Annotated in this window: 53 protein-coding genes; 1 reads left to right on the plus strand and 52 read right to left on the minus strand. The window is 39.5% G+C overall.

Annotation, left to right across the window (positions count from 1 at the left end; all coding sequences use genetic code 11):
- Positions 1-307: 307 nt before the first annotated feature.
- The 42 genes from lysS to metG all read right to left on the minus strand — a co-directional run bounded on the left by lysS (position 308) and on the right by metG (position 42,773).
- On the minus strand, positions 308-1,792 hold the full coding sequence (lysS, locus tag J7E77_RS23690) for a lysine--tRNA ligase (protein ID WP_214717291.1): 1,485 nt from the start codon (positions 1,790-1,792) through the stop codon (positions 308-310).
- A gap of 190 nt (positions 1,793-1,982) precedes the next feature.
- Complete coding sequence (gene dusB / locus J7E77_RS23695) at positions 1,983-2,984, minus strand: tRNA dihydrouridine synthase DusB (protein WP_214717328.1); 1,002 nt, start codon at positions 2,982-2,984, stop codon at positions 1,983-1,985.
- Between the two features lie 27 nt (positions 2,985-3,011).
- Complete coding sequence (locus J7E77_RS23700; protein WP_214717292.1) at positions 3,012-3,218, minus strand: helix-turn-helix domain-containing protein; 207 nt, start codon at positions 3,216-3,218, stop codon at positions 3,012-3,014.
- Positions 3,170-3,697 (minus strand): 2-amino-4-hydroxy-6-hydroxymethyldihydropteridine diphosphokinase, encoded by a 528-nt coding sequence (gene folK, locus J7E77_RS23705; protein WP_214717293.1) that lies wholly within the window; start codon positions 3,695-3,697, stop codon positions 3,170-3,172. The genes J7E77_RS23700 and folK overlap by 49 nt, the downstream gene beginning before the upstream one ends.
- A 2-nt stretch (positions 3,698-3,699) precedes the next feature.
- On the minus strand, positions 3,700-4,059 hold the full coding sequence (gene folB / locus J7E77_RS23710) for a dihydroneopterin aldolase (RefSeq protein ID WP_214717294.1): 360 nt from the start codon (positions 4,057-4,059) through the stop codon (positions 3,700-3,702).
- Positions 4,052-4,894: a dihydropteroate synthase gene (gene folP / locus J7E77_RS23715; protein ID WP_214717295.1), complete on the minus strand. Its 843-nt coding sequence runs from the start codon at positions 4,892-4,894 to the stop codon at positions 4,052-4,054. Before folP ends, folB begins: the two co-directional genes overlap by 8 nt.
- Positions 4,895-5,043: 149 nt before the next feature.
- The gene (gene cysK, locus J7E77_RS23720) at positions 5,044-5,973 is read right to left on the minus strand and encodes a cysteine synthase A (RefSeq protein WP_214717296.1); all 930 of its coding nucleotides are present in this window, start codon (positions 5,971-5,973) and stop codon (positions 5,044-5,046) included.
- Positions 5,974-6,120: 147 nt separating this feature from the next.
- Positions 6,121-7,014, minus strand: coding sequence for a peptidyl-prolyl cis-trans isomerase (locus J7E77_RS23725; protein ID WP_214717297.1), 894 nt, complete (start codon positions 7,012-7,014; stop codon positions 6,121-6,123).
- Between the two features lie 33 nt (positions 7,015-7,047).
- Complete coding sequence (hslO, locus tag J7E77_RS23730) at positions 7,048-7,926, minus strand: Hsp33 family molecular chaperone HslO (RefSeq protein WP_214717298.1); 879 nt, start codon at positions 7,924-7,926, stop codon at positions 7,048-7,050.
- Positions 7,927-7,940: 14 nt separating this feature from the next.
- Positions 7,941-8,726 (minus strand): type III pantothenate kinase, encoded by a 786-nt coding sequence (locus J7E77_RS23735; protein WP_214717299.1) that lies wholly within the window; start codon positions 8,724-8,726, stop codon positions 7,941-7,943.
- Between the two features lie 109 nt (positions 8,727-8,835).
- Positions 8,836-10,776, minus strand: a complete 1,941-nt coding sequence (ftsH, locus tag J7E77_RS23740; protein WP_214717300.1) for an ATP-dependent zinc metalloprotease FtsH — start codon at positions 10,774-10,776, stop codon at positions 8,836-8,838.
- Positions 10,777-10,901: 125 nt separating this feature from the next.
- On the minus strand, positions 10,902-11,447 hold the full coding sequence (hpt, locus tag J7E77_RS23745) for a hypoxanthine phosphoribosyltransferase (protein WP_214717301.1): 546 nt from the start codon (positions 11,445-11,447) through the stop codon (positions 10,902-10,904).
- Positions 11,448-11,472: 25 nt separating this feature from the next.
- The gene (gene tilS, locus J7E77_RS23750; RefSeq protein ID WP_214717302.1) at positions 11,473-12,858 is read right to left on the minus strand and encodes a tRNA lysidine(34) synthetase TilS; all 1,386 of its coding nucleotides are present in this window, start codon (positions 12,856-12,858) and stop codon (positions 11,473-11,475) included.
- A 199-nt stretch (positions 12,859-13,057) separates the two neighbouring features.
- Complete coding sequence (locus tag J7E77_RS23755) at positions 13,058-14,071, minus strand: serine/threonine protein kinase (protein ID WP_214717329.1); 1,014 nt, start codon at positions 14,069-14,071, stop codon at positions 13,058-13,060.
- Positions 14,040-14,777: a vWA domain-containing protein gene (locus tag J7E77_RS23760; protein ID WP_168241471.1), complete on the minus strand. Its 738-nt coding sequence runs from the start codon at positions 14,775-14,777 to the stop codon at positions 14,040-14,042. The genes J7E77_RS23755 and J7E77_RS23760 overlap by 32 nt, the downstream gene beginning before the upstream one ends.
- Positions 14,778-14,871: 94 nt before the next feature.
- Positions 14,872-17,346 carry a stage II sporulation protein E gene (gene spoIIE, locus J7E77_RS23765; protein WP_214717303.1) on the minus strand — a complete coding sequence of 825 codons (2,475 nt, stop codon included), beginning with the start codon at positions 17,344-17,346 and terminating at the stop codon, positions 14,872-14,874.
- A gap of 299 nt (positions 17,347-17,645) precedes the next feature.
- Entirely contained in the window at positions 17,646-18,083 is a 438-nt protein-coding gene (locus tag J7E77_RS23770; protein ID WP_088084937.1) for a S1 domain-containing RNA-binding protein, read from the minus strand.
- A gap of 95 nt (positions 18,084-18,178) precedes the next feature.
- The gene (locus tag J7E77_RS23775; RefSeq protein WP_214717304.1) at positions 18,179-18,562 is read right to left on the minus strand and encodes an FtsB family cell division protein; all 384 of its coding nucleotides are present in this window, start codon (positions 18,560-18,562) and stop codon (positions 18,179-18,181) included.
- A 13-nt stretch (positions 18,563-18,575) separates the two neighbouring features.
- Positions 18,576-19,208, minus strand: a complete 633-nt coding sequence (gene yabQ, locus J7E77_RS23780; RefSeq protein ID WP_214717305.1) for a spore cortex biosynthesis protein YabQ — start codon at positions 19,206-19,208, stop codon at positions 18,576-18,578.
- A complete protein-coding gene (yabP, locus tag J7E77_RS23785) occupies positions 19,205-19,507 on the minus strand; it encodes a sporulation protein YabP (RefSeq protein ID WP_168241468.1) in 303 nt (100 codons plus the stop codon). The genes yabQ and yabP overlap by 4 nt, the downstream gene beginning before the upstream one ends.
- Positions 19,508-19,583: 76 nt before the next feature.
- The gene (locus J7E77_RS23790; RefSeq protein ID WP_088084933.1) at positions 19,584-19,859 is read right to left on the minus strand and encodes an RNA-binding S4 domain-containing protein; all 276 of its coding nucleotides are present in this window, start codon (positions 19,857-19,859) and stop codon (positions 19,584-19,586) included.
- An 18-nt stretch (positions 19,860-19,877) separates the two neighbouring features.
- Positions 19,878-21,344 carry a bifunctional methyltransferase/pyrophosphohydrolase YabN gene (yabN, locus tag J7E77_RS23795; RefSeq protein ID WP_214717306.1) on the minus strand — a complete coding sequence of 489 codons (1,467 nt, stop codon included), beginning with the start codon at positions 21,342-21,344 and terminating at the stop codon, positions 19,878-19,880.
- Positions 21,345-21,346: 2 nt separating this feature from the next.
- Positions 21,347-22,957: a putative polysaccharide biosynthesis protein gene (locus J7E77_RS23800; RefSeq protein WP_214717307.1), complete on the minus strand. Its 1,611-nt coding sequence runs from the start codon at positions 22,955-22,957 to the stop codon at positions 21,347-21,349.
- Between the two features lie 123 nt (positions 22,958-23,080).
- Positions 23,081-23,617 carry a stage V sporulation protein T gene (gene spoVT, locus J7E77_RS23805; RefSeq protein WP_214717308.1) on the minus strand — a complete coding sequence of 179 codons (537 nt, stop codon included), beginning with the start codon at positions 23,615-23,617 and terminating at the stop codon, positions 23,081-23,083.
- 241 nt (positions 23,618-23,858) lie between these two features.
- Positions 23,859-27,404, minus strand: a complete 3,546-nt coding sequence (gene mfd, locus J7E77_RS23810; RefSeq protein WP_214717309.1) for a transcription-repair coupling factor — start codon at positions 27,402-27,404, stop codon at positions 23,859-23,861.
- Positions 27,405-27,501: 97 nt separating this feature from the next.
- Positions 27,502-27,732 (minus strand): anti-sigma-F factor Fin, encoded by a 231-nt coding sequence (fin, locus tag J7E77_RS23815; protein WP_168241463.1) that lies wholly within the window; start codon positions 27,730-27,732, stop codon positions 27,502-27,504.
- Positions 27,733-27,877: 145 nt separating this feature from the next.
- The gene (gene pth / locus J7E77_RS23820; protein ID WP_214717330.1) at positions 27,878-28,438 is read right to left on the minus strand and encodes an aminoacyl-tRNA hydrolase; all 561 of its coding nucleotides are present in this window, start codon (positions 28,436-28,438) and stop codon (positions 27,878-27,880) included.
- Positions 28,439-28,612: 174 nt separating this feature from the next.
- Entirely contained in the window at positions 28,613-29,245 is a 633-nt protein-coding gene (locus J7E77_RS23825; protein ID WP_168241462.1) for a 50S ribosomal protein L25/general stress protein Ctc, read from the minus strand.
- A gap of 159 nt (positions 29,246-29,404) precedes the next feature.
- Entirely contained in the window at positions 29,405-30,361 is a 957-nt protein-coding gene (locus tag J7E77_RS23830) for a ribose-phosphate diphosphokinase (RefSeq protein ID WP_214717310.1), read from the minus strand.
- Positions 30,362-30,384: 23 nt separating this feature from the next.
- A complete protein-coding gene (gene glmU, locus J7E77_RS23835; protein ID WP_214717311.1) occupies positions 30,385-31,758 on the minus strand; it encodes a bifunctional UDP-N-acetylglucosamine diphosphorylase/glucosamine-1-phosphate N-acetyltransferase GlmU in 1,374 nt (457 codons plus the stop codon).
- A gap of 191 nt (positions 31,759-31,949) precedes the next feature.
- Positions 31,950-32,240: a septation regulator SpoVG gene (spoVG, locus tag J7E77_RS23840; RefSeq protein WP_003347151.1), complete on the minus strand. Its 291-nt coding sequence runs from the start codon at positions 32,238-32,240 to the stop codon at positions 31,950-31,952.
- Positions 32,241-32,393: 153 nt separating this feature from the next.
- The gene (locus tag J7E77_RS23845; RefSeq protein WP_168241459.1) at positions 32,394-32,768 is read right to left on the minus strand and encodes a RidA family protein; all 375 of its coding nucleotides are present in this window, start codon (positions 32,766-32,768) and stop codon (positions 32,394-32,396) included.
- Between the two features lie 15 nt (positions 32,769-32,783).
- Entirely contained in the window at positions 32,784-33,602 is an 819-nt protein-coding gene (gene purR / locus J7E77_RS23850; protein ID WP_214717312.1) for a pur operon repressor, read from the minus strand.
- Between the two features lie 56 nt (positions 33,603-33,658).
- Positions 33,659-34,528: a 4-(cytidine 5'-diphospho)-2-C-methyl-D-erythritol kinase gene (gene ispE / locus J7E77_RS23855; RefSeq protein ID WP_214717313.1), complete on the minus strand. Its 870-nt coding sequence runs from the start codon at positions 34,526-34,528 to the stop codon at positions 33,659-33,661.
- Between the two features lie 380 nt (positions 34,529-34,908).
- Positions 34,909-35,094: a small, acid-soluble spore protein, alpha/beta type gene (locus J7E77_RS23860; RefSeq protein ID WP_168241456.1), complete on the minus strand. Its 186-nt coding sequence runs from the start codon at positions 35,092-35,094 to the stop codon at positions 34,909-34,911.
- 122 nt (positions 35,095-35,216) lie between these two features.
- On the minus strand, positions 35,217-35,480 hold the full coding sequence (gene veg, locus J7E77_RS23865) for a biofilm formation stimulator Veg (protein WP_066249244.1): 264 nt from the start codon (positions 35,478-35,480) through the stop codon (positions 35,217-35,219).
- A 208-nt stretch (positions 35,481-35,688) separates the two neighbouring features.
- Complete coding sequence (gene yabG, locus J7E77_RS23870; protein WP_214717331.1) at positions 35,689-36,573, minus strand: sporulation peptidase YabG; 885 nt, start codon at positions 36,571-36,573, stop codon at positions 35,689-35,691.
- Between the two features lie 109 nt (positions 36,574-36,682).
- Positions 36,683-37,561 (minus strand): 16S rRNA (adenine(1518)-N(6)/adenine(1519)-N(6))-dimethyltransferase RsmA, encoded by an 879-nt coding sequence (gene rsmA / locus J7E77_RS23875; protein WP_214717314.1) that lies wholly within the window; start codon positions 37,559-37,561, stop codon positions 36,683-36,685.
- A complete protein-coding gene (gene rnmV / locus J7E77_RS23880; protein ID WP_214717315.1) occupies positions 37,554-38,114 on the minus strand; it encodes a ribonuclease M5 in 561 nt (186 codons plus the stop codon). The genes rsmA and rnmV overlap by 8 nt, the downstream gene beginning before the upstream one ends.
- A 211-nt stretch (positions 38,115-38,325) precedes the next feature.
- Positions 38,326-39,507 carry a G5 and 3D domain-containing protein gene (locus J7E77_RS23885; protein ID WP_214717316.1) on the minus strand — a complete coding sequence of 394 codons (1,182 nt, stop codon included), beginning with the start codon at positions 39,505-39,507 and terminating at the stop codon, positions 38,326-38,328.
- Positions 39,508-39,742: 235 nt separating this feature from the next.
- On the minus strand, positions 39,743-40,510 hold the full coding sequence (locus J7E77_RS23890) for a TatD family hydrolase (RefSeq protein WP_214717317.1): 768 nt from the start codon (positions 40,508-40,510) through the stop codon (positions 39,743-39,745).
- 295 nt (positions 40,511-40,805) lie between these two features.
- Positions 40,806-42,773 carry a methionine--tRNA ligase gene (gene metG, locus J7E77_RS23895; protein WP_214717318.1) on the minus strand — a complete coding sequence of 656 codons (1,968 nt, stop codon included), beginning with the start codon at positions 42,771-42,773 and terminating at the stop codon, positions 40,806-40,808.
- 480 nt (positions 42,774-43,253) lie between these two features.
- Between metG and J7E77_RS23900 the strand changes: the two genes are divergently transcribed.
- Positions 43,254-43,544, plus strand: coding sequence for a transition state genes transcriptional regulator AbrB (locus J7E77_RS23900; RefSeq protein ID WP_176525588.1), 291 nt, complete (start codon positions 43,254-43,256; stop codon positions 43,542-43,544).
- Positions 43,545-43,636: 92 nt separating this feature from the next.
- Here J7E77_RS23900 and rsmI read toward each other — a convergent pair whose 3' ends face one another.
- From rsmI to J7E77_RS23950, 10 genes are all read right to left on the minus strand, one after another.
- Positions 43,637-44,509: a 16S rRNA (cytidine(1402)-2'-O)-methyltransferase gene (rsmI, locus tag J7E77_RS23905; protein ID WP_214717319.1), complete on the minus strand. Its 873-nt coding sequence runs from the start codon at positions 44,507-44,509 to the stop codon at positions 43,637-43,639.
- Positions 44,487-44,774, minus strand: a complete 288-nt coding sequence (locus J7E77_RS23910) for a GIY-YIG nuclease family protein (protein WP_214717320.1) — start codon at positions 44,772-44,774, stop codon at positions 44,487-44,489. The genes rsmI and J7E77_RS23910 overlap by 23 nt, the downstream gene beginning before the upstream one ends.
- Positions 44,764-45,504 (minus strand): tRNA1(Val) (adenine(37)-N6)-methyltransferase, encoded by a 741-nt coding sequence (locus J7E77_RS23915; RefSeq protein WP_214717321.1) that lies wholly within the window; start codon positions 45,502-45,504, stop codon positions 44,764-44,766. The genes J7E77_RS23910 and J7E77_RS23915 overlap by 11 nt, the downstream gene beginning before the upstream one ends.
- A 57-nt stretch (positions 45,505-45,561) precedes the next feature.
- Positions 45,562-45,897 carry a DNA replication initiation control protein YabA gene (gene yabA / locus J7E77_RS23920; RefSeq protein ID WP_251026543.1) on the minus strand — a complete coding sequence of 112 codons (336 nt, stop codon included), beginning with the start codon at positions 45,895-45,897 and terminating at the stop codon, positions 45,562-45,564.
- Positions 45,898-45,946: 49 nt separating this feature from the next.
- Positions 45,947-46,774: a PSP1 domain-containing protein gene (locus J7E77_RS23925; protein WP_088084910.1), complete on the minus strand. Its 828-nt coding sequence runs from the start codon at positions 46,772-46,774 to the stop codon at positions 45,947-45,949.
- Complete coding sequence (gene holB / locus J7E77_RS23930) at positions 46,767-47,774, minus strand: DNA polymerase III subunit delta' (protein ID WP_214717323.1); 1,008 nt, start codon at positions 47,772-47,774, stop codon at positions 46,767-46,769. The genes J7E77_RS23925 and holB overlap by 8 nt, the downstream gene beginning before the upstream one ends.
- Before the next feature lie 45 nt (positions 47,775-47,819).
- Positions 47,820-48,149 (minus strand): cyclic-di-AMP receptor, encoded by a 330-nt coding sequence (locus J7E77_RS23935; RefSeq protein ID WP_214717324.1) that lies wholly within the window; start codon positions 48,147-48,149, stop codon positions 47,820-47,822.
- 127 nt (positions 48,150-48,276) lie between these two features.
- Entirely contained in the window at positions 48,277-48,912 is a 636-nt protein-coding gene (tmk, locus tag J7E77_RS23940; protein WP_214717325.1) for a dTMP kinase, read from the minus strand.
- A 32-nt stretch (positions 48,913-48,944) separates the two neighbouring features.
- Entirely contained in the window at positions 48,945-50,384 is a 1,440-nt protein-coding gene (locus J7E77_RS23945; RefSeq protein ID WP_214717326.1) for an aminotransferase class I/II-fold pyridoxal phosphate-dependent enzyme, read from the minus strand.
- Positions 50,385-50,528: 144 nt separating this feature from the next.
- A complete protein-coding gene (locus J7E77_RS23950; protein WP_214717327.1) occupies positions 50,529-50,747 on the minus strand; it encodes a sigma factor G inhibitor Gin in 219 nt (72 codons plus the stop codon).
- Between the last annotated feature and the right edge of the window lie 229 nt (positions 50,748-50,976).

Genomic DNA, 50,976 nt, shown 5'->3' on the forward strand with positions numbered 1-50,976 from the left:
AAACTAAAATTTTTGTTTGTTTGCACGATTTTGTTTGTTTAGTTTTCAAAGATCAATTTTCTCTATCGCCTAAAAGCGACTTTATAATCTTACCAAGTTATCAATGTGAAGTCAATAACTTTTTTTATTTCTTTTATCTTGCCATCACTGCCTCGCAGCAACAGATATTAATATACCACCATTAAAGACCTAGTGCAATAGTATTTATTATTTTTTTTATATAAAATTACAAAGTAAAAATATTCTAACTCTTCACGGCTAGAGGCAATAAAAAAAGTGCCAGTGGCACCGGCACTTTTTAAAGATATTACTTATGACGCATTAACGGGAATAACAGTACGTCGCGGATAGATGGTGAATTAGTCAGCAGCATAACTATGCGGTCTATTCCAATTCCTAATCCTCCAGTAGGCGGCATACCATACTCCAGCGCTTCAACGAAGTCATCATCCATCATATGGGCTTCGTCATTCCCTTGTTCGCGTTCCTTTAATTGCGCTTCGAAACGTTCTCTTTGATCAATCGGATCATTAAGCTCTGTAAACGCGTTTGCATGTTCACGCGCTACAATAAATAATTCAAAACGATCTGTAAATCGCGGATCCTCATCATTTTTCTTCGCAAGCGGCGAAATTTCTACTGGATGGCCGTAAATAAACGTAGGCTGGATTAACTTTTCCTCTACTTTTTGCTCAAAGAATTCATTAACAATGTGACCATAAAGCATGTTGTTATTAATTTCGACACCATGTTCTTTAGCAAGTTCACGAGCCTCTTCCACACTCATCTCTTTCCAGAAATCTGCACCCGTGTATTCTTTGATGGCATCAACCATGTGAAGTCTTTTCCATTCCGGTTTAAGGTCTACTTCATATTCCCCATATTGAATTGTAGTGGAACCAACTACTTCTTGAGCAATGTGGGCGATTAAATTCTCAGTAAGACTCATGATATCGCGATAATCTGCGTAGGCTTCGTAAAGTTCAATCATTGTGAATTCTGGGTTATGACGGGTAGAGACCCCTTCATTCCGGAATACACGACCAATTTCATAAACCTTTTCCAGACCCCCGACAATTAACCGCTTTAAGTGAAGCTCAATGGCAATCCTCATAAACAACGGCATATCGAGAGCATTATGATGCGTAATGAACGGACGTGCGGACGCACCCCCAGCGATAGAATGCATCATAGGTGTTTCAACTTCTAAATAACCATGGTCATCTAAATAACGACGCATCGATTGAATAATACGGCTTCTCGCAATAAATGTTGCCTTACTTTCTTGGCTCATAATTAAATCCAAATAACGCTGACGGTAGCGCTGTTCTACATCTTTAAGTCCATGGAACTTATCAGGCAGCGGACGCAATGCCTTTGTTAAGAACACAAAGTTTTCTACCTTTACGGATAGCTCGCCCACCTTTGTTTTAAATAATGTTCCAGTTACCCCAATAATATCCCCTAGGTCAGCGGTATCAAATAGTTTGTAACTCTCTTCACCAATAGCATCCTGACGAACATATACTTGAATTTGACCCGTTAAATCTTGAACATGCGCAAAACCTGCTTTACCTTTTCCACGCTTCGTCATAATTCGGCCTGCTAAAGAAACGGAAAGGTTTTTTGCTTCGATGTCTTCTTTTTCTAATTCTCCATATTGCTCAATCAATTCATTTGTATTGTGTGAACGGTCAAAACGCTTACCAAATGGATCAAGACCATTTTCGCGCATGGTGTTCATTTTTTCACGTCTGACCCTTAATTGGTCATTTAAATCTTCCTGACTCATAAAATCCACTCCAATAATCATTTATTATGTAAAATGCTTTTATTAATCCATCCATTTTTCTACATACTTTATTATTTTACACAAACTTATAGTTTCAGACATCAAAAAAGATCTTAATAAAATAAAAACTGCCAGTTATTTCACTGGCAGCATCCAATTAGTATAGAAAAAGACACTTTAAGTGACAAATTTACCCTACAATCAACTGACTTTGTTCTTTTTCCTCAACTTCTAACACTAAGTCGTTTAATAATGTCACTAAGTGATCTCTTGTTTCACACTCATTAATGGCATTACGAACTTTAGCGTTGCCGCGGACCCCTTTTAAATACCAAGCAGCATGCTTGCGCATTTCGCGAACCGCAATATTTTCATTTTTCAGAGCAATTAAACGGTCAAGATGAAGAATACATACATCAATCTTTTCTCTAACAGTTGGTTGAGGCATTAATATCCCAGATTCTAAATATTGTACGGTACGATAAATCATCCATGGATCTCCTAATGCAGCTCTTCCAATCATGACTCCGTCCACACCAGTTTCCTCGATCATTCGTTTGGCATCCTGTGGTGTCTGGACGTCCCCATTCCCAATCAACGGAATGTTAAGGTTTTGCTTTACTTCACGGATGATATCCCAGTTAGCTTTTCCTTCATACATTTGAACACGCGTTCGGCCATGAAGCGACACAGCTTTACCTCCTGCGCGTTCGACTGCTTGGGCATTTTTAACAGCAAAAATATGCTGTTCATCCCAACCCATCCGCATTTTCACGGTAACAGGCTTTTCCACTTCCGCAACTACCGCAGAAACCATCTCGTAGATTTTATTTGGATCAAGAAGCCATTTTGCCCCCGCATCACATTTAGTGATTTTTGGAACAGGGCAGCCCATATTAATATCGATAATATCAGCATTCGTATTCTTATCAACAAATTTGGCTGCTTCGACAAGTGTTTCCCTTTTGCCGCCAAAAATTTGCAAACTAAGCGGTTTTTCACGCTCATCGATGTAGAGCATATTCATTGTTTTTTCGTTTTTATAAACGATACCTTTATCGCTTACCATCTCTGCACAAACTAAACCAGCACCGAACTCTTTCACCGTTAGACGGAATGCAGAGTTACATACCCCAGCCATTGGAGCTAAAACCACTGGATTCTTCATTTCAATATCGCCAATTTTCAACAGGAAACTACCTCCTATTCTTTGATGAACTTATTCCTTAGGCGTTAAATCATCTATACTTATTTTTAATGAATCCGCAATTCTCTCAAGCAGGTCAACTGCAGGCAGGCGATTTCCTCTTTCAATCTCTCCTAAAATCGATACAGATACACCTAGTTCCTTCGAAAAGCCTTCTTGTGTAAAGCCCTTTAGCTTCCGATAGGCACGAATCCGTCTTCCCCATTTTTCCGCTTCCATATTCGGACTCCTTCTTTATCAGGTAATTCTTCTAACGATGATTCAAGCAATTTATTTATCTTTAAAAATGGACTGTCGTGAATTATCTCTAAAAGTGGAATAATTACAAAAGCCCGTTCTAACATCCTCGGATGTGGAACTATGAGCTTCTCGCTTTCAATATTTTCTTGGTTAAATGTAAGAATGTCAAGGTCTATTGTTCGCGGACCCCACTTTATTTCCCTTTTTCTCCCAAGTTCCAATTCGATTTTTAAGCATAAATCCAGCAATTCCATTGGACTTAATGCCGTCTGAATCTCAATTATCATATTCAAAAATAAGTCTTGGTCTTCATAGCCAACCGGATCTGTTTCGTAAATAGAGGAGTAATTTACCAAATGAAGATCAGAATAGCTTGTTAATTTTTTGATTGCACTCGTTAAATTATCATATCGGTTTCCTAGATTCGAGCCAAGGGCAATAAATGCTGTGTTTTCCACTTTTATCTTCTCCTTGTAATTTCTACTGCAACAGACCTGTAATGGCCTGAAATCGGCGGATTTGGCTTAATCACGGTTACTGTAACCTCGGATACAAGTGGAAACCCCATCAGGACGTTTGAAGCAATGCTTTCTGCAACAGCTTCGACTAACTTATACGGCTGCCCCTCGATTATTTCCTTACATACTTGGTATAACTCAGCATAATTTACTGAGTGCTCCAGTTCATCTGTTTCGCCTGCTTTTTTTAAATCAAGGGAAACGGATAAATCAACCTCAAATCGCTGTCCCAGCCGAGTCTCTTCCGGGAAAACACCATGGTAGCCGTAAAACTCCATTCGATTGACATAAATTTTATCCAATCAGTTCACCCTTTCCCATTAGGGCATCCATCATTTTTGCCATCCTGCTCATTTCCTTGACATCGTGAACACGTATTATGTGGCAGCCCTTTTGGATTCCATAACAAATCGTTGCTCCTGTACCTTCCATTCTTTCGTGAACAGGAAGATCTAATGCCTGTCCAATCACTGTTTTTCTGGATGTCCCTAATAATACTGGATAGCCTAGTTTAACAAATGTATCTAAATTCTGCATAGTTAGCAGATTTTCTTGGTAATCTCTCGCAAAACCGATACCAGGGTCGAGGATAATATTTTCATCCGTTACACCTGCATTTTTAACAATCGTTATACTTTCATAAAGATCATTAATGACATCTCTCATGAAGACCTTATAGTTTCGGTCATGACGATTATGCATAAGCACGATTGGAACACCGTAGTCTGCAGCAATTTGACCCATTTTTTCATCGGCTTTTGCCCCCCATACATCATTGATTATATGGGCTCCTGCTTCAATCGCCTGCTTTGCCACTTCTGCCTTATACGTATCAATCGAGATTGGTACATCGACATGCTTAGCGATTGCCTCAATTACCGGCATTACCCGTTTGAGTTCTTCCTCGAGGGGAACCGCTGCAAAGCCAGGCCGTGTCGATTCACCGCCGATATCAATGATATCAGCCCCATTTGCGACCATTTCTTTTGCTCGTTCCACAGCCATTTCAACATGATTAAATTTGCCGCCATCTGAAAAGGAATCTGGAGTTGCATTTAAAATGCCCATAATAATGGTTTTTTTACTACTATCCAAGGTATATGGTCCACATTTGATTTGTTCTTGAGTTGCTCTCATACCTAATCCTCCTATACAGGCTTTTTTCACTCTTTTTATCATACATGAAATCTTAATTAGTTTACAAAAAAAAGAAGCATCGGCAAGCCGACGCCTCTCTTTAATTGTCTAATTCAAACGCCGCTAAACGTACGTTTCCGCGTTTCTAATTATTCAGCATCATATTGGTAAAGCGCAGTACTTAAATAACGTTCACCGTTATCTGGAATAATTGCTAGAACCTTTTTACCTTTTCCAAGTTTCTTCGCAACTTCTAATGCAGCGTGGATTGCTGCTCCTGAAGAAATACCACCAAGAATTCCTTCTTCTCTAGCTGCACGTCTTGATGCAGCAAATGCTTCTTCCGTTCCAACTTGAATCACTTCATCATAAATATCAGTATTTAGGGTTTCTGGAATAAATCCTGCACCAAGCCCTTGGAGCTTATGCGGGCCAGGTGATCCGCCAGAAAGAACAGGTGAATCTGTTGGTTCAATAGCAACGATTTTTATTTCAGGGAATTTTTCACGAAGAACACTTCCTGCTCCAGAGATCGTTCCTCCAGTTCCGATTCCTGAAACAAATGCATCTAATTGATCCATTTGTTCAACGATTTCTTTACCTGTTGTTCTTCTATGAACTTCAGGATTTGCTTGGTTCTTAAATTGCTGCGGTAAGAAATAACCATGTTCCTGCACTAATTCTTCTGCCTTAGCAATAGCACCCTTCATACCAGCTGGACCAGGTGTTAACACAAGTTCCGCACCGTAAGCACGAAGGAGGTTCCGTCTTTCCAAACTCATCGTTTCAGGCATAACAAAAACGGCCTTGTAACCTTTTGCTGCAGCAATCATAGCTAGTCCAATTCCAGTATTTCCACTTGTAGGCTCAATAATGGTATCGACACCAGGTTTAATTAAACCTTGTTCTTCTGCTGCTTCAATCATAGCTAAAGCGATACGATCCTTTACACTGCTTCCAGGATTAAAATATTCAAGTTTCAAATAAACCTCTGCACTATTTTCATCTACTAATCTGTTTAATTTAACAATAGGCGTTTGACCGACTAAATCGGCAACTGAATTTGCAACACGAACCATTTAGAGCACCCCTATTCCGAGTAATTTGATTGGATTTATATAATTAAACTTACCAGTTTTATACTTAGTTTGTCAATCGTTTTGTTCGCCATTTTTACAATATTTCAAATTTGGGAATGAAAAAACACAGAAGTAACATCTGTGTTTTTAGTTTCCCTCTTTACCGTAAAACCAATCCACCTTAGCATCATCCCAAAAAGTAGAAGCAGTAGCTGGGGATTTCATTTGTTCTAGAGCAATTTGGCGACGAATTTGCTCTTTTACATCTTCAAAGGAATATTTCTTTCCATTTATTTTTCCTTCTAGCTTAATGATTGCATAACCCTGGTCTACCTTAATCGGCATACTGTGGGCGCCTTTCTTTAATTCCTTAGCTATTTGAATATATTGGACCGGATACCTTTCATCTTCCTCACTAAGGTATCCTATATCTCCGCCTTCATTAGCAGAAAATTCCTCGATCGACCGTTCCATCGCTAATGTCGAAAAATCCGAACCTTGTGCTAATTCCTGTAAAGCCTGGTCTGCTTCTTCCTCTGTACTCACAACAATATGTGATAAATGAAAGGCAGGCGGCACATGAAAAAGCTCTTCATTTTTTTTATAATAGTTACTTAATTCATCGTTTGAAACCTCGACATCTTTTGTTAAAAGTTCCTCTAAAAGGAGGTTACTTCGGATTTGTTCCTTCCACTTCTCTTCATTCTTTACGCTCTGTTTACTCAAAGAATTATAGGTGGCTTGCAGCATTCTATATTCACGTTCAACATCTTGATTGCTTATTTTAATTTTATATTTCGCTGCCATTTCCTCTATGACCTTTTGATCGACCATTTCTTTTAAAACATCTTTTCCATATCTAGCTTCTAGTTCATTCAGCCATTCTTGTCTTAGGATTGTTTTTTTTCCGACTGTTGCAACTGCCTCTTCATTCATTACTGCTCCGCCTGCCAGATTTGCCTTTGATAAAAAAAAGGCGATTGTTAGGCAATTAACCATGATCAGGGCCGCAATAACCATCCAAAGTTGCTTCCTCCCCAACGTCTCTCCCCCAATCAGAAAAGCGTAAGCACCTTACTTTGCATCCTTTTTCAGTTCTTCTAATTCATCGCTCGAAAAGAGGTACTTTTCATTGCAAAAGTGACAATGAGCCTCAGCCTGTCCATCTTCTTCAATCATGGCATGGATCTCGGCTGCCCCTAAGCCAACAATCGCATTAGCAAAGCGTTCTTTAGAGCAATTACATTCAAAGCCCACTGGCATCGTTTCTAAGACCTTTACTTGCTCTTTTCCAAAAAGCTCTTCGAGGATTTGTTCTGGTGTTAAACCTCGTTCAATTAATTTGGAAATGGGCTCAATGGTTTTTAATCTTTCTTCCAGATTTGAAATGATGGGTTCCGGTGTCCTAGGCATTAATTGAAAAATAAACCCGCCTGCTGCCAAAATGCTATCATCGGGATTTACTAAAACACCGACACCAACCGAAGAAGGAGTTTGCTCCGATGTCGCAAAATAATACGTAAAGTCTTCTCCTAGTTCACCTGATACCAATGGAACCTGTCCAGAGAAAAAGTCACGAAGCCCTACATCCTTGACAACCGCAAGCGTCCCCTCGGTCCCCACCGCGCGGCGGACATCAAGCTTGCCATTTTCAGTTGATTCAAAATCAACTTCCGGGTTGGTTACATACCCCCGCACTTCCCCTTTGGCATTGCTATCCACAACAATTGGGCCTAGCGGGCCGCCGCCGTTGATTTTAATTGTTAATTTATCCTCACCCTTAAGCATAGCCCCCATCATTACCCCTGCGGTCATCGTACGGCCGAGTGCAGCTGACGCTGTCCGCCAGGTTTGATGACGCCTTTGTGCCTCACTTACTGTTTCTGTTGTACGAACGGCATAGGCTCGAATATTGCCATCATAGGCAAGTGCTTTTACAAGATAATCCTTCATTTGTTAACCCCTTTCTAGCTGTTATTCCTTAGGATATCCACGTTTCTCTTATAGATAAGCTGTAAACCTTTTAAAGTTAAAAATGGATCAACAATATCAATAATGGTTGATTCTTGGGCAATTAAATTAGCTAGTCCGCCTGTCGCAATGACCGTTGGCTTCTTTTCGCTTTGCTCCATCATCCTCTTTACGATGCCCTCTACCTGTCCCACATACCCGTAGACAATACCAGCCTGCATCGCCGCCACGGTATTTTTGCCGATTACCGCTTCAGGGCGGGCTATTTCGATTCTCGGCAATTTTGAAGCTCTCGAATAAAGGGCCTCTGTTGAAATACCCACTCCCGGGGCAATCGCACCACCCATATATTGGCGTTCCTCATTCACATAACAATAAGTTGTTGCGGTTCCAAAATCGACAATAATCAAAGGACTGCCATATTCGTGGATAGCGGCAACAGCATTTACGATTCGGTCCGCCCCAACTTCTCTTGGATTTTCATATTTAATATTTAAACCCGTTTTAATCCCTGGCCCAACAACAAACGGTTTCACATGAAAATACTTTTGACACATTCTTTCCAGCGCAAACATAATTGGTGGAACGACAGAGGAAATAATAATGCCATCAATATCTGAAAAAGAGAGGCCAGCATGATCAAACAATGCTTTAATGTTCATTCCAAACTCATCTTCCGTACGATTTCTATTTGTTTCTACACGCCAATGATATTTAAGTTCCTCACGATCATAAACACCCAGTACAATATTGGTATTCCCTACATCAAATACGAAAATCACATCTATCACTCACTTTTCAGATTATTCTCTTCTATACTGAAAACATAATAACATAAATATGTTTTTTGATAAAAAAAAAGAGCGCTTCAATGAAGCACTCTTTCGACTTTTATTTATTATCTGTTTCATTAGGAGGGTTAAGCGGCTCAACCTCATCCTTTTTCGTATTGATATTAACCTTCACGTCTTCTACTTTTTTCGGACCGATTTTAACGGCTTCTAAAGCGACATTAGGCGCTGGCATATGACCATGGTCAACTAAATATTTAATTTGTTCAGCAACAAGGGTTTCAACTTCAAGTAATGTCTTCGCAATTAGGTCAAGCTTGTCGCGATTTTCTGTCAGAATTACTCTTGCTCGTTCATAACATTCTTTAATGATTCTTTGAACTTCTAAATCGATTTCATATGCAATTGCATCGGAATAATTTTGCTCATTATGAATGTCACGGCCTAAGAAAACCTGGCCGCCTGAACCTTGACCAAACTGAAGCGGTCCAAGCTTTTCACTCATACCGTATTCGGTTACCATCTTACGAGCAATTCCTGTAGCGCGTTGGAAATCGTTGTGGGCTCCAGTACTTACTTCACCAAAGACAATCTCTTCCGCTACACGACCACCGAGTAAACCAACAATTTTATCAAGCAACTCAGGCTTCGTCATAAAGTAACGATCTTCTCTAGGCAGCATGACAGCATATCCGCCTGCCTGCCCACGAGGAACGATGGTAACTTTGTGGACCATGTCGGCTTCATCTAGCACCAAACCAATCACCGTATGGCCGCCCTCATGGAATGCAACGATATTACGTTCCTTTTGGGAAATAACCCTGCTCTTTTTAGCTGGCCCAGCAATTACCCGGTCGGTCGCTTCATCAATATCTTCCATATCGATTTTCTTCTTACTGCTTCGGGCTGCAACTAATGCCGCCTCATTCAATAAGTTCTCTAAGTCAGCACCTGAAAAGCCTGGTGTACGCATGGCAATATTCTTTAAGTTTACAGATTCATCTAACGGTTTATTACGTGCATGTACTTTAAGTACTGCTTCACGTCCGATCACATCCGGACGGTCCACGGTAATTTGTCGGTCGAAACGACCAGGACGTAAAAGGGCTGGATCCAAAATATCGGCACGGTTTGTAGCAGCAATGATGATAATTCCTTCATTTGCCCCAAAACCATCCATTTCAACAAGCAATTGGTTCAAGGTTTGCTCACGTTCATCATGTCCGCCGCCTAGTCCAGCGCCACGTTGACGTCCAACTGCATCAATTTCATCAATAAAAATAATACAAGGTGCATTTTTCTTGGCATTTTCAAATAGATCACGAACACGGGAAGCTCCGACCCCGACAAACATTTCAACGAAATCTGAACCGCTTATCGAGAAAAACGGAACGCCTGCTTCTCCTGCAGTTGCTCTAGCAAGCAATGTTTTACCAGTACCTGGAGGGCCTACTAGAAGCACTCCTTTTGGAATACGGGCACCCAGTTCGGCATATTTCCGCGGATCCTTTAAGAATTCCACCACTTCAACTAATTCTGCTTTTTCTTCATCCGCACCAGCTACATCTCTAAAACGAACCTTTTTCTTATCATCATTATAAAGCTTCGCCTTAGATTTACCAAAGTTCATCACACGGCTGCCGCCGCCTTGGGCTTGGTTTAGTAAGAAGAAAAATAAAATAAAGATAATCACAAACGGAATAATCGATGTAAAGAAAGTCACCCATCCGCTTGTTTCCTTGGCAGGCATTACTTCCACTTTAGAATCAGCTTTATCAATTCGGTCAAGAATCTTTTCGCTGTTTGGAATATAGGTTATGAATTTTTTACTTTTCGCTTCTAACTCACCACGAACCTCATAAACGCCTCGTTCAGGCTGCATTGAAAATGATTTCACTTCGCCATTTTCTAATTGCTTTACAAACTTATCATATGAAATATGATCTGTTTGTTCATTGCTTCCATTAAAGAAACTCACCACGCCAATAATGACTAAAAATATCAATAAATAAAAGATGGTATTACGGAAAATCCGATTCATCTCTTACCTCCTCCCACGATAGGCAAACTATACTAAATGGTATCATAGAAAATCTTACTAATTCAAGGAATTACTCTCATGCTTAAAGCTTTATATGTTGCTTTAATAATGAGCTAATAAGTATCTTAAAGATTATTGCTGTATACTTCAGGTTTTAAGACACCGATATATGGAAGGTTTCGATATTTTTCAATATAATCCAAGCCATATCCAACAACAAATTCATCTGGCACAATAAAACAAACATAATCAGCTTTAATTGCACTTTTTCTACCTGTTGGTTTATCGAGCAATGTTACAATCTTGATCGATTTTGCTTTCCGATATTTAAATAGGTCAACCAAATAACTAAGTGTTAGACCGCTATCGATAATATCCTCGATGATTAGAATGTCTCTGCCTTCTACAGATGTATCTAGGTCCTTGAGGATTTTTACTTCTCCGGAAGAAACAAGCCCAGTTCCGTAGCTGGAAACATCCATAAAGTCCATTTCAAGGTAGCAATCCATCCGTTTTAATAAATCAGCCATAAACGGCATTGCACCTTTTAGAACACCTATGGCAAGCGGGAATCGATCCTGATACTCTTCCGTTAACTGTCCAGCTAACTCCCGGATTTTAATTTGAATCTCTTCTTCTGTTACTAAGACCTTTTCAATATCCTGTTTCATTCTAAATGTGCCCCCTAGAAGATCGTTACTTTTGATATTTGAATAGTATATATTGTTTAGCTGAGTAATCTATGCCTTCAAGAAAAGATTTTTTTAAACCTGGAAGCCAGATAATAGAACCTTCTTTGTCGGTGAGTACAGGCCACATATTTCGATCATAAACTGGTACTTTCTGATCAATAAATATGGCTTTTAACTTTTTCGATCCTTGCATTCCCTTAATTGTCATCCGATCACCCATTTTCCTTGAACGAATGATAATCGGCCACTTAATACTGCTTGCATGAAACACGGCAGTGTATGGATTTGCCGTTGGAATGTCCCCCTCCATATATTTGCTGCTAATTTCCCCGCCATTTGGCAAAAAAAGCGTTCCAGGCTCTGTCATTTCAAAATAATATGACTCAACCTCGATCGGTTGAAATTGGAAGGAAAGGGAATGATAGGAACGGGAAACTTTTAAACCATTAGGCAAATCAAGTTGACCTGATGGGTGAGGATGATTAATTATGAAAAATACTTGATCGATATGTACGGCAGATAATGAAGCTGGTATTTCTTTGTAAAGATAGTTTAATATTAGTTGAATCCCTCGCCTTTGTAAAGGTTTAGGCACTTCAAGAAAGCGTTTAATGTCAATGCTAATTTCCCTTTCTTCCTTTTTTGTCATAACTGTATTCATTCGTTGGACAGTTAACTCCAGAAGAAAGGTTTCATCACTTTTTAATTCCTCGCTAAACCGTTGAAAATGTTCATGCACATGTGGATTTTCCTTTTTTAAAAAAGGGACAACTTCTTTTCGAAAGCGATTTCTACTATAGATCCCTTTCTCGTTACTCGGATCTATTCGCGGGCTTAGGTTATGATTTAGGCAATATTCCTGAATATCAGCCCTTTCCAATCCTAAAAATGGACGAAAAATGATTCCCTGTTCAAATGGCCTCGAAAAAGGAATACCCGCTCGAGCCAGTCCCGCACTGCCTCTCGTTAATCTCATTAGCATGGTTTCGATTTGATCATCACCATGATGTGCAAGGGCTAAAAATCGATACTGATACTTTTCCATAATCTTCGAAAAAAACTCATACCTTACATCTCTTGCGGCGATTTGCGAACTTTTTCCTGTGCTTTCGATAATTTCTGGCACATTGACGCGAGTCATCTCAAACGGAAGATTATTCTGTTCACAAAATACTTTGACGAACAGCGCATCCTCATAGGACTCCTGACCACGAAACATATGGTCTACATGGGCTACAACTAGGGAAAGGTTTTGTTTCTCTTTTTCCGCGAGCAAAAAGTGAAGCAGTGCTAGCGAATCCGGGCCTCCCGAAACACCAATGACAATCTTTTTGGATTCTAATCTGAATCCCTGGTGACTAAGAAAGGCCTTGACCTTAGATTCCAACATATGATTGCACTCTTTCTTAAAACAAAGTTTAAAGCATTAAAACGTTTAGAATAACAATAGTCTACCACTTTTACGAATAAACTATCAAAGCATTGGCATTACAAAATGCTTAGAAATTTTTCCTATTTATCCGCTTACAGAACTACGTATTAAATAACCTTTCTTCTTATACGAATGACCTTGGGAATAGTTTCAACAATTACAGCAATTTATTAAATGTGTACCAGCCATATAAAAGACCTAACACGATCGCTATTAACCAAAATTCCATCCAGCCACTCTTTTTTTTCTTTTTCCGATAGTGCTGCCTTGTTACAGGCTGGTTCCCTTTTGAATCTGGCCGGGGCGGCTGTTTTTGGGAAGGTTTGGTCGGACCAATGGGCTTTAATAGCGGATCGGGCATTTTTTTATCGACCATAAGATCTAATAAGTCTGCTCTCATTTGTTTAGCGCTGCTATAATGGCCTTGAAGTGCTTTTAGGATGACCTTTTCCCACGCTAGCAGTTCCGGCTTCTGTCGGATCGCATCTCTTAATTGCGATATTCCTCCACTGGTTTTCGTTAATCTTTTTGGATAGGCGGTATTAATCATAATCATTGCCACTGCAAACAGGTCATAGGAAGGCTCAGCTTTCCTAGACCCCAGTCCCCAATAACCGCGGTCATAGAACTCCGTGAATTCCTTAATCGCTCTTCCTTGAATGGTCGTGCCGCCAACATCAATACATCTTATTTTTGGAGGAGGACCTGTGACGATTAAGTTTTCTGGCTTTAGGTCACCGAATACCCAGCTATTTTCATGAAGCTTGTCTAAATCATTTAAAAGCTGCAAAAATAACACACTTGTCCAGGATTTCCCCTTTTGTTGTAAAAAAGATAAAAAGTCTGGTCCTTGGATATATTCCATCACATAAAAGGAAATGCGTCCGTTATTACTCTGCCAATCATCGACATCAAGCAAAGAAGGTCCAAGGGTTGGGGGTCCCTGGACCTTTGCTAAGGATTTTAAAACATTTACCTCAGAAGTGATTGACATACCATTATCACTCATTTTTAAAGCGACTTGAGTGCTATTATGCTCAGCAAGGTAGACCACCCCGTTTGCTCCAAATCCAAGTTCCTTTATAATTTTATACTTTTTTAAATGCCATTTCCCTGAAATGATTGTCCCTTGGCTTACCTTACATTGACTCTTCAAAGTATGATTCATCATCACGTGAAAGCAGGCTCCTTAGGGATTGTTTTTCTTCGAAAGAGGATAACGCTGTCCGTAACGCGGGCCCTGTCGGTGTTATTCCTCCAGTGGACAACTGGGAGAATACACTTGTCAGAGTTTGCAATTTAGGTGTCCAATCCAGCAATTTTTCGACATCTTTCTTTTTCCCGGGAAATACATATACCGAAAATTGATTATCTCCTGTTCGAGCGTTCAAGCTTAGAGAGAGGTCAAGCAGGGCTTCTTTAACTGTCGGAAGTTTGTGTTTCATACTTGCGCTTGTATCGACAAGAATCAACACTTCTAATTCGACAGTTTCTCCTAATTCATCGACAACCTCCATCACTTCGCCCCGTTTTTCAGGCGGGAGGTCTTCCATTGTTTGCGATCGTCCCAAAATTTGTTGCAATTCACGGTTAACCACACCCTGAATAGTTTGGTTCATCGCCTTACGAGTCACCATTTGCACGGTTTGAGAGAGCTGCTGGGCATAGACAATCTGACTGACTCCCCCGCCTGACATCGCGATCCCATCAATTTCGGTCATTCCTTTTTCATCAATGGTATCCTGCTCCATCACACCAATGACATTAACAGTGATTCCTTGTTCTTTCGCTAGTGCAGCCATGGCAATTGGATCGTCCCCTTGATTGGAACATCCATCGGTGATTAGTAAAATTTGGCGAATTTTCCCTGTATACATAACCTTCTCCCTTCACAACATGTATTGGTACCATTTTCGACGGGATCTAAATGATTTATACATATTTTAATGAGAGACGGTATAAAATACTCTATTAGGCCTGCCGTTTCAGTTTGGGAACAGGAATGGATGCCCATTTTGGCGTATTGTGTTTTATTTTCGCTACGGTCACGGTCATATCATCATGGATGATTTCAGATCTCGATCGAATGACTTCCTCGAGAATTAAATCAGCTACCTCCTGCGGATTATCTGTCTCTAATCCTTGTAATTTTCTTTTCATCCATAAATCATAATTTTCTACATGCAAGGGACCTTCAAACACCCCATCGCTCATCATAATTAGTAAATCTCCAGCTTTTAGTTGTTCACTGACCACATCCACTTCAAATTCTTGAATCATTCCTATTGGCAGATTGCTTGCCTGAATTTTAATAATCTTACTCCCTCTTTTAATAAAGCTTGGTGTGGATCCAATCTTAAGGAACTTGGCTGAAGCATTTTGCAGATCAATCATCGCTAAATCTAATGTAGAAAAAATTTCATCCTGCGTCCGGAGCGAAAGTATGGAATTAACAGATTTAATTGCTACTTTTTCCTCGATTCCTGATTGGAGGATTTTTTGTAATAGAAGCAGTGTTTCTTTACTCTCGTAATGGGCTCTCTCCCCATTTCCCATTCCATCACTAATAGCTATCGCATATTTACCTAATCCAAGTTCAATCGTCGAATAGCTGTCTCCAGATACAAGCCCCCCATCCTTGGCAGCATGGGCCACTCCTGTTTCTACCGTAAACGCCTTTGATGATCTGAATGTCACACGGCAAAAGTCATTCGGTATGGTTGCACATTCTTCCTTATTAACGACAATGGTTTCACCGAGAATATCGGATAACATCGGTGCGATTAATTTGTCACATTCACCATGGCCATCGCAAAATGGCAAAGACATCTCAATATCGACATTTCCTTGCTCGAGGCTATAGATTTCCACCTGTTCTATATGGATTCCGAACGATTGCATGGCCTCCATAATTTGTTCTTCCTGCTTGTGGTGGTTTTCTCTTTCCCGTTGGATCTCTTTCGCGAAATTATCCATCACTTCAGACACACCTAACAATTGATCCGCAACTAGTCTGCGGCTTTCCTGAACCTGCTTTTTCAACTTTTGATTGGCTTGAAAAAACATTAATTCTTGCCCAATCGATTCGTACACTCTTTTTGATCGCGTACAAATCTTTTCCCATTCTCGCGATAGTTTAGAAGAAACATTCCCGTCGTTTTGATCCATTTCATGAATAATTTCTTCCATATAGGCATAGGTTGTATTAAAATTGTTCGCCCAGCATTGATCCTTCTTAAAGCATGTTTGGCAGGTTTTTTCGGTTACGTTACTCATAAAATAATCCATTTCACGTTCATTTTGCTCTTCTTTTGGTTGGATCTCCATTTGTGAAAAGCTTTTGGACAAGGCATGGAAGACATTAGAGAATTGTGAAACCCGCTGTGCCGTAACATCGCGCATCTTACGCATATATTTTTGCTGCTCTGCTGTGTACTCCGGTGTACCAGGGATATACTTTGCTAATCGAGAAGTTAATACCTGAGGTGTTAAGAGGAATAAGAAGATGGCCGCAGCTGACTCCAATACAGTAAGCAGGATGGACCCTCCGCCTTCCCCATACATGCCAATTAGGAGCGTTGCGATAAATAATCCAATTGAAACACCTATTTTTTTACCTTCCTTCATCAAGCCGCCCAAGACTCCTGAAAAAGCAAGTAAACTCATATGGTAAAAACTAGACACGCTAGCAAGACTAAAAATTAACCCAGTGACAACCCCAACTGTCGAACCGACTGTTGCACCAGCTATAAAAGAAAACACTAATACTAGGTATCTCGACATAATATGCTCAATCGAGAGGTCATAAACCTTCCAGCCAATCGTCCCCGTCATAATCGAAGCGAGCATAATGATTAAACAAACGATTTCTTCCGTTTTTAACAATTGTCTCCGTTTATTAAAGGTTAGTAATGGGATACTTTGTAAAAAAATTAACGTCAAAATAAAAGCAAGACTTGTTTGAACTCCGACCATCATTAAATCATATAGAGTCAATTGCTTTGAAAGTATAAACGCTTCAGCCAATTTCCCCAGCCCAAGCACAATACCGACAATAAAAGGTGTCGATTTCATTTCATTCCTTAACCATTTCTTGCATATTCGGAAAACTACCATGTAGCTAAGCGTAACTACGAAGGTAAATGCCGCATTTGTTAGCGAAATGGTCACTGCACCGATAATCAATCCGATCAAGGCAAGCGGTGCCCGATCTCGTTTAATTAAATAAACAGAGGCAAAAAAGGGAAGGCAAAATGGAGTCAACTTTGCCAAAATCAAGGCCCGTCCCAGCAAAAAACCCACCAATAATAACAGGTACCCCTTTTTTATGAAAAAGGACTCTAGCATTAGTTGAACTTTTTTCATTCCACTCTGCAAAGCCCATTTCGATGAATGCAGATTAACTTCTCTGACTGGTTCTATGAAACTAGCATTTGTCTTTTCCATAAATCACACTCCCTATTCTTTCATCGTTCAGATAATTATAAAATTAATAGTCAGAAAAGTTTGTCAAATTAGTGAACAAGCAAAAAGAATCGTTCGACGGTTTTCACTATTATCATTCAAATAATAGTAATTAGTGTCGTTGGGTGTCATCATTGGGTGTCAGGCACCATGTGAAGAATTCACATGGTGCCTGACACTTTTTTATTGAAAAACAAAAAAAGACAGGCCATTTAGACCTGTCTTAGATTTATAGATATTGAGTAAGGCCACTCTTATTCTGATAAAAGTTAGCAGCAAGTTTACCCCCGCTTAGCTCCTCTTCCTCCACGCTTGGACTCTGTGTGCCGTTTTAAGGAAGATAAACGATCCTCACTATCTTTTAAAAATTTTGCCATTTTGGTTTCAAAATTTTCCGGCTTAGCATTATTGCGATCGTTGTTTCTACCCTGACGAGGACGTTGTGATTGTGAGTTTGAATGGGACCTTTGCTGCGTCTCTGGTCGATCCTTCGCTTTTTTAATCGACAGTCCAATTTTCCCATCCTTCTCAACATTGAGGACTTTTACCTCAACTTGGTCGCCAACCTTTAAATGATCATTAATATCTTTCACATAGTTGTCCGCAACCTCGCTGATGTGTACGAGTCCTGTTGAGCCACCCGGCAGCTCCACAAACGCTCCAAAATTAGTAATTCCTGTTACCTTCCCCTGTAACTTGCTGCCTACTTCAATTGACATAAAAAGAATGTTCCTCCTTAAAAGTATAAAAAATCAATCTTACTCTATATTATACAAAAAGAAAAAAATCAGTGTCAATATGGCTACAAATTGGTTCATTTCCCCTTTTTTTCATCAGGGATCGTAAAAATAATTTCATTTTTCTCAGAGAAGAAATATTCTTTTCTAGCTAACTTTCCAATATAATCATCATCATTTAATTTAATAATATTTTCATTGAGAATATCCTGCTGATTCTTTAAGTCTGTTAATTGGTGATTAAGTTCCTTTTTTTGAGCAATCTTTGCCTTGAGTTTAGCAGTTTGGGAAATGGTGCTGGAAATCATTAAATAAGAGAGAATACTGGCCAAAACCAAAAACATCGACAGCCGCCTTGCTAATAATTTCTTTTTCCTAGCTGAGGCAATTTCTGCATACTCCTGCTGTTTAACATATGTTGTCTGGATCTTTGACACACTTTTCTTTTGTTCTGCTCCCATTTCCCTCACCGCCTTACTCTTTTGGTTTTTTCCATCTATTTATCATCTTACTTATATAATTCCTGATTTTGTGAAAATTTCCTGCCGTATTATTATATAACTTCTCGACGGATTTTTTAAGACCTTTCGGCAAAAGTTTCCAAAAAATTAACATAATTTTTTGTAACGGTACAAAAATAATCTTTAGGATAAATAGTAAAACCTTACCCATAAATCTAACAAGGGTTAAAAGCCCCCTGCCAGTTGAAATGATAATGATAATAATTAGCTGAATAAGACCCAAGATTGGTTTATAAATCAGGAGATGGAAAGCTTTTTTTATAAAGCGGCTGACAGCTATCGTTGTTTTAATCGATACCTCCAGCAAGTGAAGGTAAATCCCTTTAAATAAACTCTGGTAGGCGGCAAATCCACAAATAAGCGCGAGGAAGATATAAAATCTTAATTCCCCATTATTCACTAAAAATAACGTGTAAAATATGATCACAGCTTGGATCATCCAAAATAATAAATCATTAAAGAATACAATCCACTGCTTTCTTTTCGGCCGATTTAAAAACCGCTGATAGGTATCGAACATGGCGCCGAATAATGACCCCATTCCTATCATTGAAAGCAACGTAATAAATTGAGTCGAGAGGGTCATCGGAATAACTTACTAAAGAATCCTTTAGCTTTCTCCCCGTGCTGTTCGTCAAGGTAAACTAAATCAAAAATTTTCCCCTTAATCGAAACAATCCCCTTTTCTACATCGAGATTTTTCATTTGCAAATTTTGTCCTTTGATCGCTAAAAATCCCATTGATGTTTCTAATAAAAATTCTTCATTATCAAAACTTTCCACTTGCTTGACACCGGTAATCTCAAGAAGTTTTCTGCCTCTCATGATGACGTCATGGTCTGGAACACTGCTCTTTGTTGGATTATTATCATAATACTGGCTCATTAACATCCCTCACAATCATTTGTACAACCTTTTTGATACAATTTATGTGAAGGATTTGAAAATTAGAACTCGGTTACTACATTGGAAATTCTGTGGAGCCAATTCTTTCTTCATTGATAATCGTATACATCTCTGCTGCTTCCTCTTTGCGGGTGGTATCCTGGATCCGGTCAATCCTTGCGGTAACTTTTCTTTGCCCCAGTCGGATTGTTAATTCATCCCCGACTTTAACCGTTGAAGAAGCTTTGGCCTCTTTCCCATTAATTTCGATTCTCCCTTGATCAGACACCTCTTTTGCTAAAGTCCTTCTTTTGATTAATCGCGATACTTTCAAAAATTTATCTAGACGCATGCGTAAACTCCCCTTTTTCTAAAGTCCTAATAACTTTGCTTCGTCCCAGTATAGGTCGAGTTGTTCCAGTGTATGTTCTTCAAAAGTCCTGCCACTGTCCTTTACTTTTTCCTCAACAAATTGAAAACGGCGTGTAAACTTTTCATTCGTTTCGAACAATGCTTCTTCTGGATGGATCTTTAGGAACCTGGCAACATTGACAAACGCAAATAGTAAATCGCCAAATTCCCCTTTAGCCCGTGCCATGCCCTCGTCTGTTCCGTCTAATTCATTCACAAATTCTTCGAGTTCTTCTTTCACTTTCTCCAGCGCAGGTGTGATTTCCTGCCAATCAAAGCCGACCTTTGCTGCTTTCTTTTGCAATTCATACGCTCTTAACAAATTCGGCAGGGCCATTGACACTCCTTCAAGTAAAGAAGAAGGCACTTCACCTTTTTCCTGTTTCTTAATTTCCTGCCAGTTTCTTACCACTTCTTCGGCATTTTCCGCCTGACCATTTCCAAACACATGGGGATGGCGGCGAATCATTTTCGCTGATAATCCTTCAATAATGTCATCAATCGAAAAATAACCATCATCTTCACCGATTTGGGCATGGAGCATGACCTGAAGCAGTACATCGCCCAGTTCTTCGATTAAATGGTCAATATCTTCATGGTTAATTGCGTCAATTACTTCGTAGGTTTCTTCTATTAAATATTTTTTTAAGGATTCATGGGTTTGCTCTCTATCCCATGGGCAGCCAGTTGGACTCCTAAGTTCAGCAATAATTTCCCTTAACTTTGAAAAATTCTTCAATAGGATTTGTTCCTCTTTGACTGGCGGAATATAAACGGACGTCAGATTGTTAATCGATACATTTCGGTCCAATTCAAACAATGGAACTTTTTCGATTATTTCTTGACTGCTCCCTGCCGCTGTAACGATATAAACCTGATAATCATCTGGTAATTTTTCCATTAAGGTTAATTTAACGTTGGAGGCAACAAATTGGTCATATACTTGGCTCACAATCATATGTTGGTCAATTTGCAGTTGTGATGTGTTGAGTGATGTCCCATCAAGTAACTGAAACCCCTCAATCGGGTCAATCTTTAACGAGGTAAATAAGGCATCAATAAAACTTTGTCCACCGCCAATGCTTATTTCAATATCCCTTGTTGGACCATACGCTAAAAGAAGCTGCACTGCCCGCTCTGCTACTAGTGGATGTCCTGGAACAGCATAAACAATCGTCTCGCTTTCTGCCTCTTGCAACAGCGTCTCGACAATTTCTTCATATACTTCCTCGAATTGATCGTGTTTTTCATAGATGGAATCAAATGAAGTATACCTTAATCCTTCTTTCTCCAACTCAGAGACCACCGGATGTTCCTTCGTCCGCAAAAATAACGAGTTTGCTTTAAGTAACTTCTTATATACACCAACAGGAATTTGTTCCAAATCTCCTGCACCTAAACCAAGAATTTCAATCCTTCTTACCATTGTTAATTCCTATCCTTTCGGGCCAATAATTTTATTAATGTACTTCCAAATGGAAATAGCGCCAATTCTTCCTCACGAAAGACTTTGCCTCTAATAATAATCAATAAAAAGAGGAAACCACCAACGATTACCGCGCTTAACGATTGAAAGACAGCTTCGATTCGACCATAATCATCCGAGCCGAACATATATAAATAAACCTTTAAAAAGAGGACCATCGATGCGGTGGCCATTATGATCGTTCTCCAAAAGTGAAGGGAGAATAGCGAAATCCGAACGACTTTTTTAAATTGAATGAATAGCAGTGCTGTGACCATTCCCAGCGAAATAAGTGATGAAATGGCAGCACCCATTGTTCCATATAAGGGTACCAAATAAACATTTAGGATATATTTTAACGGAAATATACATGCAACTGCGATGGCTGGAAATAGCAGCACACCCATGCCCTGCATAATGGCGATAATCGTTGCGGTAAGCGACGTAAACAAGATTACAAAACTCAATACCCCTAACACCGCTGAACCAGCTTCATTTTCAAACAGCATCGTGTTAGTCGGTTTAATGATCGCCCATAGACCTGAAGAGGCACCTAAACCGAAAATGATACTCACTTTAAGAGCTACTTGAATTTTGTGTTGTAAAAATTCAGGTTTGGCAGCCAACCGCTCTCTTGTGATTAAGGGAACAAGGGTTAAAGACATGGAGGTGGCAGCAATCGTTCCTAACTGGATTAATGGCTGTCCACGGTCAAATATCCCCTTAAGGCTTTTAGCCACTTCTCTATCAATCCCGCTTCCGACAAGCAGGGAGTAGAGATTCAAAGCATCGGCTAATTGGATAAATATCATGAGCATCCCGCTAATACAAATCGTGAGACCCTGATAGACAAGGGCCTTAAAGATCTTTTTTGCATCGTTTGCATATCTCTGAAACATTCCTTGCCTTGGTGCTACTACCTTCCATTCTTTACGTATCCATAAAAACATAAACAAGATAATTCCTGAGATCATACTGCCGGTAATCGAACCAAACATGGCCCCACCGCCGACAAGATAGAAGGAATAACCCTTTTCCATAAAAAGAGAGGCCAAAAAGAGAATCGTCAATACTCGTGTGGTTTGTTCCCCTACCTGTGATAGTGCCGTTGGGACCATGTCCCCAATCCCTTGGTAATAGCCTCTCAGAATCGACATCATTGGAAACAACAGAAACACAATCGAGACTACCCTTAATAGAATCGAGAGATGGGGGTCATTCATCCAAACAGCGATTGCTTTTGCACCAAAGTAAAGAATTAGGAAACAGATAAAACCAAATAATTGCAAATAAATAAATGATACAAAAAGAAGCAGGCGTGATTTTTCGTCATCACCTTTTTGCTTCTGCTCCGCATAGAGCTTTGAAATGACGACTGGAAAGCCTGTCGTCGAAAGGACAATGGCCATCCCATAAAACGGATATACTTGCTGATATATGTAAAAGCCAATATCTCCGACAATGTTTTGAAAAGGAATTCGATAAAAGGCACTTAAAATTTTTGTAATAAGGGCCGCAAGCATTAGAATAAAGGCTCCTCTAAACAGAGCCTTTGATTGATTCACAGACTTCATTCATTCACCTACTAAAAAATACAAACTCGAAGGTAATTATATCATGGGGAGTTCCCTTTTAAACTAAATAAAAAAGACAGCAATGGCTGTCTTTTTCAAATTTGTTAAATAGGATTAGTTCTTTTATGACTCCATTTGTCGAGCTAAGAAACCAGCTGCTGTTTCAACAGCCTTCTGCTCCACTTCGCCAAGAGTTCCTTCTTTAGAAAAAATGATAACTGCCCCGATTGGATCACCATTTGCAATAATAGGGCCGATCGTATATGAAGTTATTGCTTCTTCATTTCCATCCACTAAGGCGATATCACCCTTTTGAGTGAACAGCAATGAATTTCGTTCTTCCATTGTTTTTTCAACTACATCACTAATATTTTTATTTAAGTACTCTTTCTTAGAACCGCCTGCCATTGCAATAACGGTATCTCTATCACAAATTAATACAGGGTTCCCGAGGCTATCGAAAAGTGCTTCAGCATATTCTTTGGCAAAATCACCCAATTCACTTATAGGTGAATACTTTTTTAAGATGACTTCTCCGTCTCGATCAACGAAAATCTCTAACGGATCCCCTTCGCGGATACGCAAAGTTCTGCGTATTTCTTTAGGAATGACAACACGACCCAAATCATCGATTCGACGAACTATTCCAGTTGCTTTCATCCAATGTTGCCTCACTTTCATCTGATGATTATTCAACTTGGCGATGACGGTTTTTCCTTTTATTGTAATCATCACCAACTTTGAACTTAGTATCTTTCATCTGGAAAGTTCTATACATAAACGTTATAATTTTTCAAATATATAACAATTATCCCAAATTGGATAAAGCAGGATTCCAGTTAATTGCTTGGGGGCAAACCCACAAGCGGTCCACTTTCTACCAATGTTTAGAGGAATCCAGTTAATTTACTGGATTTTCATGACCCTTTTTTGCTTGGGACAGTGCCTTAACCATTTCAAAGGCAATATTCAGCCATTGTGAGGTTTTATACTCCTTGACCTTGATCACAATTTTCAGCCTAGGACCTTCCATTCCAGGGGTAACATTTCGGCCAAATTGGCTTCCAATATGAAAAATCTTACTTCCATCAATCGTGTTGGTAACCTGTTCATTCACTAAAATGGTTATTTCCTGTTTTAGCTGCTTAATTTGTTCCACCCCATTTAAAAGGGCATAAACCTTCATTTCAGCGATTTGGAATAGGCAGGAAACCTCATCCGGATATTCACCAAACCGGTCCAACATTTCCGCTTCAAGCTCTTCAATATCTGCAAGAGTCTCGGCCCCTCTAAAACGTTTGTACATTTCTATTTTTTGATGCCCATCCTTAATATATGTATCCGGAATGTAGGCATCAATTTCAAGGTCAATTTCTACCGATTTTTTTACAGCTGCTCCAGCAACGCCGATGTTAACCTTACGCTCTTCAATGGCTTCTTTCAACATTTGCGAATAAAGATCAAAACCGACGGAGTCAATAAATCCATGCTGCTGGGCCCCTAGTAAATTTCCTGCCCCTCTTATCGATAAATCGCGCATCGCAATTTTAAATCCTGAACCTAATTCAGTAAATTCCTTGATCGCTTGAAGGCGTTTTTCAGCGACTTCTGTTAATACTTTATCTTTTCGATAGGTGAAATAGGCGTAGGCAACACGATTAGACCTTCCCACACGACCACGGAGCTGATACAGCTGAGAGAGCCCCATGCGATCCGCATCAAAGACTATTAATGTATTAACATTCGGAATATCCACACCTGTTTCAATAATGGTCGTACTAACAAGAACATCAAATTCGCCAGCTAAAAAGCCAATCATCACCGCTTCTAATTCATTTTCTGTCATCTGACCATGGGCAAAAGCCACGCGCGCATCGGGGACAAGCATCGATATTTCCTCGGCTTTGCGTTCAATGTCTTCCACTCGGTTATATAAAAAGTAGACTTGTCCGTCGCGGGCTAGTTCCCTTTCAATCGCTTCCCGCACCAATGATCCATTATATTCCATCACATAGGTTTGCACAGGAAAACGATTTTCAGGCGGTGTTTCGATAACCGATAAATCTCGGACCCCGAGCATCGACATGTGAAGAGTTCTAGGGATCGGTGTTGCCGTCAATGTTAATACATCGACATTCGTTTTTAATTTCTTAATTTTTTCCTTATGGGTAACCCCAAACCGCTGCTCTTCATCAATGATCAACAACCCTAAATCACGATAAACAATATCTTTTGAAAGCAGGCGATGTGTTCCTACGACAATATCAATCGTACCCGCTTTTAAACCTTTAATGGTATCCGTTTGTTGTTTTTTCGAGCGGAAACGGCTTAATAGGCCAATATTAATCGGATAATCCTGAAATCTCTCCCTTAACGTTTCATGATGCTGCTGAGCCAAAATGGTTGTTGGCACAAGTAAAGCGACTTGCTTCCCATCTGCGATGCCCTTGAAGGCCGCGCGAATCGCTACTTCTGTTTTTCCATAACCTACATCGCCGCAAAGGAGGCGGTCCATCGGACGTGGTCTTTCCATGTCCTTCTTAATCTCATGAATCGATCGTAACTGATCGTCTGTTTCTTGGTAAGCAAACGATGTTTCAAAATCTCTTTGCATATCGCCATCAGGCGAATAGGCATAACCCACAGCAGCTTCCCGCTCCGCATATAATTTGATTAAATCGTCGGCAATATCTTGAACAGAGGATTGAACCTTTTTCTTTACCTTTTTCCAATCCGTTCCGCCCAGTTTATAAATTTTTGGCTCTTTTCCTTCTGAACCGACATACTTCATGACCAGGTCAATTTGTTCAACTGGAACATAAAGTTTATCTGTCCCCTGATAGCGGATATGGAGATAATCCTTATGAATTCCATTAATGACCAGCGTTTCAATTCCTAAATACTTACCGATTCCATGGTTCACGTGAACAACATAATCACCGATTTTAAGCTCTGAGTAACTCTTAATTCTTTCAGCATTTGATAGTTTTTGACGGTTAGTAGATTTTTTGACCCGTTTATTAAATAATTCTTCTTCGGTAATCACAGCTATTTTCTGGATCGACAGTTCAAAGCCCGTTTGCAGGTTTCCTTTCATAATCTGAACTCGGCCAGGTAACAGCTGCTGTTCACCCTTCGTCAAACTTGCAGTAATTTCATAGTCCTCTAGTACACGCTCTAATTTTTTTACCCGCTCTTCATCCGGTCCTAGAAATAAAATAGAATAATTGCTTTTCTTCCACCTGTCGATCTCTGCCTTTAATAAATGCATTTGCCCATGAAAGTTTTGCATTTGCTTACAGGAGACATTAATAATATTTTGCGGACTTGTATTGGCGACATGACGTAAAAACAAGGACATATAAACAATCGGTAATTCTCTTTTTTGCAGCAGAACTGAAAGGTCATGGGAAATATGTAAATCATGGATAATCTGGCCTGTGCCAAGTAAGCTTGTATACCATTCTGCCTCTTCTTTTACTAAGGAATCATTCATCTCTTGAACCCGGCTTATTTCGTCAATAAACACAAGGCCATTGCTTGGCAGATAGTCTAGTAAACTAGCAGCCCTATCGTAGGCTAGTGAAAGGTATTTAAAGACTTGGTCAGGCTTTTGACCGTTTTTTAACTGCTCCAATTCAAAACTTATATTTTGCGATAGCTGCATTTTTGCTTTATCATCTTTTAGTTTCCGAAGACTTTTACCTAATCCGGCTTCAAGATGATCAATAATGCGGCTATAATTGTCTGCCTCTAACACTACTTCTGTTGCTGGTCCAATATGAACCTCTGGAACCTTCTCTTTTGAACGTTGATCATCAAGCGAGAAATAACGAATCGAGTCAATTTCAGTATCGAATAATTCAATTCGCAGCGGATTTGCTTCGGTAAGCGGATAAATATCGATGATCCCGCCTCTTACACTAAATTCCCCTGGAGTTGTGACCATTTCCGCTCGGATATAACCCATTTTTACAAATGTATTTAAGGTTTTCTCGATCGTTATATCTTCCCCTAATTTTAACGAGAGCTGGTATTCTTTCCATAAAGACTTAGGAGGTACGATCTTCTTTAACCCTGCAATTGGGACAATTAATATTCCTTTATTATGCTTGCTCCAGTAGTTTAAAGCTTCAATTCTTTGGGCTTTTAATTCCGGACTGGCAATGCTCATCTCAGCAGCAATTAACTCATTGGCTGGAAAAAGAAAAACATCTTTCTCACTTAATAGATTGACAATATCATCATAGAGTTTTTGTGCTTGTAATAGATTGTGGGTGACGAGCATGATCGGCCTTTGCGTTTGTTCGTAGATAGAAGCGGTTAAAACTGTTCTTGACGAACCCGATAACCCTGCAATTAACTGTTCCTTTAATCCCTCTTCCACTCCCGCGATCACGGAATGGACATCTTCCTGCTTTAGAAATAACGATTTTAAAGCTTTCAAGGTTTCTCCTCCCTCCTCAACAAAATTCATATTAATAACGTTCTTATGTTAGTAAATTATAAATAGAAAAACGCTTTGGACGGTACTCCAAAGCTGGTTAATGAATAAGGAAATCGTATTGATGGTAATCTGGATTCCGCTCTAAAGCTTCCTGACAGTCTTCACAAATGGCTGTGATGTGAATATCGCCGGACGAGTCATACGCAACCATTTCCAGTCTTTCTTGATCTGTTAATTTATGAAGACCGAGGCTTTCGCTGTGTATCGATGCTTTATCAATTGAACCAAGTTTGGTACCACAATGACGACAATGGTAATGGATAGCCACGCCTGTCCCTCCCTAATCTAGGATTCCTTATTAGTATTAACCTACTAGGAGGAACTTATTCATTAGATTAACCGCTCGTATGATGATCCTTCCATTTCGTTTTAATGCTTTATTGTATGAAACAATGGCTTGTGTCATGAACAATTTACTGATTATATTCATTCATGACCTGTAAGAAGGGCTTTTCCAGCCATGACGAGCAGGCTTCTGCACTTTTCTTCACTGCATCCTCAGTTGGAGCCTTTTCGTCCGGATGAAAACGTCCTAGAACATAATCAGGCACACTCATTCCAGGCTGAGGGCGGTCAATTCCAATCCTTATTCTGTTGAACTGTTGTGTTCCAAGATGGGCTACTGTGGACTTAATCCCATTATGTCCGCCAGGGCTCCCTTTTTGTCGAAGTCTAATCTTTCCGACCGGCAAATCAAGATCATCATAAATTACAAGCAGATCTTCTATGTCAATATCATAATAATCCATGACAGCTCTGATTGATTCTCCAGATAAATTCATATAAGTAAGCGGTTTTAATAAAATTACTTTTTCACCACTATAAAAACCAATCCCATACAGTCCTTTAAATTTGGACTGGTTAAGTGGGATCGCAAATTTACTCGATAGAGCATCAATGACTTCAAAACCAATATTGTGCCTCGTCTGGTCATATTGTTTTCCTGGGTTACCTAAACCAACGATTAACTTCATCTGGGGTCCCACCTCTTCTGGCTTAGCCAACCTTTTAAATATTTTACGAAACATAGATTTTTCTCCCATAAATATTTAATGCGATAAAAGACGTAACCTGAAGAAGATTACGCCTTCCAACTCTTAATTTACATTGTGCTTGGAACATTGTCTAGCCCGAGCGCGATTGCTTTTCTATTCCGGAGTGGTCTCTCTTCCTTCTTCATTATCAGGATGTCCCGGTGCTTGTTGTTCACCTGCATTAATTTCCTCTTCTTGCTTTGGTGGAAGAATCGAAGCGATTACCTCATCATTCTCATGGTTAATCGTAAAAGAAGAACCTTGATATAGAATGTCGGCAATGGTTAATGTTTCACCTACTTGTAGGTTTGTTACATCCACTTCAATTTGCGGTGGAATATTATCCGGTGTCGATGTAACTGCTAATTGATGAAGCGGTTGCTGCATCACGCCGCCGTCTTTTACTCCTGCTGCATCCCCAACGAGAACAAGTCTTACATCCACATTAATTTTTGAGGATTTATCTACAGCTAAGAAATCAACGTGTATGATCTCTTTTTTAATAGAGTCCTCTTGGTAATCGGTTAAGACAACATCTTGTTTACTGCCATCTACATCAAGAGAAATAACACCATTCCTGCCCACTTGACGGATCGTTTTTGTTAAGTCTGCTGAACTAATCGACACAGGCTTACTATCAACCTTCGCACCATAAATAATCGCGGGGATGTTCCCGTTTTTTCTAATGGCCTTTAATGCGGAATGACGGAATTCCTTCCGTTCTTTTGCTTGTAGTACAGTACTCATATTTAGTTACCCTCCTATTTTATCAAAAACTGTCTATATAAAAATGCCCCAAAAGAGGGCGGTCTAAACATTTTTTTGGACTGTTTGTTCCAAAATAGGTAACTATACATAAGCAAAAGTAGGATCTGACCAAAGAGGCCAGACCCTTCATTCTTATCATCAATCAAACAAAGTACTTACAGATTGCTCCTCATGAACACGAATAATCGCTTCACCAAGCAGTGGTGCTACAGATAAGTTAATAATCTTATCAATCTTTTTCTCTTCTGGAAGTGCAATGGAATTAGTGATCACTAATTCTTTAATTTTTGAATTTTGAATTCTTTCGATTGCAGGACCCGAAAGAACCGGATGGGTACAGCAAGCATAAACTTCTGATGCGCCGTTTTCAATTAAAGCGTTCGCCGCGAGTGTGATGGTTCCAGCTGTATCGATAATATCATCAATTAAAATCGCCGTTTTCCCTTCAATGTTACCTACGATATTCATTACTTCAGCGACATTTGGTCTTGGGCGACGTTTATCGATAATCGCAATTGGAGCTTTCATCCGTTCCGCTAATTTCCGAGCTCTTGTTACGCCGCCATGGTCTGGAGAAACGATGACAATATCGCCATTGAATTCTCTAGTTTTAAAATAGTCAGCTAAAATAGGTACACCCATTAAATGATCCGTAGGAATATCAAAGAATCCTTGAATTTGTGGTGCGTGCAGATCAAGACAGATAACACGGGTTGCTCCAGCCGTTTCAAGCAGGGTTGCCACTAATTTAGCTGTAATCGGCTCACGAGCACGTGCCTTACGATCCTGACGTGCATAGCCATAGTATGGCATCACAATATTAATCGTTTTAGCAGAGGCCCTTTTTAACGCATCAATCATAATTAATAATTCCATAATATTTTCATTAACAGGCTGGCTAGTCGACTGGATGACATAAACGTCACCGCCACGAATACTTTCTTCAATATTGATTTGAATTTCTCCATCACTAAATCTTGTGACAGAACATTTACCTAATTCAACACCGATTACTTTAGCAATTTCTCTTGCAAGGGGACGATTGGAATTTAAACTAAATACCTTAAGATTTGGGTCTAAATATTGATTCGACATAATAGCCTCCTAAATTTCTTAGCCTATTTCTTTAGATTAAGCTTTTGAACGTAATTTTCCTTATTCACTTGCTGTGCCCGGGCAATCGATAAGGCCTCACTTGGTACATCTTTTGTAATCGTTGAACCAGCGGCCACATATGCACCCTTCTTAATCGTAACAGGAGCAACTAGATTTGAATTGCAGCCAATAAAGACTCCATCTTCTATTTTTGTTAAGAATTTATTTTTACCGTCATAATTCACTGTAATCGAGCCACAGCCAATGTTTACATCGGAACCTACCTCAGCATCACCAATATAGCTGAGATGGGAGGCTTTGCTTCCTTTTCCAAAGACAGCCTTTTTAATTTCGACAAAATTGCCAATCTTCACTTCATCCTGAATCGCTGATTCTGGACGAATATGGGCAAATGGCCCAATGTTGACTTGAGCACCGATCGAGCTATTATGGGCAACTGATTGACGGATTACCGTTTCAGCACCAATTTCACACGAAACGATTTCAGAGTTTGGTCCAATCTGACATTCTGCTCCAATCACTGTTTTGCCTTTGATCATCGTTCCTGGATAGATAACTGTATCCTGCCCTATTTCAACCTCTGTTTCTATATAGGTGTTCGCAGGATCAATAATCGTTACCCCATTCCGCATATGTGCTGCATTCGTACGGACACGCATAATTCGTTCTGCTTCTGCTAAAGCCACGCGGTCATTCACACCTAATGTTTCTTCAAATTCATCTGTTTGGAAAGCTGTGACAACTTCCCCCTGTTTTTTTAGAATTTCTATCACATCTGGTAAATAATATTCCCCTTGAACATTTTCATTTGAAACGTTCTTTAAGGCTTCAAATAATGCAAAATTATCGAAGCAATAAGTACCAGTATTGATTTCATTAATCTTTCTTTCCTCTTCAGAGGCGTCTTTATGCTCAACAATTTTTTCAACTAAGCCTTTTTTATTACGAATGATTCGGCCGTATCCTGTTGGGTCTTCAATTCTCGCTGTGAGGATGGTAGCTTTTGCAGCTAACTCTTCATGATGTTTAAACAGAGACTCCATCGTTTCAGCTTTGATTAGAGGAGTATCCCCACAAACAACAATCGTCACTCCTGCTTTCCCTTCGAGCAGGCTCTGTGCCTGACTAACAGCATGGGCAGTACCTAACTGCTGATCTTGTAGAGCATACCGACTGCTATCGCCCAGCTGTGCTTGCACCATTTCTGCCCCATGACCAATAATTGTGACAACTTCTTGTATATTAAGCTTCATTACTTGGTCAACCACGTGTTGTACCATTGGTTTTCCGCATACCGGGTGTAATACTTTATATAGCTTTGACTTCATCCGCGTTCCTTGCCCTGCAGCCAAAATCACAGCATAACGATTATGCATGTTCAAGTCCTCCAATTAACCTTTTTATCCATTAAAAATATTAACGTAAATGGGCGCTCTTTTCAAGGTATGTGAGGGAAGAGTCTAATTTTGTAATAATGAGTTAATTTACGAGGGAATAAAGGGGAGGGGATTAACTAAAAACAATAAAAAGAGCCTTCATAGAAGAAAGGCCCTAGTTGTAAAAATCCTTAGGAAGCTCCGGCTTCTTCAAATTCTACTTCTAATTCACCTAAACGGTGGTACTCAGCCAAAACAGCTTCTTGGATTTTACCGCGCGTTCCTGAATTAATTGGATGCGCAATGTCACGAAATTCTCCATCTGGAGTACGTTTGCTTGGCATAGCTACAAATAAACCGTTGTTCCCGTCAATAACACGAATGTCATGAACAACAAATTCATTGTCCAAAGTGATTGATGCAATCGCTCGCATGCGTCCGTCAGTATTAACTCGGCGTAATCTTACGTCAGTTACTTCCATGTGCTCACACCCTTTTCTGATATAAAAAGCTAAGTAATTAAATTCAACAACTTTTTCAGAAATCCTTCTTTATATTCAAAATATTTTAGAAAATTTAGGGCAAAATAGTGAACAATTGTAAACACAGGAGTAAATTAACAGAAATTAACTAAATTACTTAACGAGTGCGACAACTTCAATTTCAACTAAAACATCTTTTGGTAAGCGGGCAACCTCGACACACGAACGAGCGGGTTTATGGATCGAGAAATATTCACCATATACCTCGTTTAATGAAGCGAAATCATCCATATTTTTAATAAATACAGTTGTCTTAACGACTGTTTCAAAAGACGCACCAGCAGCTGTTAAAACTGCCTGTAAATTTTGAAAAACTTGGTGAGCTTGTTCTTTAATATCGCCTGTTACCAAGGCTCCATCAGCTGTTAATGGAATTTGCCCTGAGCTATAGAACATATTATTTACGGTAATTCCTTGCGAGTATGGGCCAATAGCCGCCGGTGCTTGATTTGTTTGAACTGTTTTCATCCAAATTCCCTCCAATTATTTAGTAAAATAATTTCCAGCTTGAACATTAATCTTTTTTTCCTTCACATCCACATCAGATAACTGAACGAGGGAAATATATTCATCGACTAGACGCTCCTGAATTTTTTCTGCCTCTACTAGAACTGCAATTCCAGCCAGATGCCCATTAAATTCCTCAAGCATGCTGATCATTCCCATGACAGTTCCGCCAGCCTTCATAAAATCATCGACAATAAGGACGCGTGAATCCTGTTTCATGCTTCGTTTTGAAAGGACCATGGTTTGGATTCTTTTGGCTGAACCGGACACATAATTAATACTTACTGTCGGCCCCTCCGTTACTTTACTATCTCTTCGAACGATGACAACTGGAACATTTAACTGACTTGCCACAGCATAGGCAAGAGGAATTCCTTTTGTAGCAACGGTCATGACCACGTCAATTTTTGCATCTGTATAGGCAGAGGCAATAATGCGCCCCGCGTTTTGCACTACTTGAGGATCCCCTAATATATCAGTTAAATATAAATATCCACCAGGTAAAAGCCTGTCAGGTTTAGCAATTAATTCACACAATTCATTAATAAAAGGTGCTGCTGCTTCTTGACTTACTTTTACAAAGAACTTTACCCCGCCTGAAGCCCCAGGCACTGTTTGTATGGTCCCAATTCCTCTTTTTTCAAACGTCTCTTTGATGATACCCAAATCTTCACTAATCGATGATTTGGCAGATGAATAACGATCTGCAAAAAAAGTAAGCGGAACTAGTTGCCGAGGATGATCTAGTAAATAATTTGTCATATCAATCAAACGTTCACTGCGGCGAAATTTCATAACATGCCCCCAAAAACACGAATATTCTAGTTATAGAATACCATTTTCGTACGTTTTTAATCAAGTGAGTGCCGTTCCCCTAACATGCGGACCGCAAATACTTGGTCACAGAATCCTCTTAATCCATTATAAATTCGATGCATTCTTGAATCATGCTGAACAATTCCAAAAACAGTTGGACCGCTGCCACTCATTAATACGGCATCTGCACCAAAACGTTTCATTTGTTCTTTTATTAATGCAACTTCAGGGTGAAGGTTTAAGGTAACATCTTCTAAAACATTCCCCACGTTTTTACATACCTTTTGATAATCATGTTCATTTATCGCTTCAATCATTCCCCGAATGTTTGGATGGGACATTTTATTGGTATCTAGTCTTCGGTATACTTCAGCTGTTGAAACCCCAATAAAGGGCTTCGCAAGGATCACCCAACATGTCGGCGGGGCAGGTAATTCGGTAATCATTTCCCCTCTGCCCTTTGCCAAGGCAGTACCTCCATAGACACAAAATGAAACATCTGATCCAATTTCGCTTCCTAGTTCGGCCAATTCATCCATTGTTAAACCGAGATTCCAGAGTTTACTTAAACCTCTTAATGTAGCAGCAGCATCACTGCTTCCCCCCGCAAGTCCAGCCGCAACGGGAATCGTTTTTTCAATCGAAATCAGCACACCTTTTTTTACATTAAATCGATCTTTCAAAAGCTGTGCAGCTTGAAAGGCTAAATTACGCTGGTCATCTGGGACATAGCGATTATGAGAATGAATATGTATTTTATTATCGTTTAATAACGATAATTCAACCCGGTCAGCCAAATCAATAGTGGTCATAATCATCTCCACCTCATGAAAACCGTCTGAGCGTTTGTGTAAAACATCTAATGCTAAATTTATTTTGGCCGGGGCTTTTACTAAAAGCTTCACTACGTCCACCTACTTCTTTATTGTCCAGTTCCAGCGCCTAGGGGCTCGGGGTCATAAGCCAATCCGTCAAGAAGGTCAAAGAACAACCTTCTCGCCGGCTCGTCTTACGCCTGTCGCCCCTGGGCAAGGCGCTTCTACTTTTCTAATTGTCCGAAAATCCACATTTTGTCCTATTTTACCACAAAATGATAAAACTAAGACGTGAGATATGATAAATCCTATCAAATTTCATATTTTATCATAGTTTTTTATAGAAAAAAGAAACTATTTGAGATGAAATGGAGTATAAAAATAATTTAAAGACCAGAGGATAGTTTCCTCTGGTCTCGCTGAAGTATGTGATTGATTAATATCAAAAGCGGAAGTGACTTATTTATAAGTTAAACTCTAGGACCCTGATTAGCCAAATGTTCTTGTGCAAGTTCAACGGCACGCTTGACCATATTCCCTGCATCCTTTGCCTTGATGCCGCCCCATCCTTCTTTTTGAACGACATCATAAAAGCCAAGCTCTTTCGCAAGCTCCTCTTTAAAGCGACTGGACATAATCCCTCTTCTTCTGCCCATTAAAACAACCCCTTTCATACTACAGCATTGTTAGTATGGGATAGATATAGAGTTTTCATGAAACTGTTTTAAAATAGCAAAAAGCGGTAAACAAATGTTTACCGCTGTGTATTGCTTATATTCTAATTTAAGGCTAAATGTCCTGATGCATCTTCGTAGAAAGTAATTTGAACTGTTTCTGTTAATACATCAGCATAGCTGTAAGAAACACGTTCAAATGAGTTTTCATCCTGATCTAATTCAATAACAAAAACAGATGGATAAGTTTCAGCTAAAACACCGGAACGTTCAATCGTCTTTCTGCGTCCTCCGTTGGCTTTAAGCAGTAATCTTTTCCCTAAATTTGTGTCAAGAGCCTTTTTAATATCGGCTAAGGTTTTTGGCATTCGGTCCACCTCACTGTGTAAAGTATAACACACTGACATAGTCATGTCAAACAAAAACATAAATTATATCAGTCAAACAAAAAGATTGTCAATATTTTTTATTCTACTTTTTCTTCTAAATTTCAACATTTTTATCGTTACCTTATTTGCATGGGAATATGTATCGGCTCAGAAATAAAAAAAATAAGCCTTATCGGACAGCAAAGGCTTATTCATCCTCTTCTTGGATTGGCCGATAAGGCATTCCCGTTCGTAACACTCCTCTTGTTTCAATTCCTCCAAGTCCCTTTTCACCTGTTAATGTGTTCTTTAACACGTCCCAGACATTAATTCTTTCCATAAAAGGTGTAAAACTGATTTTGGCGACAATATAGACTGGGTCGAGGGCGTGGATGTTAATTCTTGAGGGCGAACTGGCATAATTTGCCCCAGCATGAATCAATGATTCAAAGTGCGATTGACATGCTCCTGCAAAAATAACCAACTGATCTAAGTGGGGAATCTTTTTTCGTGCTTCCTTGACCGTTTGGACGAAATGTTTGGAATGACGATATGCATTAATATCCGTCATTTTTCCTTTTGCCTTTGAATACGCGTCATGTCCTGTAATAACAAGAATATCTGGGCGATATAAATCAATCAATTCCCCTATTTTTTCTGGCATCTCTTTTTCATTACAGTGTATACCTAAAACAGGGATTCCCACTTTTTCATACAGTGTCATACATTTCTTCAAATAGGATGGATCACCATCCAGATGGAGAACCTTCCCTGGCATTTGAAAATAATTACTTGGTTTTACATATCCTCCGGTCGCTTCATATTCCTGACGGTTCTTGATTAATTCAACATCCTGTTTAAACAGCTTAAAAGACTGTTCCTCTAGCGTCCGGTATTCATTCTTCAATCTGACTCTTTGATTATCGTCGATGACGACCAAATCTTCGTATGGTGCGTCTGCCACAAGGCGAAAGTCTTCTCCATATAGGACTGCAAATTTCTGGTCGTTTATTTTTCGAACATCTATCACGCGAAATAGAATGTCACAATTATACGAACGCCTGCCGACAATATCCATTAATTTTATATCCACTGCCGTCACTCCAATAAGACCAGCAAAAAGGCCTTTAAATAAAGTTTCTCTCATAGGCTATGCAAACCTTTGCTTTATTGTGAAAAAAAATAGACCCTATAAAAAGGGTCTAGTGGAAAAACGGATATAATTCTTCGCTTAAGCGGCCAAATTCCTCTAAGGAAAGGGTCTCTCCTCTTCTAGCAGGATCGATTCCGCTTGCACTTAAGGCCTGGAGGATGTCTTCTTTCTTTTGCTTTCCCTCGGGCAGCTGGCTTGTTAAGTTATTAAGCAGGGTTTTTCTTCGTTGTGCAAAGCTGGCCCTGGTCACTTGAAAAAAGAATGTTTCATCTGTGACCGTAACAGCGGGATGTTCCCTCCTGGTTAACCTGATGACGGCAGAATCCACATTCGGCTGCGGCACAAAAACCGTTTTTGGAACGATCATCACTGTTTCTGCCTCTGTATAATACTGAACAGCGATAGAAAGAGAGCCATAGTCCTTCGTCCCTGGCCGTGCAGAAATCCGGTCTGCCACCTCTTTTTGGAGCATACAAACGATCCCGCGAATAGGCAAATGTTCTTCAAGAAGCTTCATGATAATCGGCGTTGTAACATAATAAGGTAAATTAGCAACCACCATGATATCGTCCATATCATTAAATTCTTCTCTAATAACTTCTGCCACATCTGCCTCTAATACATCGTTATGTATAATTTTTACATTGGGATAGGGTGATAGGGTATCATTTAAGATTGGTAATAAACGTTGATCGATCTCGAAAGCGACGACCTTTTTACTTGTGCGGGCCAACTGCTCAGTAAGCGCACCAATTCCTGGTCCGATTTCAATCGCACCAGAATCTTCTGTTAAATTCGCAAAGCTAACAATCTTTTTCAAGATATTTGTATCAATTAAAAAGTTTTGGCCAAGGCTCTTTTTAAATGAAAATCCGTATTTTTTAAGAATATCTTTTGTCCTTACCGGTGTAGCTATATCTTTATTCATATAGTTCCTCCTGACTTACAACCCTTAGTGCTTCAGCGAATTCCTGCTTACTGATTTGGAATACATTTAAGCGCTTATGAAGCTGTTTTCCATTGGTATAACCAATTTTTAAAATTTTCCCCAACATAATTCTTCTTTCTTTAGCCCCTTCACCACCGATAAGGCCAGCTGTAAGTAGGTCCTCTTGCGTTATTTCCTCTGTAAACGTTTCACGCATGGTCTGGGCATCCTTAAGCGCCTCTTGGATGGCTTCAGGACTTGCATGTTCCACACCGAGGCTTTCCCCTGCTTTTCCCATAGCCGCTTCCTTCGTTAAAAATGCGTGTTTACAACCAGGAACAGCCTCAGCGATCGTCTTTCTAATTTTTTCACCAGGAAAATCAGGATCCGTAAAAATAATTACGCCTCGGGACTGTTGAGCACGCCTTACCTTTTCAATGGTGGTTTCATTTACAGCTGAACCATTTGTTTCAATTGTATCTGCATTGATTGCCCGTTTAATCGCTGTAGTATCGTCTTTACCTTCCACAACTATAATTTCTTTAATCTTCATTTTAAAAGTGTGAGCCTCCGTAATAAAAAAAATAAAAAATGAAAAAAACTTGAAACATTTTTGTAATGTACATCGTCTATATTATTGAATCCATTCATACAATAAAGTAAAATAAAGATGAAGCATTTTATCAATATGTATTCGATGTTAGTATAAAGAAATTTATGAAAAAAGCAAAATGCAGAGGATAGGACCCTCTGCAAATTGTAAACTAATTTAAAATTTTAATCTTTACTTTTTTGCGTCCCCAGCGGTAGCAATCCTGATTGGATGGCATGAATAAATCAATGATATATCCTTTAATTGCCCCTCCTGTGTCAGCTGCTACAGCATAGCCGTAGCCTTCAACATACACCTTTGTCCCCAGCGGAATAACCCTTGGGTCAACGGCAATTACCTTCATGTTCGGGTTAGCACGGAGATTAAGTCCCGTTGCTGTTCTACCTGAACAGCCATTACAATACGCTGTATAAGCAGTTGCAGTAACGTAAAACTCCTGTCCCGACTCATCCGCACCACGTGAAACTTGTAACGATAAATCCTTCGTTCCGACAGCCACAACTTTATCTTGCTTTTCTGCAATCTTCTGCTCACTAATTAATTTTCTAGTTACTTCTTTGCCATTTTCAATTAGGACTTCATATTGTTTAGAAACGCGACCGTGCTTGCCTTCGGTAATGGTCTTTTCTTTGCCTTTTTCTAAACTTTCATCCTTTTTGGTTACTACAGCAAATTGAACAGGTTCTTCCACTACATCGGTGACTTTTTCTACTCGAATGACGTTAACAACACCATTCTCTGAGATGGTTTCTGTTAATGACGGTTCAACTCGGTCTAGTGTGTTTAACTGAATGCCCTTTTGTGATAAAAAGTCAGCGACCGTAGCCGAAGTGGCCCAAACTTGTTGCTTTTTACCGCCGTCAACATATGTAAGATGAAATGCTTCTTTTATTCCAATCTTCATCTTATCTTGTATTGCCGCTTGCGGTCTAGGTGAGATTTGGTCATGTTTGCTCAAAACAAATTTCTGCTCTTTTAGGAGTTCAGCCACTGTATCAGCTGTCGTCCAGATCGTTTTTTTCTCGTTGTCCTTGACAATGTGAACCTGGTTAGCTTGCTTCCATACGACTTTCAGGTGGTCCTTCACCTTTGCATTCGCCTTAGGTTGCAAATAGTCTTGTGAGCGGGTGGATACATCCAATTCATCTAATAATTCTTTGATGGTATCTGCATGTGTTTTCACGACCTTTTGCTGATCGTTAAGAGTGATGGCAACAGTTTTCTTTGATCCTTCGTAAAAAAGAATACCAAGAGTTGTTAGCAAAACTACGAAACTAGCAAAAGCAATGGTCAATGTCTTCCGGCTCAAAGACTTGGAAAACAGGTTTTTCATGTTTTTGAATACGATGAAAAACGCCTCCTTTTCTTAGAGAGATTAATGAACCATGCTGTCGGCTGTTAATCTTTGCATACTGTGCGAAGGTATTTCTAATTATGCACAAAGTTGGGAATATTGCAAAGATAAACTTATCGACACGGTTATCCTATGTAGAAAAGGAGACATGTAGAACTTTTTGTTATCGCTAAAATATAAGACAAGCTTCCACCAGCTTCGACAAATTCCCCTATCATTTTATGGCGAATAATTTTTTAGCATTTCGTGTCGTTGCTTCCGCCACTTCTTCGATTGTCAATCCTTTTATTTCGGCAATTTGTTCAGCTACTAATTTTACATAACTAGGCTCATTTCTTTTCCCTCGGTAGGGATGGGGAGCCAAATATGGGCAATCTGTTTCTATTAATAGTTTATCTAGTGGAATTTCAGCAGCTACTTCTTTCGGCTTTTTGGCATTTTTGAAGGTTACAGGGCCTCCAAGAGAAATATAAAAGTTCATTTTCACGCATTCCTTCGCTACTTCAGGGCTGCCGCTAAAGCAATGCATAATCCCGCCTACTTCTTCCGCTCCTTCTTCCTTTAAAATTTCCACAATATCAGCTGTTGCTTCGCGATTATGAATCACGATTGGAAGATTAACCTTTTTAGCAAGTCTGATTTGTTTTCGAAAAACTTCCTTCTGAATATCCTTTGGAGATTTGTCCCAATGATAATCCAAGCCCATTTCACCGATGGCAACTACCTTTGGATGGGCAGTTAATTCCTCTATCCATCGTAAATCCTCCTCGGTCATGTCGATCGCATCAACGGGATGCCACCCAATGCAGGCAAAGATAAAATCATAGCTATCAGCTAATTCCATTGCCCTTTGAATGGTCTTGCGGTCAAACCCGACCACGACCATAGTAGTGACTCCCTCACTTTGAGCCCTAGTGATTACTTCTTCTAAATCTTCGTTATATTGGTCATCATTTAAATGTACATGGGTATCAAATAGCATAGTTTTGCTCCTTCACCATTTTTTTCAAAAAGAATTTTATTTTTCGCTAACATTTTCTTATTCGCGTTAGAAATGCCAATATTCAACAATAACCAAGTAATAAAAAGAAATGTCTCGAAAAATGTTCCACGTGGAACATCGAAAAGCGGAAACGGAAACGCCAGTTTAGCGGCGTATGGACTGGAGCACTTTGACTTATCGTAGGGAAAAGGGCGAAGTACACTAGCCGCTGGGCGTTGGAGCTGGACATTTCACAAAGCAAAAGCGCCTTAAAAGGGCGCCTTTAGTATCATAATTATTTCACCTTGGAACCATTCGGTAATGTTTGATCGACGGTTGCAAGCGAAAGTTGACCATCTTTTGAACCTGCTAGGATCATTCCCTGTGAAAGTTCACCACGAAGTTTAACTGGTTTTAGGTTGGTAATACAAATGACCTTTCGACCAACTAATTCTTCCGGCTTATAATATTGGGCAATTCCAGAAACGACCTGACGCTTTTCATACCCTAAATCAAGCTGAAGCTTAAGCAATTTATCCGCCTTTTTAATAGGCTCTGCTTGAACAACTTCGGCTACCCTCAAATCAATTTTCATAAAATCGTCAATAGCAATTTCGTCGATTTCTTCAGGTTTTTCTTCTGGCTTTACATCTTTCTCTTCTTCAACTGCTGGAGCAGAACCCTGCATTTTCGTCTTAATAAATTCTACTTCCTCAGCAATTTCAAGTCTTGGGAATATCGGTGCATCCTTTTCTACCTTTGTTCCGCTTGGTATGACACCAAAATCAGTGAGGCTTTCCCATGTTTTAAGGCTCTCATCCTGAATACCCAACTGCGTAAAGATGGAATTCGGTGTACGTGTTAGGAATGGCTGCAGTAAAATCGCAATTCTTCGTAAGGATTCGGCCAGATGAGCCATTACACTAGCAAGTACCTCGCGATTCGCCTCATCCTTCGCTAAAGCCCATGGTTTTGTTTCATCAATATATTTATTGGTACGGCTGACTAGCAGCCAAATTGTAGATAACGCTACTGAAAACTCCATCTTCTCCATTACATCTTCGTATACATTAACTGTATCCTGGTTAACTTGCAGCAGTGATGCATCAAATTCCCCAACTGAACCGGAATAATCAGGTATAACACCGTTGAAATATTTTTCAATCATTGCGACCGTACGATTTAAAAGATTACCTAAATCATTGGCTAGGTCGAAATTGATTCTTTCGACAAATCCTTCCGGTGTAAAGACGCCATCCGCCCCAAACGGAACTTCTCTTAATAAATAATAGCGGAGCGCATCCAGACCATAGCGATCAATTAAGGTGACAGGGTCAACCACATTCCCTTTCGATTTGGACATTTTTCCATCCTTCATCAACAGCCAGCCATGGGCAAATACCTTTTTGGGCAGTGGAATATCTAATGCCATTAGCATAATTGGCCAATAGATGGTGTGGAAACGTACAATTTCCTTACTCATTAAGTGAACATCGGCTGGCCAGTAATTTAAATATTTTGCATCATTTTCTGTTCCATAACCAAGTGCCGTAATATAGTTGGAAAGGGCATCAATCCAAACATAAATAACATGCCTTGGATTCCCCGGCACCTTGATCCCCCAATCAAACGTTGTCCTTGAAACAGCAAGATCCTCCAGGCCAGGTTTGATAAAGTTATTAATCATTTCATTTTTTCGAGATTCAGGTTGGATGAAATCGGGATTTTCCTCGTAGTACTGCAAAAGACGATCTACATATTTACTCATTCTAAAAAAGTATGATTCTTCTTTAACCTTTTCCACCGGACGGCCACAATCCGGACAATTTCCATCCGTTAGCTGACGGTCGGTATAAAAGGATTCACATGGTGTACAGTACCAGCCTTCATACTGATCTAGATAAATATCACCTTGTTCAAGCAGTCTCGCAAACATCTTTTCAACGACTTGTTTATGTCTTTCATCCGTTGTTCGGATAAAATCATCATAAGAAATATCGAGTCTTTTCCATAATTCTTTAATTCCATCGACAATTTCATCGACATACTGCTGCGGAGTAATCCCCGCTTCTTCAGCTTTCCTTTGAATTTTCTGCCCATGCTCATCCGTTCCAGTTAAGTACATAACATCATAGCCGCGCATCCTCTTATAACGGGCCATTGCATCACCTGCAACAGTTGTATAAGCATGCCCAATATGTAAATTACCGCTTGGATAGTAAATCGGTGTCGTTAGGTAAAAAGTCTTTAATTTATTCTCCATCTTAATCCCTCCGCTAGTTTGCGAGTCCAAAGCTCTATTTAACCATTATTGCCTCTTTTTTCCCGCTTCTATCCTCAAAATATACCGAAAAACCAACTTTTGTGCAAGGAGGCGCTCTTTTACCTGATTCCTTTATTTTTTCATATTTTCCTATTACACCCATAAAGGCTTCAATTCCTGCGAAGGATATATAGTTCAATCGCATCAATTTATGTTGAAGTTTGTCGAAGAAATACCGAATTGAACAGTTGTTTTATCAACAATCCAATAGTATTATTCACTGCTAAATATAGGTAATTTTCAGAAAAAACGTTGTTAAATCAACGATCATCATCTTAATTGAATAAATTTACTATTATTTTTCCAAATAAAATAATTGACGGATATGGGAATTTCTTGTATTATTAAGTTATGAAAATTTTGTCGAATAATGACGAATAAATAGATAGAGAAAAATAAGTGCAAATGTGAGAGGAGATCATAAAAATGAAATCTACTGGTATTGTTCGTAAAGTTGATGAGTTAGGCCGTGTGGTTATTCCAATCGAATTAAGACGTACTCTTGGTATCGCTGAAAAAGATGCTCTTGAAATTTACGTTGATGATGAGCGTATTATCTTAAAGAAATACAAGCCAAATATGACTTGCCAAGTTACAGGAGAAGTATCTGATGATAATTTAACTCTTGCTGGCGGTAAATTGATTCTTAGCCGTGAAGGTGCAGAACAGTTATTACAAGAAATCCAAAACAACTTTGAATTAGTAAAATAATAGAAAGCTCCGGCACTTCAATTAGTGTTGGAGCTTTTTTTCTTTGAAAAGCGGATACCATCGTTCAGCGGTGTATCCCACTTAAGCTCTATCTATTCGACATGATAGGCCTGATACACTTCTCTTTTATTTATGTCACGATCTTTCGCTGTTAGTTTGATCGCTTCCTTCGAAGGGATATTTTTTTCAGAAATATAATGATTTACATGTTCTTCAAGCGTTAAATTGTGCCACCAGCTTGGTTCTTCCTCTTGTTGCTGATCCGTCCCCTCAACAATCAAGCAAAACTCTCCGCGGATTTCATCCTGCGTGGTCCAAGCGATTACTTCTTCGATCGATCCGCGAATAAATTCCTCATACTTTTTTGTTAACTCCCTGCAAATTGCGATCTTCCGGTTACCGAGGACATCTGACATAATCGAAAGCGTTTCTTTTAGGCGATGTGGTGATTCATAAAAGATTAACGTAGCTGACTGCCACTTTAAGTGTTCTAACTCCGCCCGCTTTTCTTTCTTGTTTCGATTCAAAAAACCAAAAAAATAAAAGGGCTGGCACACTAAACCGGAGGCAATTAATGATGTTAGGGCAGCATTTGCACCTGGTAACGGAACGACTGTTACCTTTTCTTCAATGGCCGCTGCGACCAGCTCATAACCTGGGTCTGAAATGGCAGGCATACCCGCATCACTTACCAGCGCAATCTTTAACCCTTCCTTTACTTTTTGAATCAATTTATCGCCGCTCGTTTCTTTATTGTGTTCGTGATAACTTACAACAGGTGTTCCAATTTCAAAGTAATTACAAAGCTTCTTTGTATTTCTTGTATCTTCTGCAGCAATTAAGTCTGCCTCTTTTAATAGTCGAATCGCACGGAAGCTCATATCTTCTAAATTACCAATTGGTGTGGGAATAAGATATAAGATCCCTTTCGTAGCTTCATTCTCAAAGCTTTTTTGCTGCCACATACACATCACCTGTTTCTTTCATTAAAAATTCATCTTTTTTCTTCCTGCTTAATTGCTTAAAGGAGTATTCTGCCCTCAGCGCGTCCCCTTTATTTTCATAGCTTCTATAGTATGTAAGTTCGACCGGACCCCTGCCCCGCGTATATCTTGCCCCTTTTCCTTCATTATGAAGCTTAATCCGGCGTTCAAGATTATTCGTATATCCACCATATAAACTACCGTCCTTACAAGTAAGTACATAAAAATAGTGATCGTTATTCTCCATATAAAATCTCTCTAATTTCTGGTGTATATTCATTGTTATCATTATAAACAAATAACGGTGGAGAAATTTTTAGATCCGGACTGCCATCCTTAATTGCCTCAATTAAAAGCGTATTAGCCTCTTTCCCCTTCTTCGGATAGACAAGTTGAATTCGTTTGGGTTCAAGCCGGTATTGTCTCATCAATGTAATGATATCCAGCAGTCGCCCCGGTCGGTGAACAAAAGCCACCTTGCCGCCTTGTTTAGCCAATTGACTTGAAGCCTTGACCGCATCCTCTAGTGTACAAAGAATTTCATGACGGGCAATCGCTAGATGTTCATTGGGATTCATCTCTTCCTTTGACGCCGTTGTAAAATACGGAGGATTGCAAGTGACGACATCAAATTGCCCATGGCCCAGCTGTTTAGGCATATCCTTGATATCACCATGAATCATTTGCAGTCGGGGTTCTAGTCCATTATATTCAATGCTTCTTACCGCCATATCGTAAAGCCGTTCCTGTATTTCAACACCAGTAATCTGGCCCTTTGTTCGTGCACTTAAAAATAAAGGGATGACACCATTCCCGCTGCAGAGGTCAATTAAGTTCCCTTTTTGAATCGGAACATATACAAATCTTGCAAGTAAAACGGCATCAAGGGAAAAGGCAAAAACAGACGGACTTTGGATAATCCTTAAGTTTTCCGCTAATAAATAATCTAACCGTTCATCTTCCTTCAAGTTGACCAAATTATCCATCCCCTAAATGTATGAAAATAGAGGCTGATTTTTGTCAGCCTCTTAAGGTTATTTCTTATTAAGAAAGGAAAGACAGAATAAACAATCGCCTTCCTTGCGTAAACTTCCAAAATGAAGGTTACAGATATGAAACCCTTCTTGATAGAGACGGGCGAGGTTATCATATCCTTCCCCAACATCAAATGGCTTTACCCCCGGTGACTCGGGCAGGGCTGCCCCCTTTTTATTCTCTGTTACCTTTTTTTCCGCTTCAGTCGTTACATCTAAACGGCGTCTCAAATGTTCATTTTCAAGCTTTAAATAATGATTCTCTTCTAGTATTTCGGCTAAATGCTGCTTTAATTCTCCCAGCTGCTGGTAAAGATGGCCAATTTGTGTTTCCATATTACTTACTGATTCAAATATTTCTTTTTTATCCACGTCTTCCACCTCGTTAATCTGTGGATTGTATAGAAAAGGCACCTTCTTTATTGATTTCCTCCAAGGTATACTCCAGAACTCGATCCTGTTCCTTTAGTTCAACCTGCAGTACCCGCTCTAATATATTTAATCCTACTACTTTTCCTCTACCCTGTGGTGTTTCAATGAATTCCCCTAAATCCGGCAGCAATGCTTTAGCAGATTCATATTCATCATTTTCATATTTTAAACAACACATCAGCCTTCCGCATAATCCAGATATTTTTGTAGGATTCAATGAAAGGTTCTGATCCTTCGCCATTTTTATCGAAACTGGATCGAAATCCCCTAAAAAGGTCGAACAGCATAACATTCTCCCACAGGGCCCGATACCACCAAGCATCTTCGCTTCATCGCGGACACCAATCTGGCGTAATTCAATTCTCGTCCTAAAAATAGCTGCTAAATCCTTCACAAGCTCCCGGAAATCAACTCTTCCATCAGCCGTAAAGTAGAAGATGACTTTATTTCGATCAAATGTATATTCTACATCGACCAGTTTCATATCCAGTTGATGCTCATTCACTTTTTCATTACAAACTTCATAAGCTTCCTTTGCGGCTTGCTTATTCTCTTCAACAATCATTCGATCCTTCGGGTCGGCAATTCTCACCACTTTTTTTAGTGGCAGGACAACATCATGCTCCTCCACCTGTTTGCGAGCGATGACTGCTTTACCATACTCAACTCCACGAACTGTTTCAACAATCACAAAGTCATCTTTTTCTATAGAGAGGTCCCCTGGATCAAAATAATAGATTTTCCCCGCCTTTTTAAAGCGTACTCCTACAACATCATACAAATGAAGATCCCTCCTGCAATTTTAACACAAGCTGTTCCATCATCAGCTGAGGATTCATATTCCTCTCAAGCTTTCTTTTTGCATCAAGAATAGCTGACATTTGATCCGATATGCGCCGTCCAGATGTTTGCAGTGCAAATTGTTGCAGCCGTTTATTTTCCTCTCGAAAAACAATTTGCTCCTGCCTATCTAATTGTATATATAGTAAATCCTTAAAAATAAGAAGTAAAAGGTCTAAACCACGGTGAATTTGTTCTTTATCTTTAAAGTGTGGAAACCAGTCAGTCTGAAGCGTTACCATAGCCTCCAACGGATTTTTTTTCAACACCTCATATAATTTTACCACTATTTTTTGAGCTTGTGCAAACCATTCATCGACATTTAATTTATGTGCCTCATCCAAGCTATTGGTCAATTGAGCAAGTAACGGAGCCTTTAGCGGTTCTACGCCGTTTTCCACCAATTGTTTAATCATAACTAGAGGCGATAATGGATGAAATGTTAGTATTTGGCACCTCGAAAGAATCGTTGGTAGAATTTTCTGCGGCTGTTCTGTTAATAGAAAGGCAACTGTCCCAGGATTGGGTTCCTCTAAAAACTTCAGTAAACTATTGGATGCACTGACACTCATTTTATCTGCATGAACAAGCAAATAAACTTTTTTCAAAGATTCTAATCCTTTTTTGGAAAACTCAACCTGCAGGCTTCTAATTTGGTCAACCTTAATGGATAATCCATCCGGCTCAACAATATGAACATCAGGATGATTGCTATGATTGATTCGACGACAATTTTTGCATTGTTCACAAGGTTTATAACGATCAATGATGGACTCGCAAAATAGGGACTTCGTTAATAACAACGCAATTTCCCGCTTACCTGTCCCTCTAATGCCCTCAAGAAGGTACGCATGGGCCACTCGATTTTTCACTAAACTGTTTTTTAGCATATTTAACACAGTTGGCTGAAGCTCTTCTAGCTGTTCCCATGATTTTACCAAGCTCATCACTCACTTACATTAAAAATTATCCGACATTCACTATGCTTAAAAATGCATGTATTGCTCAATTGGAAGGACAAATACGGTTGCCCCGCCAACCTCAACTTCAACGGGATAAGGGACATACGAGTCTGCATTTCCACCCATCGGTGAAACAGGGGCAACTAACTGTTCTCTGGATCTGCAGTTGTTCTTAATAATTTGGAGGGCTCGGTCAACGCGAATATCCTCAGTACCAATCATAAAGGTCGTGTTACCTGACTTCAGAAATCCACCTGTACTCGCTAGTTTTGTTGCCCTAAAATTGTTATCTACTAGTGCCTTTGATAACCGATTGCTATCCTGGTCCTGTACAACAGCTATGATCAGTTTCATCCGAACCACCCTCTCTTTTTTATCCCATTCTAGTTTTGTTGTTTCCTATATTATAACAGGTAACAGAGTTCCTTACATTCGTAATGGCAGGGACGGCTACATATTTATTTTAGGATAAAAAAAAGCCTTACAGGGAAGGCTTCCTTTTTGCTAATTTTTCTACTATTATTTTTAGGGTTTCTTGAAAAACCTCTTCCACTGTGCCGGAAGCATCAATAGACTGAATTCTATCTGGAAAGCGTTCGATTAATAGATGATATCCTGTGCTAACCTTTTGGTGGAATTCCAGGTTTTCTAAATCCAGTCGATTAATCTCTCTGCCTTTATTTTTGTTGATTCGCTTTAAGCCTAACTCTGGTTCAATATCAAAGTAGATTGTTAACTCAGGCATCAAATTTTCAATCGCAAATTGGTTGATTGCAAAAACTTCATCAATTCCTAACCCGCGTGCGTAGCCTTGGTAAGCCAAAGAACTATCAACAAACCGGTCACACAACACGATTTTCCCCTCTGCTAAGGCTGGTTTCACCTTTTCTATCAAATGCTGCCTTCTTGCAGCAGCATAGAGTAAGGCTTCTGTCCGCGGGTCCATCGCAGTATTTTCTTTATCTAAAATCACGGCACGAATCTGTTCCGCGATATCAATCCCGCCTGGTTCTCGCGTTAGCAGTACGTTTCCAAGCTGCTGGGCTACCATGTTAATAATTGTTGACTTTCCCGCACCATCCGGGCCCTCAAATGTTATAAATATTCCTTTATCCATTTAAATAAAACCTCCAAAACTGTATCTATCTCTTAAGCTGTGTAAAAGGTCTTTATAAGACCATCTTTTAATCGGGAGCCGCCTTGAAATCTTGCGCCGGATTTTAACAGGCTGGCGAGTTGACTGAGTTTATCTTTGGTTATCCTTTCACCCTTTATCAGCAAGGGAATACCCGGAGGGTATGGAATAATCGTTTCAGCGCATACCTCACCTATCACTGCAGTTATATCTACTTCTTTTACCATTAAATTACCCATTTCTTTAAAAGGGATCGCTAACGTTGAGATTTTTTGACTAGCCACCTCAAACACCTCTTGAGCATCATTTAAAGGTAAACCAGCTAGCGCCTTCTTAATTTTCAGGACCGCTTCTTCCAAAGGAAAGCTTTGTCTTTCTTTTAATAAAGGAAGAATAAAGAGCACATTATGTGGATCGGCTAATTCTGTATAAATGGATCCCTCTTCTAATCTTCTTTGGAGCTTAAAGCCATTTAACCCTGAGCGGGACTGGATGGTTAATTTTAAAGGATCGCCGTTATCATTTGGGTATTCTAACACCCGGATTGCTGGAATTTCCGCCAACATCTCTTTAAAGCGTTGGATCTCATTCAAAAGAAAGGTTAAATCGTTTGGTTTATATGTAGCTAAATAATTTCTGGCCAGGTCCAAGGATGCCATAATCGGATAGGACGGGCTGCTTGATTGGAACATGGCTAAGTATTCCTTTACCTTATTGCCATTAATCAACTGGCTATTCACATGTAAAAAGGATCCCATCGTCATCGCGGGAAGCGTCTTATGTGCTGATTGAACCACAACATCTGCACCCAATTGAAGGGCTGAGGGCGGGAAAGGAGCTCCCAGGATAAAATGTGGTCCATGTGCCTCATCCACTAACACAGGGATATCATGCAGATGTGCTTCTTTGATTATTTCTTGTAAATCATATCCCATTCCATAGTAGTTCGGATAAGTCAAAATGAGTGCTTTTGCATCCGGATATAAGTTAATAGCTTCTTTAACCGTTTCTATACGTATACCAGAAGGGACTTTCCACTCCTGGTCAAATTCAGGCTCGAGAAACACGGGGTCAGCTTTTGCCAAGCTTAGTCCATTTAAAATGGATTTATGGCAATTTCTTTGAACAAGAACCTTTGTTCCATCTGAGCAAGCTGCCATAATCATTGCTAGATTGCCTACGGTGGAACCATTCACAAGGAAATAACTCTTTTGGGTTTGAAATAGGCTAGCTAGTAGTGACTCTGCTTCAAGTATCGCCCCTTCTGGCGAATGTAGATCATCTAATCCCGATAACTCCGTCGCATCAATTTGTAAAATTTGCTTAAAATAACGATTTGCTTCTGGTTGATTTATAGTACCATATTTATGTCCAGGGACATGAAAGGAGATAGGGTTCTTTTTGACATGGTCGATTAACACATCATACAAAGGTGTTTTTAATTGATTATTCATTTGTTTACTTCCTTCTAAGAGCTTCGTTTATTCAGCCTTATTGGCCGGCAAGAAACCCCCACTGCTGGAAGTTTCACTTCATTCTAACAAAAAATCAGTGCCCAATCTCATATGAATGCAAAAAAATAAGCCCATAATGGACTTTTATGAAAAAATTTCTGGTGTGGTTATTTTTTTCAGTTGTTTGAGAAAGTATTTATATTTTGGATCGTTTGTATCTGTTTGTATTAAATCATTTTCGCATTCTGTACAAATAAATGAAGTGTATAGATGTATGCCTTTTGGTTTTTGGTTTTCACAAATAACGCACGTTTCCTCATGATACTTCTGTGCTAAAAATGAACTCAATCCCTCCACCTCCATACATCCATTCTGCCCTCATGTGCCTATTTGTATACAATTTTTTGAATAATCTTTTCCCCGTCATCTTAATTAATATATTATGTAACAATTAGCATTTGGGTGTATGTCTATTTGTAATTTCTTTGAAAACACTTCGTACTTTTTTACTATTGTCATTGTCCTTACAGATGACAAACAAAAAAACAACCATTTCTGGTTGTCTTAGATGTGCCTGGCAACGTCCTACTCT

The sequence above is a fragment of the Bacillus sp. ISL-77 genome, assembly GCF_018613105.1.

Bases quoted from the DNA above. Each gene is read 5' to 3' on its own strand.
- yabA (WP_251026543.1), bottom strand. From the start codon at position 45,897: ATGGAAACACAAATTGGCCATCTTTACCAGCAGCTGGGAGAATTAAAG.
- J7E77_RS23700 (WP_214717292.1), bottom strand. From the start codon at position 3,218: ATGGAAGCGGAAAAATGGGGAAGACGGATTCGTGCCTATCGGAAGCTA.
- yabP (WP_168241468.1), bottom strand. From the start codon at position 19,507: ATGAGCCAGTATTATGATAATAATCCAACAAAGAGCAGTGTTCCAGAC.
- J7E77_RS23910 (WP_214717320.1), bottom strand. From the start codon at position 44,774: ATGGAGAATAACGATCACTATTTTTATGTACTTACTTGTAAGGACGGT.
- purR (WP_214717312.1), bottom strand. From the start codon at position 33,602: ATGAAATTTCGCCGCAGTGAACGTTTGATTGATATGACAAATTATTTA.
- J7E77_RS23770 (WP_088084937.1), bottom strand. From the start codon at position 18,083: ATGTCAATTGAAGTAGGCAGCAAGTTACAGGGGAAGGTAACAGGAATT.
- metG (WP_214717318.1), bottom strand. From the start codon at position 42,773: ATGGAGAATAAATTAAAGACTTTTTACCTAACGACACCGATTTACTAT.
- J7E77_RS23830 (WP_214717310.1), bottom strand. From the start codon at position 30,361: ATGTCGAATCAATATTTAGACCCAAATCTTAAGGTATTTAGTTTAAAT.
- J7E77_RS23800 (WP_214717307.1), bottom strand. From the start codon at position 22,957: ATGAAGTCTGTGAATCAATCAAAGGCTCTGTTTAGAGGAGCCTTTATT.
- rsmI (WP_214717319.1), bottom strand. From the start codon at position 44,509: ATGTGGCAGCAAAAAAGCTTTGAGAATGAAGCTACGAAAGGGATCTTA.
- spoIIE (WP_214717303.1), bottom strand. From the start codon at position 17,346: ATGGAAAAGACAAATGCTAGTTTCATAGAACCAGTCAGAGAAGTTAAT.
- glmU (WP_214717311.1), bottom strand. From the start codon at position 31,758: ATGCATAATCGTTATGCTGTGATTTTGGCTGCAGGGCAAGGAACGCGG.
- rsmA (WP_214717314.1), bottom strand. From the start codon at position 37,561: ATGAATAAAGATATAGCTACACCGGTAAGGACAAAAGATATTCTTAAA.
- J7E77_RS23945 (WP_214717326.1), bottom strand. From the start codon at position 50,384: ATGAATAATCAATTAAAAACACCTTTGTATGATGTGTTAATCGACCAT.
- J7E77_RS23890 (WP_214717317.1), bottom strand. From the start codon at position 40,510: ATGCTATTTGATACCCATGTACATTTAAATGATGACCAATATAACGAA.
- J7E77_RS23845 (WP_168241459.1), bottom strand. From the start codon at position 32,768: ATGAAAACAGTTCAAACAAATCAAGCACCGGCGGCTATTGGCCCATAC.
- rnmV (WP_214717315.1), bottom strand. From the start codon at position 38,114: ATGAAGATTAAAGAAATTATAGTTGTGGAAGGTAAAGACGATACTACA.
- spoVT (WP_214717308.1), bottom strand. From the start codon at position 23,617: ATGAAAGCAACTGGAATAGTTCGTCGAATCGATGATTTGGGTCGTGTT.
- hslO (WP_214717298.1), bottom strand. From the start codon at position 7,926: ATGAAGGATTATCTTGTAAAAGCACTTGCCTATGATGGCAATATTCGA.
- spoVG (WP_003347151.1), bottom strand. From the start codon at position 32,240: ATGGAAGTAACTGACGTAAGATTACGCCGAGTTAATACTGACGGACGC.
- veg (WP_066249244.1), bottom strand. From the start codon at position 35,480: ATGCCAAAAACCTTAGCCGATATTAAAAAGGCTCTTGACACAAATTTA.
- J7E77_RS23935 (WP_214717324.1), bottom strand. From the start codon at position 48,149: ATGAAACTGATCATAGCTGTTGTACAGGACCAGGATAGCAATCGGTTA.
- cysK (WP_214717296.1), bottom strand. From the start codon at position 5,973: ATGGTTCGTGTTGCAAATTCAGTTGCCGATTTAGTCGGTCAAACGCCT.
- J7E77_RS23760 (WP_168241471.1), bottom strand. From the start codon at position 14,777: ATGTATACAGGGAAAATTCGCCAAATTTTACTAATCACCGATGGATGT.
- J7E77_RS23950 (WP_214717327.1), bottom strand. From the start codon at position 50,747: ATGGAGGTGGAGGGATTGAGTTCATTTTTAGCACAGAAGTATCATGAG.
- J7E77_RS23775 (WP_214717304.1), bottom strand. From the start codon at position 18,562: ATGGGAGCAGAACAAAAGAAAAGTGTGTCAAAGATCCAGACAACATAT.
- J7E77_RS23755 (WP_214717329.1), bottom strand. From the start codon at position 14,071: ATGATGAATCATACTTTGAAGAGTCAATGTAAGGTAAGCCAAGGGACA.
- lysS (WP_214717291.1), bottom strand. From the start codon at position 1,792: ATGAGTCAGGAAGATTTAAATGACCAATTAAGGGTCAGACGTGAAAAA.
- J7E77_RS23885 (WP_214717316.1), bottom strand. From the start codon at position 39,507: ATGAAAAACCTGTTTTCCAAGTCTTTGAGCCGGAAGACATTGACCATT.
- pth (WP_214717330.1), bottom strand. From the start codon at position 28,438: ATGAAGTTAATCGTTGGTTTAGGTAACCCAGGAAAACAATATGACCAG.
- folP (WP_214717295.1), bottom strand. From the start codon at position 4,894: ATGAGAGCAACTCAAGAACAAATCAAATGTGGACCATATACCTTGGAT.
- yabN (WP_214717306.1), bottom strand. From the start codon at position 21,344: ATGGTAAGAAGGATTGAAATTCTTGGTTTAGGTGCAGGAGATTTGGAA.
- hpt (WP_214717301.1), bottom strand. From the start codon at position 11,447: ATGAAACAGGATATTGAAAAGGTCTTAGTAACAGAAGAAGAGATTCAA.
- yabQ (WP_214717305.1), bottom strand. From the start codon at position 19,208: ATGACCCTCTCGACTCAATTTATTACGTTGCTTTCAATGATAGGAATG.
- ftsH (WP_214717300.1), bottom strand. From the start codon at position 10,776: ATGAATCGGATTTTCCGTAATACCATCTTTTATTTATTGATATTTTTA.
- J7E77_RS23860 (WP_168241456.1), bottom strand. From the start codon at position 35,094: ATGGGCAGAAGAAGAGGGATTATGTCCAGTCGCTTTAAAGAGGAGCTT.
- tmk (WP_214717325.1), bottom strand. From the start codon at position 48,912: ATGGATAAAGGAATATTTATAACATTTGAGGGCCCGGATGGTGCGGGA.
- tilS (WP_214717302.1), bottom strand. From the start codon at position 12,858: ATGTTGGAATCTAAGGTCAAGGCCTTTCTTAGTCACCAGGGATTCAGA.
- J7E77_RS23825 (WP_168241462.1), bottom strand. From the start codon at position 29,245: ATGAGTACTGTACTACAAGCAAAAGAACGGAAGGAATTCCGTCATTCC.
- J7E77_RS23790 (WP_088084933.1), bottom strand. From the start codon at position 19,859: ATGCGTCTAGATAAATTTTTGAAAGTATCGCGATTAATCAAAAGAAGG.